This window comes from Arthrobacter sp. Marseille-P9274, assembly GCF_946892675.1.
GTDB lineage: Bacteria > Actinomycetota > Actinomycetes > Actinomycetales > Micrococcaceae > Crystallibacter.
Window position 1 is genome coordinate 1 of sequence record NZ_CAMPOV010000003.1, and the last position, 56,334, is coordinate 56,334.

53 protein-coding genes and 1 pseudogene (1 of these 54 only partly in view) are annotated in these 56,334 nt (G+C 68.1%); 26 read left to right on the top strand and 28 right to left on the bottom strand.

All coding sequences use genetic code 11. From position 1 onward, the window contains the following. The first annotated feature begins 235 nt into the window (after window positions 1-235). A complete protein-coding gene (locus OC550_RS17375; RefSeq protein ID WP_262107196.1) occupies window positions 236-2,884 on the top strand; it encodes an ATP-dependent Clp protease ATP-binding subunit in 2,649 nt (882 codons plus the stop codon). 65 nt (window positions 2,885-2,949) lie between these two features. On the opposite strand, the gene OC550_RS17380 is transcribed toward OC550_RS17375, so the two are convergent. Continuing rightward, window positions 2,950-3,450, bottom strand: a complete 501-nt coding sequence (locus OC550_RS17380; protein ID WP_262107197.1) for a CarD family transcriptional regulator — start codon at window positions 3,448-3,450, stop codon at window positions 2,950-2,952. A 295-nt stretch (window positions 3,451-3,745) separates the two neighbouring features. On the opposite strand from OC550_RS17380, the gene OC550_RS17385 reads away from it, so the two are divergent. The 3 genes from OC550_RS17385 to OC550_RS17395 all read left to right on the top strand — a co-directional run bounded on the left by OC550_RS17385 (window position 3,746) and on the right by OC550_RS17395 (window position 5,290). Further along, window positions 3,746-3,919, top strand: coding sequence for a hypothetical protein (locus OC550_RS17385; protein WP_262107198.1), 174 nt, complete (start codon window positions 3,746-3,748; stop codon window positions 3,917-3,919). Window positions 3,920-4,011: 92 nt separating this feature from the next. Continuing rightward, on the top strand, window positions 4,012-4,278 hold the full coding sequence (locus tag OC550_RS17390) for a DUF6221 family protein (RefSeq protein ID WP_262107199.1): 267 nt from the start codon (window positions 4,012-4,014) through the stop codon (window positions 4,276-4,278). A 70-nt stretch (window positions 4,279-4,348) separates the two neighbouring features. Continuing rightward, window positions 4,349-5,290: a 5'-3' exonuclease gene (locus OC550_RS17395; RefSeq protein ID WP_262107200.1), complete on the top strand. Its 942-nt coding sequence runs from the start codon at window positions 4,349-4,351 to the stop codon at window positions 5,288-5,290. 80 nt (window positions 5,291-5,370) lie between these two features. Here the strand turns inward: OC550_RS17395 and OC550_RS17400 are convergent, their stop codons facing one another. Continuing rightward, window positions 5,371-5,850 carry a nucleoside deaminase gene (locus tag OC550_RS17400; protein WP_262107201.1) on the bottom strand — a complete coding sequence of 160 codons (480 nt, stop codon included), beginning with the start codon at window positions 5,848-5,850 and terminating at the stop codon, window positions 5,371-5,373. Between the two features lie 27 nt (window positions 5,851-5,877). Beyond that, complete coding sequence (locus OC550_RS17405; RefSeq protein WP_262107202.1) at window positions 5,878-6,828, bottom strand: BTAD domain-containing putative transcriptional regulator; 951 nt, start codon at window positions 6,826-6,828, stop codon at window positions 5,878-5,880. 300 nt (window positions 6,829-7,128) lie between these two features. Here OC550_RS17405 and OC550_RS17410 point away from each other — a divergent pair, with 300 nt between their 5' ends. From OC550_RS17410 to OC550_RS17425, 4 genes are all read left to right on the top strand, one after another. Then, window positions 7,129-7,683 (top strand): hypothetical protein, encoded by a 555-nt coding sequence (locus OC550_RS17410; protein WP_262107203.1) that lies wholly within the window; start codon window positions 7,129-7,131, stop codon window positions 7,681-7,683. Between the two features lie 87 nt (window positions 7,684-7,770). Continuing rightward, window positions 7,771-9,384, top strand: a complete 1,614-nt coding sequence (locus OC550_RS17415; protein ID WP_262107204.1) for a multicopper oxidase family protein — start codon at window positions 7,771-7,773, stop codon at window positions 9,382-9,384. Between the two features lie 7 nt (window positions 9,385-9,391). After that, the gene (gene lepB, locus OC550_RS17420) at window positions 9,392-9,988 is read left to right on the top strand and encodes a signal peptidase I (protein WP_262107205.1); all 597 of its coding nucleotides are present in this window, start codon (window positions 9,392-9,394) and stop codon (window positions 9,986-9,988) included. A gap of 207 nt (window positions 9,989-10,195) precedes the next feature. Beyond that, window positions 10,196-12,169, top strand: coding sequence for a fibronectin type III domain-containing protein (locus tag OC550_RS17425; protein WP_262107206.1), 1,974 nt, complete (start codon window positions 10,196-10,198; stop codon window positions 12,167-12,169). Window positions 12,170-12,251: 82 nt separating this feature from the next. On the opposite strand, the gene OC550_RS17430 is transcribed toward OC550_RS17425, so the two are convergent. Beyond that, window positions 12,252-13,631 carry an FAD-binding oxidoreductase gene (locus OC550_RS17430; RefSeq protein WP_262107207.1) on the bottom strand — a complete coding sequence of 460 codons (1,380 nt, stop codon included), beginning with the start codon at window positions 13,629-13,631 and terminating at the stop codon, window positions 12,252-12,254. 372 nt (window positions 13,632-14,003) lie between these two features. On the opposite strand from OC550_RS17430, the gene OC550_RS17435 reads away from it, so the two are divergent. Then, window positions 14,004-14,891, top strand: coding sequence for a PRC and DUF2382 domain-containing protein (locus tag OC550_RS17435; protein WP_262107208.1), 888 nt, complete (start codon window positions 14,004-14,006; stop codon window positions 14,889-14,891). Window positions 14,892-15,018: 127 nt separating this feature from the next. Here the strand turns inward: OC550_RS17435 and OC550_RS17440 are convergent, their stop codons facing one another. From OC550_RS17440 to OC550_RS17455, 4 genes are read right to left on the bottom strand one after another with little or no spacing between them, the layout of a single operon-like run. Continuing rightward, a complete protein-coding gene (locus OC550_RS17440; protein WP_262107209.1) occupies window positions 15,019-15,414 on the bottom strand; it encodes a universal stress protein in 396 nt (131 codons plus the stop codon). Beyond that, on the bottom strand, window positions 15,411-17,042 hold the full coding sequence (locus tag OC550_RS17445; protein WP_262107210.1) for a tripartite tricarboxylate transporter permease: 1,632 nt from the start codon (window positions 17,040-17,042) through the stop codon (window positions 15,411-15,413). The genes OC550_RS17440 and OC550_RS17445 overlap by 4 nt, the downstream gene beginning before the upstream one ends. After that, a complete protein-coding gene (locus tag OC550_RS17450; RefSeq protein ID WP_262107211.1) occupies window positions 17,043-17,546 on the bottom strand; it encodes a tripartite tricarboxylate transporter TctB family protein in 504 nt (167 codons plus the stop codon). Continuing rightward, window positions 17,543-18,553, bottom strand: a complete 1,011-nt coding sequence (locus OC550_RS17455) for a tripartite tricarboxylate transporter substrate binding protein (protein WP_262107212.1) — start codon at window positions 18,551-18,553, stop codon at window positions 17,543-17,545. Before OC550_RS17455 ends, OC550_RS17450 begins: the two co-directional genes overlap by 4 nt. 244 nt (window positions 18,554-18,797) lie before the next feature. Between OC550_RS17455 and OC550_RS17460 the strand changes: the two genes are divergently transcribed. From OC550_RS17460 to OC550_RS17470, 3 genes are all read left to right on the top strand, one after another. Further along, window positions 18,798-20,375 carry a sensor histidine kinase gene (locus tag OC550_RS17460; RefSeq protein WP_262107764.1) on the top strand — a complete coding sequence of 526 codons (1,578 nt, stop codon included), beginning with the start codon at window positions 18,798-18,800 and terminating at the stop codon, window positions 20,373-20,375. After that, on the top strand, window positions 20,372-21,046 hold the full coding sequence (locus tag OC550_RS17465) for a response regulator (RefSeq protein ID WP_262107213.1): 675 nt from the start codon (window positions 20,372-20,374) through the stop codon (window positions 21,044-21,046). The genes OC550_RS17460 and OC550_RS17465 overlap by 4 nt, the downstream gene beginning before the upstream one ends. Window positions 21,047-21,185: 139 nt before the next feature. Beyond that, on the top strand, window positions 21,186-21,914 hold the full coding sequence (locus OC550_RS17470) for a polysaccharide deacetylase family protein (protein WP_262107214.1): 729 nt from the start codon (window positions 21,186-21,188) through the stop codon (window positions 21,912-21,914). 85 nt (window positions 21,915-21,999) lie between these two features. Here the strand turns inward: OC550_RS17470 and OC550_RS17475 are convergent, their stop codons facing one another. Further along, the gene (locus tag OC550_RS17475; RefSeq protein ID WP_262107215.1) at window positions 22,000-23,430 is read right to left on the bottom strand and encodes an aldehyde dehydrogenase family protein; all 1,431 of its coding nucleotides are present in this window, start codon (window positions 23,428-23,430) and stop codon (window positions 22,000-22,002) included. Window positions 23,431-23,634: 204 nt separating this feature from the next. On the opposite strand from OC550_RS17475, the gene OC550_RS17480 reads away from it, so the two are divergent. After that, window positions 23,635-24,354, top strand: a complete 720-nt coding sequence (locus tag OC550_RS17480; protein ID WP_262107216.1) for a hypothetical protein — start codon at window positions 23,635-23,637, stop codon at window positions 24,352-24,354. Window positions 24,355-24,437: 83 nt separating this feature from the next. Here the strand turns inward: OC550_RS17480 and OC550_RS17485 are convergent, their stop codons facing one another. After that, entirely contained in the window at window positions 24,438-25,190 is a 753-nt protein-coding gene (locus tag OC550_RS17485) for a class I SAM-dependent methyltransferase (RefSeq protein ID WP_306556944.1), read from the bottom strand. Window positions 25,191-25,582: 392 nt separating this feature from the next. Between OC550_RS17485 and opgC the strand changes: the two genes are divergently transcribed. Further along, window positions 25,583-28,066 (top strand): OpgC domain-containing protein, encoded by a 2,484-nt coding sequence (gene opgC / locus OC550_RS17490; protein WP_306556945.1) that lies wholly within the window; start codon window positions 25,583-25,585, stop codon window positions 28,064-28,066. A gap of 37 nt (window positions 28,067-28,103) precedes the next feature. Beyond that, window positions 28,104-28,622, top strand: coding sequence for a potassium channel family protein (locus tag OC550_RS17495; protein WP_262107218.1), 519 nt, complete (start codon window positions 28,104-28,106; stop codon window positions 28,620-28,622). A 41-nt stretch (window positions 28,623-28,663) separates the two neighbouring features. Here OC550_RS17495 and OC550_RS17500 read toward each other — a convergent pair whose 3' ends face one another. After that, the gene (locus OC550_RS17500; protein ID WP_262107219.1) at window positions 28,664-29,065 is read right to left on the bottom strand and encodes a VOC family protein; all 402 of its coding nucleotides are present in this window, start codon (window positions 29,063-29,065) and stop codon (window positions 28,664-28,666) included. Window positions 29,066-29,141: 76 nt separating this feature from the next. Here OC550_RS17500 and OC550_RS17505 point away from each other — a divergent pair, with 76 nt between their 5' ends. Continuing rightward, window positions 29,142-30,329 (top strand): NAD(P)/FAD-dependent oxidoreductase, encoded by a 1,188-nt coding sequence (locus tag OC550_RS17505; RefSeq protein ID WP_262107220.1) that lies wholly within the window; start codon window positions 29,142-29,144, stop codon window positions 30,327-30,329. Then, entirely contained in the window at window positions 30,330-31,205 is an 876-nt protein-coding gene (locus OC550_RS17510; protein ID WP_262107221.1) for an RNA polymerase sigma-70 factor, read from the top strand. It begins immediately after the preceding gene. Here OC550_RS17510 and OC550_RS17515 read toward each other — a convergent pair. Further along, window positions 31,195-32,223 (bottom strand): NADP-dependent oxidoreductase, encoded by a 1,029-nt coding sequence (locus OC550_RS17515; RefSeq protein ID WP_262107222.1) that lies wholly within the window; start codon window positions 32,221-32,223, stop codon window positions 31,195-31,197. The genes OC550_RS17510 and OC550_RS17515 overlap by 11 nt on opposite strands. Before the next feature lie 159 nt (window positions 32,224-32,382). Here OC550_RS17515 and OC550_RS17520 point away from each other — a divergent pair, with 159 nt between their 5' ends. Continuing rightward, entirely contained in the window at window positions 32,383-33,174 is a 792-nt protein-coding gene (locus OC550_RS17520; protein ID WP_262107766.1) for a hypothetical protein, read from the top strand. A 64-nt stretch (window positions 33,175-33,238) separates the two neighbouring features. On the opposite strand, the pseudogene treS reads toward OC550_RS17520, so the two are convergent. Beyond that, window positions 33,239-35,547: pseudogene (gene treS / locus OC550_RS17525) on the bottom strand (maltose alpha-D-glucosyltransferase). A 255-nt stretch (window positions 35,548-35,802) separates the two neighbouring features. Between treS and OC550_RS17530 the strand changes: the two are divergent. Then, window positions 35,803-36,648 (top strand): DMT family transporter, encoded by an 846-nt coding sequence (locus OC550_RS17530; protein WP_262107223.1) that lies wholly within the window; start codon window positions 35,803-35,805, stop codon window positions 36,646-36,648. A gap of 110 nt (window positions 36,649-36,758) precedes the next feature. On the opposite strand, the gene OC550_RS17535 is transcribed toward OC550_RS17530, so the two are convergent. Continuing rightward, complete coding sequence (locus OC550_RS17535; protein ID WP_262107224.1) at window positions 36,759-37,367, bottom strand: DedA family protein; 609 nt, start codon at window positions 37,365-37,367, stop codon at window positions 36,759-36,761. A 207-nt stretch (window positions 37,368-37,574) separates the two neighbouring features. On the opposite strand from OC550_RS17535, the gene OC550_RS17540 reads away from it, so the two are divergent. After that, complete coding sequence (locus OC550_RS17540) at window positions 37,575-38,492, top strand: diacylglycerol kinase family protein (RefSeq protein WP_262107225.1); 918 nt, start codon at window positions 37,575-37,577, stop codon at window positions 38,490-38,492. Between the two features lie 10 nt (window positions 38,493-38,502). Here the strand turns inward: OC550_RS17540 and OC550_RS17545 are convergent, their stop codons facing one another. The 3 genes from OC550_RS17545 to OC550_RS17555 form a co-directional block, all read right to left on the bottom strand. Next, the gene (locus OC550_RS17545; protein ID WP_262107226.1) at window positions 38,503-39,693 is read right to left on the bottom strand and encodes an NAD(P)/FAD-dependent oxidoreductase; all 1,191 of its coding nucleotides are present in this window, start codon (window positions 39,691-39,693) and stop codon (window positions 38,503-38,505) included. A gap of 1 nt (window position 39,694) precedes the next feature. After that, complete coding sequence (locus OC550_RS17550; protein ID WP_262107227.1) at window positions 39,695-39,898, bottom strand: DUF2945 domain-containing protein; 204 nt, start codon at window positions 39,896-39,898, stop codon at window positions 39,695-39,697. Between the two features lie 70 nt (window positions 39,899-39,968). Then, window positions 39,969-40,637, bottom strand: a complete 669-nt coding sequence (locus OC550_RS17555; protein WP_262107228.1) for an endonuclease/exonuclease/phosphatase family protein — start codon at window positions 40,635-40,637, stop codon at window positions 39,969-39,971. Window positions 40,638-40,846: 209 nt separating this feature from the next. Between OC550_RS17555 and OC550_RS17560 the strand changes: the two genes are divergently transcribed. From OC550_RS17560 to OC550_RS17570, 3 genes are all read left to right on the top strand, one after another. Next, the gene (locus tag OC550_RS17560; protein ID WP_262107229.1) at window positions 40,847-41,029 is read left to right on the top strand and encodes a hypothetical protein; all 183 of its coding nucleotides are present in this window, start codon (window positions 40,847-40,849) and stop codon (window positions 41,027-41,029) included. Further along, window positions 41,026-41,682: a nucleoside/nucleotide kinase family protein gene (locus OC550_RS17565; RefSeq protein WP_262107230.1), complete on the top strand. Its 657-nt coding sequence runs from the start codon at window positions 41,026-41,028 to the stop codon at window positions 41,680-41,682. Before OC550_RS17560 ends, OC550_RS17565 begins: the two co-directional genes overlap by 4 nt. Window positions 41,683-41,766: 84 nt before the next feature. Continuing rightward, window positions 41,767-42,624 carry an SDR family oxidoreductase gene (locus OC550_RS17570; RefSeq protein WP_262107231.1) on the top strand — a complete coding sequence of 286 codons (858 nt, stop codon included), beginning with the start codon at window positions 41,767-41,769 and terminating at the stop codon, window positions 42,622-42,624. On the opposite strand, the gene OC550_RS17575 is transcribed toward OC550_RS17570, so the two are convergent. After that, on the bottom strand, window positions 42,625-43,269 hold the full coding sequence (locus tag OC550_RS17575) for a response regulator transcription factor (RefSeq protein WP_262107232.1): 645 nt from the start codon (window positions 43,267-43,269) through the stop codon (window positions 42,625-42,627). It lies immediately after the preceding gene. Between the two features lie 228 nt (window positions 43,270-43,497). On the opposite strand from OC550_RS17575, the gene OC550_RS17580 reads away from it, so the two are divergent. The 3 genes from OC550_RS17580 to OC550_RS17590 all read left to right on the top strand — a co-directional run bounded on the left by OC550_RS17580 (window position 43,498) and on the right by OC550_RS17590 (window position 45,432). Further along, complete coding sequence (locus tag OC550_RS17580) at window positions 43,498-44,007, top strand: MarR family winged helix-turn-helix transcriptional regulator (protein WP_262107233.1); 510 nt, start codon at window positions 43,498-43,500, stop codon at window positions 44,005-44,007. A gap of 118 nt (window positions 44,008-44,125) precedes the next feature. Next, complete coding sequence (locus OC550_RS17585) at window positions 44,126-44,560, top strand: hypothetical protein (protein WP_262107234.1); 435 nt, start codon at window positions 44,126-44,128, stop codon at window positions 44,558-44,560. After that, window positions 44,557-45,432: a serine/threonine-protein kinase gene (locus tag OC550_RS17590; RefSeq protein ID WP_262107235.1), complete on the top strand. Its 876-nt coding sequence runs from the start codon at window positions 44,557-44,559 to the stop codon at window positions 45,430-45,432. The genes OC550_RS17585 and OC550_RS17590 overlap by 4 nt, the downstream gene beginning before the upstream one ends. Window positions 45,433-45,563: 131 nt before the next feature. On the opposite strand, the gene OC550_RS17595 is transcribed toward OC550_RS17590, so the two are convergent. The 10 genes from OC550_RS17595 to OC550_RS17640 all read right to left on the bottom strand — a co-directional run. Then, window positions 45,564-47,051, bottom strand: coding sequence for an aldehyde dehydrogenase family protein (locus OC550_RS17595; RefSeq protein ID WP_262107236.1), 1,488 nt, complete (start codon window positions 47,049-47,051; stop codon window positions 45,564-45,566). A gap of 58 nt (window positions 47,052-47,109) precedes the next feature. Then, window positions 47,110-47,985 (bottom strand): IclR family transcriptional regulator, encoded by an 876-nt coding sequence (locus OC550_RS17600; protein WP_262107237.1) that lies wholly within the window; start codon window positions 47,983-47,985, stop codon window positions 47,110-47,112. 88 nt (window positions 47,986-48,073) lie between these two features. Beyond that, complete coding sequence (locus tag OC550_RS17605) at window positions 48,074-49,105, bottom strand: helix-turn-helix domain-containing protein (RefSeq protein WP_262107238.1); 1,032 nt, start codon at window positions 49,103-49,105, stop codon at window positions 48,074-48,076. 183 nt (window positions 49,106-49,288) lie between these two features. Continuing rightward, window positions 49,289-50,374 (bottom strand): zinc-binding dehydrogenase, encoded by a 1,086-nt coding sequence (locus OC550_RS17610; RefSeq protein ID WP_262107239.1) that lies wholly within the window; start codon window positions 50,372-50,374, stop codon window positions 49,289-49,291. A gap of 40 nt (window positions 50,375-50,414) precedes the next feature. Beyond that, window positions 50,415-51,521: a Zn-dependent alcohol dehydrogenase gene (locus tag OC550_RS17615; RefSeq protein WP_262107240.1), complete on the bottom strand. Its 1,107-nt coding sequence runs from the start codon at window positions 51,519-51,521 to the stop codon at window positions 50,415-50,417. Next, a complete protein-coding gene (locus OC550_RS17620; protein WP_262107241.1) occupies window positions 51,521-52,081 on the bottom strand; it encodes a hypothetical protein in 561 nt (186 codons plus the stop codon). The genes OC550_RS17615 and OC550_RS17620 overlap by 1 nt, the downstream gene beginning before the upstream one ends. A gap of 71 nt (window positions 52,082-52,152) precedes the next feature. Further along, complete coding sequence (locus OC550_RS17625) at window positions 52,153-53,169, bottom strand: ABC transporter permease (RefSeq protein ID WP_262107242.1); 1,017 nt, start codon at window positions 53,167-53,169, stop codon at window positions 52,153-52,155. Continuing rightward, the gene (locus OC550_RS17630) at window positions 53,166-54,173 is read right to left on the bottom strand and encodes an ABC transporter permease (RefSeq protein ID WP_262107243.1); all 1,008 of its coding nucleotides are present in this window, start codon (window positions 54,171-54,173) and stop codon (window positions 53,166-53,168) included. Before OC550_RS17630 ends, OC550_RS17625 begins: the two co-directional genes overlap by 4 nt. After that, a complete protein-coding gene (locus OC550_RS17635) occupies window positions 54,154-55,737 on the bottom strand; it encodes a sugar ABC transporter ATP-binding protein (RefSeq protein ID WP_262107244.1) in 1,584 nt (527 codons plus the stop codon). Before OC550_RS17635 ends, OC550_RS17630 begins: the two co-directional genes overlap by 20 nt. Before the next feature lie 101 nt (window positions 55,738-55,838). Continuing rightward, on the bottom strand, window positions 55,839-56,334 hold the final stretch of the coding sequence (locus OC550_RS17640; RefSeq protein ID WP_262107245.1) for a substrate-binding domain-containing protein. 806 nt of this gene lie beyond the right edge of the window; 496 of the gene's 1,302 nt are visible here — the last part of the coding sequence; its start codon lies off the right edge, out of view; it ends in the stop codon at window positions 55,839-55,841.

Genomic DNA, 56,334 nt, shown 5'->3' on the forward strand with positions numbered 1-56,334 from the left:
GACCCCTTCACCGACACCACACCACCACCCTTCTAAAACCGGGCCGGCGCCCAAGCAGCTGAAACCCGCCCGCGGCACCAGCCGAAACACCACGGTCGCGGGCGCACGTCGGGAATAAACGAGCCGGCCAAGCGTTGACTTGAGTGCAACTTGCTCAGGTTTGGGCGGATGCGGAATAATCTCTGGCACAACGCGTTAACTTGAGTCGAAGGCACTCAAGCAACCAGGAGGACATATGCCTATCTTTTTCGGACCCGCAGGTTCCGGCAACGGCTCCTTCGACGAGTTCCTGGCCCGCTACCTGCAGGGCCAGCGAACCGCCCGCGCTGGCCGGCCGATCGACATGACGCGGCTGCTGAGCCGCCGCTCGCACGAGCTGATCGGCCGCGCCGCCCAATTCGCCGTCGACCACGGCCACACTGAAGTCGACGCACTTCACATCCTCCGCGTGATGGCGGAGCAGGAGCCGCTGGCGGAGCAGGTCCGCCGCGCCGGTGCGAACCCGCAAGCCATTGCGCAGGCAGCCGAGCAGCGCCTGCCCGGCGCCTCGTCCGAAAAGGTCGACACCCCGCCGTCGCTGACCCAGTCGACCCAGCGCGCGCTGCTCGACGCGCACCAGGTGGCGCGGGCGTTCGGCTCCACATACATCGATCCCGAGCACCTGTTCTTCGCGTTCGTACTGAACCAGGAATCTCCCGCGGGCCAGGTCTTGGCCGCGGCGGGCGTTACGCCGCAGTCGCTGCAGGCAGCCGGGCAAGAGGCCTCCCCGTCGGAGACCGAGCCACGCCGCGACCCGGCCGCGGCCCCGTCCGGCGATGGCGCCACGCCAACTCTGGACCAGTTCGGCATCGACCTGACAGCCCGTGCCCGGGAAGGCAGGCTGGACCCGGTGATCGGCCGCGCCGAGGAAATCGAGCAGACCATCGAGATCCTCGCCCGCCGCACCAAGAACAATCCGGTGCTGATCGGCGAAGCGGGCGTCGGAAAGACCGCCATCGTGGAAGGCCTGGCCCAGGCCATCGCCGCCGGCGATGTGCCGCAGCAGCTGCAGGGCAAGCGCGTCATCGCGCTCGACCTGCCCGGCATGCTGGCCGGAACCCGCTACCGCGGCGATTTCGAGGAGCGGCTCACCAAGACCATGGATGAGATCAGCGCGCACAATGACGGCATCATCGCCTTCGTCGACGAGCTGCACACGGTGGTGGGCGCCGGAGGCTCCGGCGAGGGCGGCGGCATGGATGCCGGCAACATCCTCAAGCCGCGGCTGGCCCGCGGCGAGCTGCACCTGGTCGGCGCCACCACGCTCGCCGAGTACCGCAAGATCGAGAAGGACGCCGCCCTGGAACGCCGCTTCCAGCCGGTCACGGTCGGCGAACCGTCCATCGAGGACGCCGTGCTGATCCTGCAGGGGCTGAAGGAGCGGTACGAGGAACACCATCAGGTGACCTACACCGATGACGCCCTCCGCGCCGCCGTCGAACTTTCCGCGCGCTACATCATGGACCGGCAGCTGCCGGACAAGGCGATCGACCTGATTGACCAGGCCGGCGCGCGGCTGAGCCTGCGGCGCGGCCCGCGCGTGAACGTTGCGGAACTGCGGGCGCAGGTGGCCAAGCTGGAGGAAGCGAAGAACGCCGCGGTCGCCGAGGAGCGCTATGAGGAAGCCTCCGGGCTGCGCGACGGCATCGAGGCGCTGAAGCAGCAGCTGGCCGCCGCCGAATCTACCCCCACAGGCGAGGGTGCGAGTGCTGCGAACGGGAGTGCCGGCGCCAAGGGCAATACGGACGCCAGCGGGACCGACGACGGCGGGGCGCGTGACGGCGTCATACCCTCCGGTTCCCGGGTGGTCGGCGAGGCGGAGATTGCGGAGATCATTGCCCGGGCCACCGGCATCCCTGCGGCACGGCTGACCGAAAGCGAACGCGGCCGGCTGGCCCGGCTCGAGGAGGACCTGCACCGACGGGTCATCGGACAGGACGATGCGGTGACCGCGATCGCCAAGTCGGTGCGGCGCAACCGCACCGGTATGGGCGACGAGGGCCGGCCCGTGGGCAGCTTCCTCTTCCTCGGCCCCACCGGCGTCGGCAAGACCGAGCTGGCCAAGGCGCTGGCGGATTCGCTGTTCGGCGACGAGGACGCGATGGTCCGGTTCGATATGAGCGAGTTCGGCGAACGGCACACCGTTTCCCGCCTGGTCGGCGCCCCTCCGGGCTACGTCGGCTACGACGAGGCCGGCCAGCTCACCGAGCGCGTGCGGCGTCGGCCGTACTCCGTGGTGCTGCTGGACGAGGTCGAGAAGGCGCACCCGGACGTGTTCAACCTGCTGCTGCAGGTGCTCGACGACGGCCGCCTGACCGACGGCCAGGGCCGGACCGTGGACTTCCGCAACACCGTGGTCATCATGACCTCCAACCTGGGTTCGGAATTCCTCGCCAGCAAGGGCGGAGCGCTGGGCTTCACGGCCAATGGCGGCGACGGCTTCGGGTCGGAGCAGGAACTGCGTGCCCGCGTCATGGGCCGGCTGCGTGAAACCATGCGGCCCGAGTTCCTGAACCGGATCGACGAAATCGTGCTCTTCCGCAAGCTGGACCGGGAGCAGCTGCGCGGCATCGTGCGCCTGCAGCTGGCCCGCTCGGAGGCGCGGCTCGCCGCGCAGGGCTACGGACTGGCTGTGGACGAGTCGGCCGTCGACTGGATCGCCGAACACGGCTACGAGCCGGAGTACGGGGCCCGCCCGCTGCGCCGCGTCATCCAGCGCGAGCTCGACGACCGGATCGCGGACCTGCTGGTCAACGGGGAACTGCCCGACGGCGGACGGGTCACCGTCACGGCCGACGGCGGGGAACTGCGCGTGGCAGCGGACAGCCTGGCCGCTGCGGCCTAGTCCGGATCGGGCCGGACGCCGGCACCCACCTCGGGTGCCGGCGTCCGGTTTGCGCGTTAGGTTTCCTAGGCTCCGGCCAACTGGACGGCCAGCACGTCGTCGAGGACCTTCTCTGCCTCGTCATCTCCGATGCCCATGGCCAGGCAGATCTCGGTCACGAGCAGCCTCTTGGCATACCGGAGCATTTCCTTCTCCGCGTGCGACATGGTTCCTTTGGCCTCCAGCCGGCGGCTCAGGTCGCGGACCAGGCCGGCGGTCACGTAGATGTCGCCGGTCCGCAACCGCTCCTGGTTGACCTTGAACCGGCGGGACCACTGGCTTTCCTCGGCTTGCGAGGGTCCGCGGAGCTCGTCGAACAGCTTCTCCAGACCGTGGGTGTCGAGGACCGGACGCAGGCCGACCGCATCCGCGCTGTCCACCGGCACGCCCACGGTGAGATTGGTGTTGTGCACCTCCAGCAGGACATAGCTGCATTCGGCGTTCCTGAGAGGCCTGGTCTTGATGGCCCGTACCGTCGCGGGACCGTGGTGGGGATGGACAATTGTCTGGCCTTCGGCAAAACGCATGGCAGTTCCTCTTCGTGCAATGGAAGCCACTCTCGACATCGGCGGGCACCCGGAGGTACGCGCGCTCGGTGGTCGTCCCACCTGCACGGACGGACGGCGAAGCCGACGGAACGGGGATCTGGCGGGCGCGCGGACAGCCTCGCGTCCACGGGTGGGCGCGCTTCCGGCCGCGAGCTTGGCTTCTTCCATTATCCCACCCAGTGGGGACATGTTCCCGGGGGGATCACGACGGCGGGAGACACCGGCGTCGTGCGTGGTATGGAATATCTGCGCGGCCGGGGACACACTACTGAACATGAGCAGGCACATCCTGGACGTCCTGGTCAGGGCCGAGGAGGAGATGATCTTCCTCGGCCCCGACCATCCCTCCTACGCGTTGCTGGCCGATTTGGTCTCCTCAGTGCGGACTGCCTGGCAGGAGGGCTACGAGTCCGGAGGTCATGGGGCGGCGGCCAACCCCTACGCGTAGCCGCGGCAGCCTCGCATTCCTTCCATGCTTCCTTCCGCGTACGACGACGGCGCTCCCCGGCCGTGCTCAGATCGCCGGCGTACGGTGGGAGGGTGGAGGAGATCGTGGAGTTCCTGCTCGCGCGGATCGCCGAAGACGAAGCCAACGTCAGGTCCTGGGCGGAGGCCGCCGCCGTTCCGGTGCTGGACCGGGCGCTCGCCGAGTGCGAGGCCAAGCGCAGGCTGATCCGCCACGTCCGGCAGCTGGCCGGGCACGGCGGCGAGGACCAGGCCCTGCTCACGCTGCTTCAAATCATGGCTCTGCCCTATGTCGGCCACCCCGCCTACCGCGAACGCTGGCGTCCGGCCGGCCGCCCGTGACTCGTGCGCGATGCTCCGCCATCAGGGCCGGTAGCCCCGCGTGCCGGCCGTGCGTGAGAAGATCGCGTACGTGACCGATCGACTGATGCTCCTCGACACTGCGTCGCTCTACTTCCGTGCTTTCCACGGCGTGCCGGACAGCCTCAAGGCCCCGGACGGCACTCCGGTGAACGCCGTCCGGGGCCTCCTCGACATCATCGCCCGGCTCGTCACCGACTTCCGGCCGACCCGGCTCGTCGCCTGCTGGGACGACGACTGGCGTCCTGGGTGGCGCGTCGACCTCCTCCCCACCTACAAGGCGCACCGGGTCGCGCAGGCCGTCCCGGGTGGCGTCGACGTGGAGGAGACGCCGCCCGGCCTGGTCGCACAGCTGCCGCTCCTGCGCGAGGTGCTGGAGGCGCTGGACGTCACCGTGATCGGGGCCGCGGAGCATGAGGCCGACGACGTCATCGGCAGCCTCGCGTCACAGGCGGCCATGCCGGTCGACATCGTCACCGGCGACCGCGACCTCTTCCAGCTCGTCGACGATTCACGCGACGTGCGGGTCATTTACACGGCCCGAGGCATGAGCAAGCTCGAGACGGTGACCGATGTGACGGTCGTCGGCAAGTACGGTGTGCTGCCGGTGCAGTACGCCGACTACGCGGCCCTGCGCGGCGACGCTTCGGACGGGCTGCCCGGCGTCTCCGGAATTGGCGAGAAGACCGCGGCCAAGCTGCTCCAGGAATTCGTGGACCTGGACGGGATCATCGCGGCGGGCTCGGATCCGGGCGCGGCGATGTCGGCGGCGATCCGCACGAAGCTTGCCGCCGCCGCGGACTACCTCGCCGCGGCACCCAGGGTCGTCCAGGTGGTCCGAAACCTCGATTTCGGCGAGATCGACGCCGCCATCCGGCCGCTCGACGCCGAACGGCTTGAGCGCATCGAGCGGCTCGGCAAGGAACACAACCTCGGCGGATCCGTGCACCGCGTCCTCCGCGCGCTCGGGAACGAGCCGGCGCCTGCACCCTGATCGATCGTCGACATCCGGCATAAAACCCGGGCGTCTTGCGACGAAAGCCCTTAAGCGCTGCCCGCGCAGCGGAGCCGGGGCTACCGGCCGTGGAAGCGCCGGTGGAGCTCCATGACGTTGTCCGCAAGTTCCGCAACGGGGCCGTCGACCGGCACGCCGGGGGCGACGGCCCCGATGGGGAGTGGCGCCACGGGCCCCGGGGCCAGGTCCCAGTCCTTTAGCCAGCTCCCCAGCTGGTCGGAGGACACCGCATAGACGATTCGGCCCAGCCCCACCCAGGCGTGTGCGGCGGAGCACATCGGGCAGTGCTCGCCGGAGGTGTAAACCGTGGCGGCCGCGCGTTGTTCCGGGTCAAGTTGGTTGGCAGCCCATCGGGCGATCTCGAACTCCGGATGCCTCGTTTGGTCGCCCTCCTTCACCCGGTTCCGGTCTTCGACCAGGACCCGTCCCCCGCCATCGACGAGTATCGAGCCGAACGGCTCGTCGCCGGCTTCGAGTGCTTCGGCGGCCAACTCCACACAGCGGCGCAGATGTACGAGGTCGGTGCCGGAAATGCCCATGGCTCGATTATGGGCCCCGCGGGGCAATCAGGCGACGGCGAGCGCCTTGTCCAGGAATTTGCCGATGACGTTGCCGGCGGTGACATGGTCGGCTACGTCGAGGCCCGGGATCCGGGCTCCGGCACGGAGCCCGCTCGTGCGCTGCTTGGCATGTTCGTTCAGGCAGAGCAGGGCGGAGAGCAGCTCGGCCAGGCCGGCTTCCTCGGTGGAAGTCTGCCGCAGGAGCCGGGAATGCGCGGCCTGGAGCTCGTCGCCCGGGCTGCAGCCAAGGTCGCGGCGGAGGTTGGTGCGGTAGCGGTCGTAGGCCTGGAGGGCCTCGGTGTAGCGGCCGCTCTGCTCGAGGCCGGCCACCAGGGCCGTCCAGGCGCGCTCGTTCAGCGGTTCCGAGGCGACGGCGCGCTGAGCCCAGTGCACGGCGTCGTCGTTATGGCCCAAAGCCGCCGCTGCCTGCGATGCCCGGATGCGGCAGTCGACCACCAGGGCCTCGTGCCGGCGGCGGGCTTCCTCCGCCCACTCGACCGTGAGTTCGTTGGAGAGCAGCGGCGCCGAGGCCATGTCCAGCACCTTGAGCAGCCGCTCGTAGGCTTCGGCCGGCTTGGTGCCGTCGACGAGGCCCACCAGCCGCTCGAAGCGGTCAAGGTCCACGCTGACCAGCTTAGGATCCAGGAAGTAGCAGCCGTGTTCGGTGCGCAGCGGCCCGGTCTTGGCCTGGCCGGGCTGGATGTGCCGGCGGATGACGCTGACATAGCTTTCCAGTGTGGCGCGCGCGGTGGCCGGCGGGTTTCCGCCCCAGAGCAGCTCGATCATCCGGTCCCGGGAGATGCTGATACCCGGCTGGAGGGCCAGGATCTCGAGGACCTGCCGGGCCTTCGGGCTGCCGAGGGTGGCAGCGGTCATGACCCGGCCCGCACGTTCCACCTTCAGGCTGCCGATGAGACGGATGGAAATGGACACGGCAGAACTGGTTTCTGATTTCATGATCGCCCCTACCCCAACTTGTTCCGGCGCCCTCAACAACACCGGTGGCTTAATGGTCGGCGCGGTTCCACACTGCCGCCAGCCCACTCTGGGGCGGAACCCCCACCCTCAAATCTTGGGGGGTTCCGCCCCCCTCGGACCCTCCCTGACCTGCGCAAAGATTTTTCCAAGGGGCGTGGGCGAAGGTTTTACCGGATCCCACGCGGTCCACAAGGGTCCCGACGCTCCCCCCAACCCGTCGGGGCCCTTCCGGCCGTCCGCCCAAAGTTTTTGCAAGTTCCCGGGCGAAGCATGAGCACCATGTCAGCAACACAGCTTGAACAAGAGGCACCGGTACCGGCACAGGCGCAGCATTCTCCGCGGCGCCACCGCCGGCTGATTGTCATCCCGCTGGCACTGGTGTGCGTGCTCGGGATCACTTTCGGGTACCTGTTCCTCAATGCGGAGGTCAAGTCCAGCGCTCCGATGGGCGCCTCCGTAGATGTACCGGGCGGATCGGCCAGCATTACCGGCCTCGTTCCGCTCGAAATCGATGGGTGGCAGCCGCCTTCTCCGGTGGCCGCCCTCAGTGAGGAACCGCAGGAGGGTGCGCACCGTGTACGCATCCAGGTGCAGTTCACGGCCTTGGACGAGGCCGGACTGCCCCTTGATCCTGCCGGTTTCTTCGTTGACGGATTGGGCTCGGGGAAGCCGCATCCGCTCTGGACCTCGTCCTCATCCATGACGCTGGACCAGGGGGAAACCGTCAATACCACCATGGTGTTCGAGCTGCCGGACAAGGCGATTGCCCTGGTGCTGGAGGACTCCTCCGGCAGCCGGCTTTCGCTCGGCACCGAGCACCATTCGGCCGGCTAAAGAGCCCGGCCAACGACGGCGGAGGCGACGTTGGGGTGCCTCCGTTCCGCCGGTCAGCAACAAGTCATCATTGGGAGGTGACTCGACATGTCAGTTTCACGACGCAAACTCCTGCAATGGGGAGGCCTGGGAGTAGTCGGGGCGGGGCTAGTGACCGTGCCTATTACGACCGTATCGGCCAAGTCGGCCAGCCAGCTCAGCTCGCGGGATATGCCAAAGCCGTTCAAAACGGCGTTCCGGCGCCCGCCCAAGCTGGATCCGGTAGACATCACTTACGAGGACGACGGCACGCAGGTCAACCACTACACGATCGCTATGCGGCAGGCTTCCGCGCAGATCCTGCCGACCAAGAAGACCGGAATCCTCGGCTATAACGGGACGTTCCCGGGGCCGACGATCGAGTTGGACCAAGGCACCAAGTCGGTGGTGCACATGCGCAACCGGCTACCGAAGAACCACCCGCAGTGGAGCAAGCATTTGCTGGCCGCCTCGACCCACCTCCACGGTTCGGCCACGCTGCCGCAGTACGACGGCTACGCCAATGACGTAACCCTGCCCGGATTCTCCAAGGACTACCAGTATCCGAACTTCCAGCCGGCCCGGACGATCTGGTACCACGATCACGGTGTGCACTTCACCGCGCAGAACGTCTACTCCGGCCTGGCTGGCATGTACATCCTCCATGACGAGGTGGAAAAGGAGTTGTTGCCGCAGGGCGAATTCGATGTGCCGATGGTGGTCAGCGACGCGATGTTCGCCGCGGATGGCTCGCTCGCCTATGACGACCGGGACCACTCCGGCCTGTGGGGCGATGTCATCCTGGTGAACGGCGTGCCGTGGCCGGTGATGAAGGTCCAGCCGCGGGTCTACCGCTTCCGGATCCTCAACGCCTCCATCTCGCGCTCGTACCGCTTCTCGCTCAGCTCCGGGCAGCCGCTGCATGTCGTCGGGACCGACGGCGGGCTGATGCCGGCCACGCAGTCCGTGGGCAACTTCCGGCACGGGATGGCCGAGCGCTACGAAGTGCTGATCGACTTCAGCAAGTACAAGCCCGGCACCCGGGTGGAGCTGCGTAACCTCTCCAACAAGAACAATCGGGACTACGACTTCACCGGCAAGGTGATGGCCTTCGATGTTGTCGCCGGTCCGGCGGACATGAAATCGGATCCAAGGTGGAACCACATTCCCACCACCCTGGTTGACTCCGAGGCCATGCACCTGACCGAGGACGATGCCGAAGAAGACCGCCGGTTCCGCGTCGAAAAGGACGGACTCGTCGAACCGTGGACCATCAACGGCGTGACCTGGGAGGACGTGATCGCCAGCAACTTCAAGCTGGCGCACGCCGATCCCAAGCTGAACTCCGTCGAGGTCTGGGAGATCGAGAACAAGTCCGGCGGCTGGTTCCACCCCGTGCACATCCATCTGGTCGACTTCCGCATCCTCAGCCGCAACGGCAAGGCGCCCTACGCGTGGGAACGCGGGCCGAAGGACGTGGTCTACATCGGCGAAAACGAGAAGGTCGACGTCGTTATGCGGTTCGGTCCGCACCAGGGCCGCTACATGGTGCACTGCCACAACCTGCCGCACGAGGACCACTCGATGATGTTCCAGTTCCGGGTCGGGCTGGGCGAGGACGACGAGGATCCGTGGGACCCGATCAATGCCGCCCCGGCCGAGTTCGACGACGACCCCGACTGATCCTGCCATGCGATCGGGAGCCGGGCTGCGTCCACCGCGGCGCAGCCCGGCGCACCGCGCCGGCACCGCCCCCGCCCGCCGCGCCGCTGCCGGTCCGGGGAGGACCTCGGGCCCTCCCCGGAAACGGAAGCTCAGCGCCCTGGCGGGCGGCGCCGTCGTCCTTGCCCTGCTGCTGGGTGTGCGCACCTGGGTAGCAGAGCCGGTGGCGGTGGACTCCGACAGCATGGCCCCGACGCTGCCGCCGGGCAGCATCGCGATTGTGCTCAAAACCGCGCCGGCCTGGTTCGGCGTGCACGCCGGCGACGTCGTCGTACTCGATTCCCCGCTCGACGGCACCCGCATCATCAAGCGCGTGGTCGCGGTCGGCGGACAGACCGTGGAGGTCGACGACGCCATCCTGCTCGTGGATGGCGCCGCCCCTCCGGAGCCGTATGTGGACCACCGCACGATCGACGGCACGCACTTCATCCCCACCGCCGTGCCGCCCGGCGAGGTATTCGTCATGGGCGACAACCGCGAGCGTTCCATCGACTCGCGGGACTTCGGCACGGTGCCCGTGGAGGAGATCCGCGGCACCGTGGTCAAACCCTCCATCCGGCCGTAAACAACGACGGCGGCGCCTGCCTTTGCGGGGCGGGGACCGAGAAGCCAAGAAATTTTCAAGAGGAAGCGGCAAACCTCAGGGCAAGCCGGAACCGCCATCCATCGGATCCGGATTGGGGAAAGTCAGCAGTTCCGCCGCCGGCAACGCCGGTCGGGGCATCCATCCAGGCAGACCTTCGGATCCGCCTTCCGTCTCAAAGGACACACCATGCAAACCCAGTCATCAGACCGGCGGCAGCGCAAGTCGCGCCGGGCACGCACCACGCTCGTCGCCTTCACGGCGGCAGGCCTTCTGGCCGGCGGCACCTCCGCCGTCATGGCGGCCAACCCGCCCACCGGGCCCGGCAACATCGAGATCTTCGCCAAGCGCGACATGGTCGCCATCGAGGGCTACGCGGCGCAGGCCGGCCAGACCGCGACCATCTCGGTCAGCCGCGGCGGCAACGTCATCGGCCTGGCCCGCGGCGTCGTGGACGCGACGGGCTTCCTCGAGGTCAACCACCCCGGCGGCTCCTGCTGGGATATTGTCACCCCGAACATCCAGGGCGGCGACGAGGTCAATGTCCAGTTCGCCGACGGCAGCAGCGACGGCGCCCTCGCCGGCAGCGCCGTCATCACCTCGGTCGAGTCGGTGGAAATGCCCACCACCGAGGCCGCCGGAGACGTGGAAGGCCAGGTCGTCGTCAAGGGCACCTACGGCGCGGACGTGGATCCGGCCCGCATGCAGGTCGAGATCGTCAACCCGGCTATGCGGGACATGGCCCTCGGCGAGCGCGCCATCGGGTGGCCCGCGGACGACGCGCCGACGACCTACGCCGTCGAGGGAACCGCGGCAGACGGCACCTTCACGGTCACTTACGGCTTCTTCTCCGCAGCCGAGCGGGACGCCGCCCTGGCCGGCGATCCCGCGGTCGCCAGCTGGCAGGCCGACGCCACCGGCGGAGTGGAGATGCAGCTTGGCCTGACGATCTCCGAGTTCAAGGAAATCGACGGCCCCGGTTTCGGCGGGTGCCCGGCGGGCCCCTCCGGCCAGGCTCCTAACCAGCCCGGCAACGTGTTCGCCAGCGCCAACGGCAGCGGCAGCATCACCGCCACATGGGAGGCTGCGACCGTCCCGGCCGACGCCCCCGCGATCACCGGCTACAAGCTGATCGCCAAGGACACCGTCCTGAACCAGGAAATCAGCACCACCGTCGGTTCCGAGTCCAGCACCGCCACCCTGCGCGGACTGGTGGACGGCCAGGCCTACCCGATCGAAGTCGTGGCGCTGAACGGCCAGTCCAGCGGCCCGTCGTCGGCGGGTACGGTCATGGTCAGCGACGCGGCCCCCTCGGAGCCCACCGCTCCGGCCGAGGCCGGCGGCGTGAGCGTCCAGGACGGCTCGCTCGCCGGTTCCGTGGAGGTCTCCTGGACCGCCGCGGCCGCCAATGGCTCCGCCGTCACGGGCTACCGGGTCGACGCCCAGGCCGCCGACGGAACCGTCGCCGCCACTGTCGATGCCGGCAGCGGCGCAACCTCCGCCACCCTGGACGGCCTGACTCCGGGCTCCGAGTACGGCTTCGTCGTCACGGCCATCAGCGCCGCCGGTGAAACCGCTGCCGCGGCAGTCCAGTACACCTTGGGCTCGCCCGAGCTCACCGCACCGACCGCGCCGACCGTGGTCCGTGTTGTTCCGGGCAACGGCTCCGCGAACGTGGAATGGCAGCCCGCCACCGCAGGCAACACCCCGATCACCGGCTACCGCCTCTCGGCCACCCCGGCAACCGGCAACCCGGTCGTCGTTGAAGCCGGCGCCGCAGCCCGCAGCGCAGTTCTCAACGGCCTCACCAACGGCACCACCTACACGCTGAGCCTGGTTGCCACCAGCGCAGCCGGCGACAGCGCACCGGCCGCCTTCGGGACCAACGCCTCCGTCACGCTGACTCCGAACGACCAGCTGACCGCCACCGCGGAATTCCGGGCCGACAAGCGTGAATGGCGGATCAACGGCGGCGCCAGCATCACGACCAGCAACACCGTGACCGCCCGCAACGCCAGCGGCGCCACCATCGGCACCGCCACCGTCGGGGCCGACGGCGCCTGGACCATCCGGGCCCGGAACTCCAACGCCGCCGTCACTCCGACCATCAAGCTGACCTCCTCGGCCGGAGGAACGGCAACCGTCACTGTCAGCACGCGCTGACACGGCATCGAACACCAGGACCGCCCGCCCGTCATCCAGACGGGCGGGCGGTCCGCTGCTTCCTGCGCCGCGGCGCCTCCCGCTAGACCGCCTTGCCGGGGTTCAGGATTCCTTGCGGGTCGAGGGCGCGGCGGATGGCGTGCTGCACGTCGAGCGAGACGTCGCCGAGTTCGTCGCGCAGCCAGTCCCGCTTGAGCAGGCCGACGCCGTGTTCTCCCGTGAGTGTCCCGCCCAGCCGCTTGGCCAGTTGGAACATCTCGCCAAGCGCGGCCTTGGCCGGGCCTTCGGTCACGGATTCCTCCGGCCGCACCACGATCATCGGATGCAGGTTCCCGTCGGCGGCGTGGGCGATCGTGAAGATCCGCACGCCGGTCCGCTCCGAGATGTCCTGCAGGCCGATCACTGCCTCCGCCAGCCGGCCGCGCGGCACGCCGATGTCCCCGATGGATACGCGGCCGAGCTTTTCGAGCGAGGGAATCGCCTCGCGCCGAGCGGTCAGCAGCGCCTCGGCAGCCAGCGGGTCGTCGGCGCGGAGCACCTCGGTGGCAAAGGGTTCGATGGCACCGGCCAGGACGTCCATCTCCGCCTGGGCGCCGAAGCCGTCGGTCTGGCCGAGCAGGAAGGCCCCGCCGCGGCGCCGGTAGTCCGTGCCGAGTGCCAGGTCGATGGCCTCGAGCGTCGGCCCGTCCACCAGTTCCAGCAGCGACGGCTGGATGCGCGCGGCTATGACGGCCGATGCCGCCGCGGCGGCAGCCCTGACGTCGGGGAAGAACGCGGCGGCCGTCGCCGTCGTTACGGGCGCGGGACGCAACCGCAGCGTCGCCTCCACCACCACGCCCAAGGTCCCCTCCGACCCGATCATCAGCGCCGTCAGGTCGTAGCCGGTGACGCCCTTGATGGTGCGCCGCCCGGTCCGCAGCTCGCGCCCGTCCGCCAGCACCACCCGCAGTCCCAGCACGGACTCGCGCGTCACGCCGTACTTCGCGCAGCGCATCCCGCCGGCGTTCGTGGCGATGTTCCCGCCGATCGAGCAGATCGCGGTACTCGCCGGGTCCGGCGCGTAGAACAGTCCGTGCCCGGCCGCGGCGGCGTTGAGCTCCGCGTTCAGCACGCCGGGTTCGACGACGGCGGTCTGCTCCACCGGGTCGAGGTCCAGGATGCGGTTCATCCGGGAGAGGTCCAGCACCACCTCGCCGGCGCGCGCCGAGGAAGCGGCCGCCAGCCCGGTTCCGGCACCGCGCGGCACCAGCGGAACCCCGTGCGAGGCCGCGAGCTTCACGGCCTCCACCACGTCGTCGAGCGACTCGGCGTACACCACACCCTCCGGCAGCGACGCGGGCACGAACCCGGAGCGGTCCGTCGCGGCCGCCGCGCGGTCCGCCGGATCCGTCGAGATCGAGCGGCAGGCGGCCAGCAGTTCGGCGGCCCGGCCTGCCAGCGCGGGTACAGCATCGGTCTCCATGAAAACCCCTTCGTTTCCTCCGGCAACTGGGGCCGATGCTACTGCAGCGCCGCCCGCGGGACCATGACAGCTGCCGGCCCCTGCGTCCGCCGGCCGGAACAATTCGGATGTCGACGAATCTGCCCGTCGGCCTTGCACCCGATTAGTAAGCATGCTTAGGTAAAAATGTAAGCGGAATTCGCGAAGGCTCACGCATCGCGATGCGCGGCACAGGGAAAGTCCCAACGGCTGCCGGCAGGATTCGTCCCGCCGGCAGAACCCAACACCATGTGGTGCCGCGCCCGGAACAGTCCGGCATATTCATCCGGCAGGACGGGCATTCCGTCCCCGCCTCGGACTGGTCCGCCGTGCCCGGGAAAGATAGGAGATGTAATGATTACCAGGGAAAACATCGACATTCTCGCCGGCGGCAACGCCAACGTCCTCGACAACTCGGGAAACAAGATCGGCTCTGTCGGCCAGCTGTACCTGGATGACCGGACTGAGGATCCGAGCTGGGTAACGGTGAAGACCGGCCTGTTCGGCATGTCCGAAACCTTCGTCCCGCTGACCGAGGCAACCTACGACGGCGGCGACCTGCGCGTTCCGTACACCAAGGACGAGGTCAAGGACGCCCCGCGCGTCGACCCGGGCAGCCACCTCAGCCCGGAGGAAGAGGATCGCCTCTACCGGCACTACAACGTTGCCGGCGGCACCCGGACCACCACCGGCACCGGCACCCGGGACACCAACGTCTCGGATACCCGCACGGGCACCGCGGGCACCGGCACCTACACCGGCGACGCCGGCACCCGCGGCGTGACCGACCGGGATCGCGTGACCGACCGTGACACGGCGGGCCGCACCACCGACGATGCCATGACCCGCTCGGAGGAGCAGCTGCACGTCGGCACGGAGCGCCACGAGACCGGCCGGGCCCGGCTCCGCAAGTACGTCGTCACGGAGAACGTCACCCGCACCGTGCCCGTAACCCGTGAAGAGGTACGCGTCGAACGCGAACCCATCACGGATCGGAACGTCGGCGACGCCATGTCCGGCCCCGACCTCCGCGAGGATGAGCACGAGGTGACCCTGCACGAGGAGCGGCCGGTCGTCGACAAGGAGACGGTGCCCGTGGAGCGGGTCCGCCTCGAGAAGGACACGGTAACGGACCAGGAGACGGTCAGCGACGAGGTCCGCAAGGAACGGATCGAGGCGGACGGCGCGGACGACCGCCTGCGCGATGACACCTTGGGCCGCGACCGCGACCGCGACCGGTAGTCCGGCCGCAAACTGAAACCGCGAGCTAAAAACCGCAACGCAAAAGGGAGGACGACGGCGGAACCTGGGTTCCGCCGTCGTCCTCCCTTTGTGCCTGCCGGCGGGCTTTGTGCCTGCCGGCAGGCGCCTACCTGGCGGCCTTGACCGCCAGCACCGCGCACTCCGCCTGCAGCAGGATCCGCTGCGCCGTGCTGCCCATGATCAGCTTGCCCACCGGGGTGCGCCGGCGCAGCCCGATCACGATCAGCTCGGCGCCGTGCTGCTCGGCCGCGTCCAGCACCTCGTCGGCGCTGTCGTGCCCGCCGATCGGCTGGAACAGTTCGTAGGCCACGTCCTCGCCGTCCAGGCGCTTCCGCAGCGCCTCGACTCCGTCCGACTGCACGAACCGGTCGTCGACGAAGACGTCGCCCCGGCTGGCGTTCACGACGACCAGCTTGGCGGATCGGCTCCGGGCTTCGACGATGGCGCGGTCCAGCGCGGCCGCGCCCTCGGGCGTGGGAATGTAGCCGACCAGAACTGTCATGGTTTCTCCTTGTGATCGTGTTGGTACTGGTAATCCTCGGCGATCGTCTCACGCGGGCTGCTCGCCACGGTAGCCTCTTGGCGGGTTTCCGCGCTGGCGGCCTCGCCCCGGGGTTCGGCGCCGGCCGGGACGCCCTCCGGCTGAGGACGGAGCCGTTTGAAACCGGAGATGGCCAGCGGCAACAGCAGCACCAGGGCCACGAGGATGTAAGTCCCCACGGCGATCGGCTCGCTGAACAGTCCGGCCGGGTCGCCGCCGCTGAGCTGCAGGGCCTTGCGCAGCTGCTCCTCGGCGCGCGGGCCGAGGATGACGCCGATGATCAGCGGCAGCACGGGCAGTCCGTAGCGGCGCATCATGAAGCCTAGCGCTCCGAGCACCAGCAGGATCACCAGGTCGAACGCCTGCAGGTTGACCGCGTACGCGCCCAGGGTGGCGAAGAACAGGATGCCGGCGTACAAGTACGGCCGCGGGATCTGCAGCAGCTTGGCCCAGAGCGGCGCCAGCGGCAGGTTGATCAGCAGCAGCAGGGTGTTGCCGATGAACAGGCTCGCAATCAGCGCCCACACCAGGTCCGGCTCGTTGTCGAAGAGCAGCGGTCCGGGCTGGATGCCGTACTGGATGAAGGCCGTGAGCATGACCGCGGCAGTGGCGTTGGTCGGCAGGCCGAGGGCGAGCATCGGCGTGAGGGTGCCCGCGGCCGAGGCGTTGTTCGCCGCCTCCGGACCCGCAACGCCCTCGATGGCGCCGTGGCCGAATTCCTCGGGGTGCTTGGACAGCTTCTTCTCGGTCACGTAGGACAGGAAGGTCGGGACCTCCGCGCCGCCGGCCGGCAGGGCACCGAACGGGTAGCCGTATGCGGTGCCGCGCAGCCAGGGCTTCCAGGACCGCTTCCAGTCCTGCTTGCCCATCCACGGCCGGCCCACCGGGATGGTCTGCATCGGGCGGCGCCGCAGGTGGGCGGCGATCCAGAGCGCCTCGCCGACGGCGAAGATAGCCACGGCCACGACGACGATGTCCAGCCCGTCCACCAGCAGCGGCTGCCCGAAGACCAGGCGCTGCTGCCCGGTGGTGTGGTCCGCGCCGACCAGGCCGATGGCCAGGCCGAGGCCGAGGGAGGCGAAGCCGCGCAGCTTGGAGGAGCCGAGCACGGCGGTCACGGCGAGCAGCGCCAGCACCATGATCGCCAGGTAGCTGGGTGCGCCGAGGCTGACGGCGAAGTCCACCACCATCGGCGTGAACGCGACGAGCAGCGCCGTGCCGATGGTGCCGGCCACGAACGAGCCGATGGCCGCCGTCGCGAGCGCTTGGGCGGCGCGGCCGGCCTTAGCCATCTTGTGGCCCTCGATCGCCGTGATGACCGTGGCGGATTCGCCCGGGGTGTTCAGCAGGATGGACGTGGTCGAGCCGCCGTACATGCCGCCGTAGTAGATGCCGGCGAACATGATGAACGCGCTGGTCGGCTCGAGCCCGTAGGTCACCGGCAGCAGCAGGGCAATGGCCATCGCCGGGCCGATGCCGGGCAGCACGCCAACCGCGGTGCCCAGCAGCACGCCGATGACGGCGTAGAGCAGGTTAAGGGGAGTCGCCGCCGTCGAGAATCCCTGCATCAGCAGGTCGAATGTCTCCATCTAGAGAACTCCTTGCAGCAGTCCGGCCGGGAGGTTGATGCCCAGGCCGAGGTAGAAACCGTAGAACGTACCCAGCGAAAGAACGACGGCGATGATCGCGTCCCGCACGTAGCGGCGGCTGCCGAGGGCCCAGGCGCTGCCCCAGAACAACAGGGCCCCGGAGATCACCCAGCCGACCGTGTCGATCAGCAGGATGTTGAGCACGAACGCGCCGACCAGCGGGATCAAGGTCCGCCAGTCGCTCGGGTGGCTCAGGTCCACATCCTCGCCGCCCTCGGCTTCGCCCTGCCCGCCGCGCAGCACGTTGATGGCGAGCAGCACCGCGCACACCAGCAGCAGCCCGCCGATGATGAACGGCATGGTCTTGGGCCCGACCGGGTCGGCCTGCGAATACGGGACGGTGAGCGAGGCGGCGTCGAGGATGACGATCACGCCGACCGCCCCGAGCAGGGCCGCGAGGCCCAGCTCGGAGCGGCCTTTCAGCCGTGAAGCCAGCTTGTTCACGCAAGCCCCAGCTCGGACAGGACATCAGCGACGCGCTGGTCCTGTTCCTTCAGGAAGGCGGAGAACTCCCCGCCGGTGGCGAAGGCGTCCGACCAGCCGTTGTCCTCGAGGGCCTTCTTCCACTCGGGGGTGCCGTGCATCTTCTCGAGGGCCGCGATCCACTTCTGCTTGTCTTCCTCGCTGGTCTCCGGCGGGGCGACGATGCCGCGCCAGTTGGTGAACACGAGGTCGATCTTGGATTCCTTCAGCGTCGGGGCGTCGACGCCCTCGAGCCGCTCCTCGCCGCTGGTGGCCAGGACGCGGATCTCGCCGCTCTTGATCTGGTCGATGTACTCGCCCGCGCCGGAGGCAGCGAAGCCGAGCTTGTTGCCGAGGATGGCCGGGAGCAGGTCGCCGCCGCCGTCGTAGGACACGAAGTTCACGTCCTTCGGGTCGATGCCCGCGGCCTGCGCCAGCTGCATGGGCAGCAGGTGGTCCGGGCCGCCCGGCGAGGAGCCGCCGCCGACGCTGACCTTGCCCGGGTTTTCCTTCCAGGCCTTCACCAAGTCGTCGATGGTCTTGTAGGGCGAGTCCTTCGAGACCATGATGGCGCCCGGCTCCTGGACCAGGCGGGCCAGCGGGGTGGTCTCGGTCAGCTTGGCCTCGGAGTCGTTGGTGTAGCTGGCGCCCACCACGCCCAGCCCCATCAGCATGGCCAGGTCGCCGTTGGCCTTTTCGTTCACGGTGCGGGCCAGGCCCACGGTGCCGCCGGCGCCGGCCAGGTTGAAGACCTCGATGTTGGAGGCGATGTCGGTCTCCTCCATCACCTTGGCGGCGACGCGGGCAGTGGTGTCGTAGCCGCCACCGGGCGTGTTCGGGACCATGATCCGCAGGTCGCTGACGGGGCCCTCGGCGGCGGCCGAGGTGCCGGCGGCGCTGCTGCCGGAGCCAGTGACGCCGCAGCCGGTCATGGCCAAGGCCACGCCGGCGGCGACGGCGGCGAGGCGGAAGGCATTGTTTCTACGCATTGAAATCCTCATCTCGGGAGTGGTCGAGCCCACTAACCGTAGAACGGTGTGTGAGCCGCGGCACATTTGCGGTCTCAAAGAAAATTGAGTTCATTGTGTTCACGCTCACATGCCGGTTCCGTGCGGGTCTGAGGATATAGTTCACGCGGTAACGGAGGGGAACGGCGGCAGGCCCAGGCCTGGGTTGGAGGAATCGGAAGTGGACCAGCATGCCCGCGGCCGGGCGAAGCGGCGGCGCCGCGGCCTGACACTGGCCGGGCAGTACCTGGTCCTGCAACTGCTGATTGTGGCCGCGGTGCTGGTCGGCGTCGTCGCGCTGTCCCTGGCGCAGTCCGCCCAGACCTTCGAACGCGTGGAGGGCCGCCGCGCGCTGTCCGCGGCAGAGACCCTGGCTGCCACGCCCGCCGTCCGGGCCCTGCTGCCGGTGGCGCAGCCCCGGCTCGGTGCGGCGCTGCCCGCCGTCGCCGAATCCGTCCGCACGGTTTCCGGCTCCAGCGCCGTTTTCCTGGCCCGCCCGGACGGCACCGTCATCACCTCCTCCGATCCGGACCAGCTCGGCAGCAGGCTGCCGCTGGGCGACAGCCTCGTCCTCTCCGGCCGCGCCTGGACCGGCCCCGTGGAGCTGTCCGGCCGGCAGACCCTGGTGGCCCACGTCCCCGTGCTCGACGACGGCGGCCGGATGGTCGGGATCGCCGCCGTCGGCCGGAACTATCCGTCGGTCTGGGAACGGCTCGGCGACGCCCTGCCCAACCTGCTGACCTACCTCGGCGTCTCCGTAGGCCTCGGCGCCGCCGGTTCCCTGCTGCTCGCCCGCCGGGTCAAGCGGCAGACCCTCGGCCTCGAACCCGAGGAGATCGCCGGCCTCGTAGAGCACCGCGAGGCCATCCTGCACGACGTGAAGGAGGGCGTCCTCGCCCTGGACCGCCACGCCCGCATCACGCTGGCCAACGACAGCGCCCGCCAGCTCCTCGAGCTGCCCCACGACTGCGCCGGCAAGACCCTCGATGAACTGGCCGTTCCCGCCCGCCTGCGCGACGTCCTCACCGCGGACCAGACCGGCCCCGACCGGCTGGTGCTGGTCGGCGAGCGCGTGGTCGTCTGCAACCGGATGCCGCTGCGCTCGCGCGGCAGGCTGATCGGCTCGGTCACCACCCTGCGCGACCGCACCGAGCTGTCCTCGCTGGAGAAGGAACTGGGGGCCACCCGCACCACCACGGACACGCTGCGCGCCCAGACCCATGAGTTCGCCAACCAGCTGCACACCATCTCCGGGCTGATCCAGCTCGGAGAATATGACGAGGTCACCCGCTTCGTCGACGGCGTGAGCCTCAGCCGGACGCGCCTCTACGACGATGTCACCACGCGCATCGAGGACCCGGCGGTCGCCGCCTTGCTGATCGCCAAGGCCAGCTCCGCGGCGGAACGCGTGGTCACCCTGGAGCTGGACGACGGCTCCGCCCTGGGCCGCGTGGACGAGACCCTCTCGCGGGACCTGACCACCGTCGTCGGAAACCTGGTGGACAACGCCATCGACGCCGTCAGCGGCCGGCCGGACGCCGCGGTGCACGTCCATCTGCGGGACGAGGCGCACCGGGTCACGGTCACCGTCCGGGACTCCGGCCCGGGCGTCGCGGCGGACAGCGTGGAGGACATCTTCCGGCAGGGCTTCAGCACCAAGGATTCCGACGACGGCGGCGGCCGCGGCTTTGGTCTTGCCCTCACCCGGCTAGTATGTTCAAGGCGCGGCGGAGGCGTGGGCGTACGCAATGCCCCCGGCGCCGAATTCACCGCCGTTCTGGGAAAGCAGAGCCAGCCCGCATGATCAAGGTCCTGATAGTCGATGACGACTTCATGGTCGCCAAAGTCCACGCCGGATTCGTGAAGCAGGCGGCCGGCTTCAGCGTCGCCGGGGTGGCCCACACCGGTGCCCAGGCCCTCGAGGCGGTCCACGCGCTGCAGCCGGATCTGGTGCTGCTGGACATCCACCTGCCGGACATCAACGGCCTGGACCTGCTGCAGCAGCTGCGCCGGATCGACCCGGAACTCGATGTCCTGGTCATCAGCGCCGCCCGCGAGATGGATACCGTCCGCCGGGCCCTGCGCGGCGGGATCGTGCACTACCTGATGAAACCCTTCTCCAGCCAGGACCTGCGCGAGCGGCTGGAGCACTACCGGCAGGCGTACCGGCCGCTGTCCTCCGCCGGCACGGCCGAGCAGGAGGACGTCAACCGGGTCTTCGGCGTAGGCCACGGCGAACGGCCGCTGCCCAAGGGCTTCAGCGCCGAAACCCTCAGCCTCGTCCAGCAGCGGCTGCAGGAGGCGGGCGCCGCGCTGTCTGCGACCGAGACCGCCGCCCGGGCAGGTATCTCCCGCGTCAGTGCGCGGCGCTACCTGGAGTATCTCTGCGAGGAAGGCCGGGCCGAGGTGCAACTGCGGTACGGGGAGGTCGGCCGCCCCGAGCGGCGCTACTCGACGCGCAGGATACGCTCGTAGCGCTCGGCCCGCAGCCCCCAAATTTTGCCGCCCCGATTCGTTGACCGGCGCCGGCCGCCGCATCATACTTTTCTGATCCAGCGGGCCGTTGGGGGACGCAAAGAGGCGCCAGGCACCGCCGGTGGAAAGCTGGCACATCATGCCGATCCGCCATCGTTCTGCGACTTTCCTGGCCATCCTCGCCCTGGTCCTGAGCGGGCATGTCCTCTCGCCGCCGGCCACCGCCGCCACGGCGTACAACAGCCACCGGGGGCCCAACTATACGGACCGCGCGGTGCTGACCTTTGACGATTGCCCGCGCAGCCTGTCCTCCTACGAGTCGGTGCTGGAATACGCCGAGGAGGAAAACCTCGGACTGGTGCTCGCCCCGACCGGCGACTGCGTGACGCGCTTCCGCGAAGAGGAGGACGAGGACATCGTGCTGCTCGCGCGGAGCTACGGCCAGTACGTCATCAACCACAGCATCCACCACCGCGACCTGAGGAAGCTAAGCTGTGCCGGAGTCGCCGCGGAACTGCGGGCCCCGGGGGTGGTCACCAATTTCGGCCGGCCGCCCTTCGGCGGGATCAACAAGACCGTGCTCTGCGGCTACCAGCGGGCGAAGATGCAGCCCTGGCTGTGGACCGTCAATCCGCGGGACTTCCTCGGCAAGTCCCGGAGCGAAGTGGTCGACTACGTGGTGGCCAACGGCCGCAAGGGCAGCACGATCATCATGCACATGCAGTGGCGCGGGTTCAGTCCGCGGGCTCTGGACCTGATGAAGGACGGCCTGGCAGCCAAGGGGATCAAGCTCTGCCGGGCGTACGGCGGCGCCACCGGCCGGATCACGACCGCGCCGGCCAAGCTGCCGGCCCGGCTGCCCTGCTGACCAGCGGAGGGAGGACGACGGCGGAACCTCGCGTTCCGCCGTCGTCCTCCCTGTTCTTCGTTTTTGCCCGTCCCGTCGAGGGCCGTCAGTAGCTGATGACCTGCGGCTGGCCGAGGTGCTTCAGGCCTTCGGCGCCGAATTCCAAGCCGTAGCCGGAGCTCTTCGCGCCGCCGAACGGCACCCGCGGGTCGACGGCACCGTGCTTGTTGATCCACACCGTGCCGGCCTCGATGCGGGCCGCCACCTCGCGGGCCTTGGCCGGGTCCGCGGACCAGACCGAGGCGCCGAGGCCGACCTCGAGGCCGTTGGCCATCTCCACGACCTCGTCGACGCTGGAGTACTTGACGATCGGCAGGGCCGGGCCGAACTGCTCCCGGGCGACCAGCGGGTTGTCGTTGTCGATATCTGCCACCAGCGTGGTCGGGTAGAAGTAGCCCGGCTGGCCGGCCTCGGGATCGCCGCCGGTCAGCACGCGGGCGCCGGAGTCCTTCGCGGCCTGGACGAGGTCCGCGACGATGTCGTACTGCGCCTTGTTCTGCAGCGGGCCCAGCACGTTCTGCTCGTCCAGCCCCACGCCCATCGGCATCTGCTTGGCCACATCGACCAGCACCTCGCAGACCTGGTCGTAGAGGTCCTCGTGCACGTAGAGCCGCTTGAGCGCGGCGCAGGTCTGGCCGGTGTTGATGAACGCGCCCCAGAACAGGCCTTCAGCAATCGCCTTCGGATCCGCGTCCGGCAGCACGATCCCGGCGTCGTTGCCGCCGAGCTCCAGGGTCAGCCGCTTCACAGTGTCGGCCGAAGATCGGATGATGGCCTTGCCCGTGGCGGTCGAGCCGGTGAACATGACCTTGTCGATCTCCGGATGCGAGGCCAGCCCCTCGCCGACGTCGCGGCCCCCGGAGACCACGTGCAGCACGTCGGCCGGCAGCACCTGGTTGATCACCTTCGCCAGCGCGAGCACGCTCAGCGGCGTGTACTCGGACGGCTTCATCACCACGGTGTTGCCCATCCGCAGCGACGGCGCGAGCTGCCAGACGGAGATCATCATCGGCCAGTTCCACGGACCGATGGCGCCGACCACGCCCAGCGGGCGGTAGTGCAGCTCGGCGCGGCCGCCCTCGTCGTCGACCAGCACCTCCGGCTCCAGCTCGAAGGACGCGGTGGCCCGCAGCCAGGCCGCGCAGGCCCCGACCTCGAAGCGCGCGTTCGGGCCGTTCAGCGGCTTGCCCTGTTCCCGGGACAGCAGCTCGGCGAGCGCCTCGGCGGAATGTTCGATGGCGTCGGCGGCCCGGTTGAGGTACTCGCTGCGCTCGGCGTGACTCAGCCGGCCCCACGCGGGCTGCGCTGCCCGCGCCGCCGCCACCGCGGCCTCCAGGTCCTGCGCTGAGTGCTCGGGTGCACGCCCCACAACGTCGCCCGTCGCCGGGTCCTTGATCTCCCGGCCGCCCTCGGCCGGTTCGATCGCCGCCAGCAGCTCGGCGTAGGCGGCCAGCTGGGTGTCCTGTTGGGTCTGCATGGAGTCCCCTTTCCTCGTCGTCGGCCGCTGTGGGCGTTCGATGCGTTCGATGCGTTCTCAGTCCACTGTCCCCCGCGGGCCCTGCCGCCGTCTTGTCTCTGAGTGCCCAGCCATTGACTTCCCGTGCACCGCGCCTTGCCGCTCCGTGCACCGCCCGGACTTCCGGCCCGGATCCGGCGCGTGGGAAAGGCGGACAATGGCCTCATGAAGAGTCCGCGCACGCTCGCCGCCGCCGTCGAACACGATGCCGCCGTGCCGGCCGGGCGGGAGGAACGCTTCCGCGGCTACGGTGTCATGGGGCTGCCCTTCGCCTCCGGCTACGTCCTGGCCATGCGGCGCTTCCCGGTCACCTCGCTCGGTCCCGACTACACCTCGGTCCGGGTCCGTACCCCGGCCGGCGCGTGGACCATGTACTCGACGGTGCCGCCGGCGATGTCCTGCCCGCGGTACTTCGGCAACGCCCTCGCGGCGGCACCGGTGGAGGACATCGAACTGCAGTGGACGGGCGAAGAGACGCTGAGACTAGCGATCGGCGGCACCGTCGGCCTCAGCTGGACCATGCACCTGTCCGCGACCCCGGCCACTCGCGTCCTGTCCGCCGTCGCCGGCCTGATGCCCGCACCGCTCCTGGGGACAACGGCCGCGCTGAAGGCGATGGGCCCCGCGGCCGGCCTCGTCCTGGACTCCGGCAGCATCGCGCTGACCGGCAGTTCGCCGAACAGCCAGCGCTTCAAGGCCATCCCCCGGCGCGTCTGGGCCATCGATGCGGCCACGGCCACACTCAGGGGTGAGGACCTTGGCCCCTTGGGCCCGCTCGCCGAACAGGCACGCCTCGGCGACTTCCGCCTCCCCCAGCGCGGCATCTTTATGTTCGGCTCGGTTTACTTCGATCCCGCGGACCACGCGGGGCGCTGGTCCAGCTGAACGAGCGCGCCGGGGTCAGCCGCCAGGCCGTGCCGCCTCCTCTGTTGTGGCTGGAAGGCGAACCGCTCCCCCCGGGCCGCTTTTCACGGACGGCCGCGGACGCACCAGGTCGACGCATCGACCTCAAAAGCCCCCTCGGGCAGCAGGCCTGCGCACCGCTCCCGGATCTGTCCGCGCTTGGCCGCGTCGAGCCCGCGGAGATAGGCGCCGGAGGGCCCGATCCCGAGAGTGAAGGGGTCCCACCATTCGGCGAACCCGGCGTACGCCACCCGGACGGTCAGCTTGCGTTCCTCTAGGCCGTGCAGACCCGCCGCGGCGAAGAGCTCCGCCAGGTGGCCCTCGCGCGTGCCGGGCCGGCTCTCCTCGCCGGGCGCCGAAGGATCGACCCCGCGCACGGCCTCCCAGAAAAGGGAGAGCGGCCCGCCTCCCTTGGCGAGGTCCCAAACGCACGCGGCGACGACACCTTCGGGCCGGGTGACCCGCGCCATTTCCGCGAGCCCGGCCACCGGATCGGTCATGAAGTGAACCACCAGCTGGGCCAGTGCACAGTCGAAGGCGTCGTCGGGGTAGGGCAGCCGCTCCGCCACCCCGGAGGTCACCTCAACGCCGGGCAGCCGCTCCCGGAGCGCCTCGACAAACGACGACGGATCGAGAGCCTTGACCGCCGAGGGTCCCAGCCTGGCCGCCAACTGCGCCGTCAGGGCGCCGGGGCCGCAACCAACGTCCAGCGCTTCCTGTCCCGGATGCACGCCGGCCGCATCGATGAAGCGCGCGGCCAGGGGCTCCGAATACCTGCCCATGAAGCGGTTGTACGCCTCTGCAGCAACCTCGAACATCACCTCGCGCCTTTCGCCTCCGGGCAGCAATGGGCCCGCCGCTCCGACGGCGGCAGGGCGTCCGGCGTCCTCGTTTCCCGGCCTTGGGCGCAGTCTACGCCGCGCCGCCTCCCGGGTCACCGCGGTTCCCCGGCGGACGGATCGGGGAGAATTTGAGTGAAAAGTTTCACTTCCGGGAAGCAAGCTTACCGTTGATGATGTAGAGTAATTTCTTGGTCCGGTCCGTTGACTGCGGTTCCCCCCAACAGCCGAAGTGTCCGGCCGGACTTTCAAGGCTCTGGCCTCGGAAGGCCCCCCAACGCGCTTCCGGGGCCAGAGCCTTTTCTGCCGTTTGTGTCCCCGTTGCCTGATTCGGCCCTCCCGCAGGCCACCCCCGGCTGTAGGGTATTGCCGTGGCAGCGGATCCCCTACGGACTTCACTTTTTGGCCTGATCAGGCGCTGGTTTTACGTTTCGGCACTCGCCGCCGTCGTGATGGCAATCGGAGCCGCGATGCTGCCGGGCAGCACCGCGGCACATGCCGCCGTCCCTGGCAGCGAGGCAGGACAGGACCAGGCTCCGGCGGAACCCGACGCCTCGCTGTTCGGCGCCGAGCTGGACTGGGGTTCCGACAGCGCGCGGGCCTACGCCGACCGGCTGGAAGCGTCCGCGGCGGTCTACGACCACGAGATGCCGTGGCCGCTCCAGGACACGGAGCGGCGCTACCTCGAGGACTTCCTGCAGCAGGCCGCGGCGGAGGGATCGCACGCCGTGCTCTCGATCCACCCAACCGTTCCCCTGGCGCAAATCGATGCCGCCGAGGCTTCCAAGCTGGCCGAGAGGCTGCAGTCTCTGAGCGAGGGGTTCGAGGGGATGCTGTTCGTCCGTTTCGCTCCGGACATGAACAGCAGTTGGATGGCCTGGGGCCAGCAGCCCGCCGCTTATACGGCGGCGTTCCGGGCGGTGTCCGACGCCGTCCACGAGCGGCTTCCCGGCGCCGTCATGGTGTGGTCGCCGTACGCCGCGCTGGACTACCCGTACGGCAAGAGCAAGCACGCTCCCCAGCCCGGCAGCGACGGGTTCAGCCTGCTGGACACGAACTCCGACGGCGTATGGAACCAGGCCGACGACGCGTACGCTCCCTACTATCCGGGCGACGCCGCGGTGGACTGGGTGGGGCTCTCCGCCTTCCACGACGAGACTCGCGGCGGACCCGCGGCCAACACCGTCCCGCAGGCCGGAGCCTTCGCGGGACTGCTGGATTCCAAGGACTTCTACAAGCGTTACGCCGTGGAGACCGGCAAGCCGCTCATGGTCCGCACCGCCGCGTTCTTCAGCCCCGGCGCCGGGGGTGCCGGGGCGACGGCGATCAAGAGCGCCTGGTGGCAGCAGGTCTTCGAGTCGGCCTCGACGGACCACCGCAGGATCGGCGCCGTCGTCTGGACGGAGACGACGACGCAGCGCGCGCTCGGCGAGACCACCGTGGACTGGAGGGTCAGCTTCGATGGCACTCAGGCCGCTGCCTTCCGGGCCGACCTTGCCGACTCGGCCCTGGTCATCGGCCCGGTCACCGAGCGGGCCGCCGGTACCGGGGCACCGGGCGAAGGGACCGCGCTCAGCGGCATCCCGGCGTGGGTCGCGGTCGCCGGAACGCTCGCGGCCGCGGCCATCCTGTGGTTCCTCCCGACCCGCCGGGGAGCTGCCCGGTCCTGGGCCTACGCGGAGGAGACGAGGCGGGACCTGCGCGTGGACCTGCTCCGCGGCATCGCCATCGTCTTCGTCGTGGTCAACCATCTGGGCCTGGTCTCCCTGTTCCAGCTGCTCAGCCAGGAAGCCATCGGCGTGGTGTCCGGGGCCGAACTGTTCGTGCTGCTCTCCGGCACCGTGCTCGGCATGGTCTATGGCCCGCGCGCCGCGGACGGCCTCGGCGACGTCGTGGATGCCACGGCGCGGCGGGCCGGAAAACTCTACCTGACCGCGCTGGCCGTGGTGGTGGCGATCTTTGCGCTGAGCTGGCTGCCGTCCGTGGAATCCGACGCCGTCACCACCTTCTCCGACCAGGGCACCGGCGCCGCGGGGCGCGCCGCCGCCGGCCGCACCTACGACCTCTATGCCGGCATGGACGGCATCCTGCAGTATCCGGTGCCGGGCAACGTGGTGCCGCAGATCCTCAGCCTGCAGTTCGGCCCGTGGCAGTTCAACATCATGGGCCTGTACGTGATCCTATTGCTGGCAAGCCCGCTGATCCTCGCGGCGCTGGCGCGAAAGAAGGCCTGGCTGGTCCTCCTGCTCAGCACCACGCTCTACGTCCTCGGCTCAACCACCCGGCTGCGCCTGCTGCCGTCACAGTTCGAGGACTCCTTCCCGCTGCTCGTGTGGCAGTTGCTGTTCGTCGTCGGGATGGTGACCGGCTACCACCGCCGCGCGATCGTCGCCTGGTTCGCCCGGCACCGGATCGTGCTCGGGGCCTGCGTCCTGCTGGCGGCGCTGCTCGCCCTGTTCTCCTGGTGCAACCCCTACCTGGCCAACGCCTACGACGTGCGGCTGGCGTTGCTGCCGGATGCGCTCTACCAGGACGTCTACGACCGCTACTTCAACCGGACGTTCCTTGGTCCGGGCAGGCTGCTGAACGTCCTGGTGATCGTCGTCGCCGGGTACGCCCTGCTCAGCGCCTACTGGGCGCTGCTGAAGCGGGCCCTGGGCTGGCTGCTGATTCCCCTCGGCCAGGCGACGCTCTACGTCTTCATCATGCACGTGTTCCTGGTGCTGGTCATCGACAACATCCAGGTGCTGAACGAGGGCAGGATCTGGCTCAACACCTTGGCCTATGCCGCGGTGCTGGCGCTGCTCTGGGTCATGGTCCGGACGCGCTTCCTGTTCCGGCTCATCCCCCGCTGATCATGCCCCTGCGCGACCAGAGCGCTATGATTCGCGCATGAACCGATCGCTGGTCAAGCTCGTGGCCGCGTCGGCGGGACGGACAACCGCCGTCCTGGTCGTTGTGCTGGCGGCGTATTTCCTCCTGCCGATCGGCGGCTTCCGCCAAGGCGCCAACCTTGGCCCATGGCTGCGGCTGGCCGCTGTCGTCCTGGTTTTCAGTGCCGCGATGGCGTTCGCCGTGTGGAGGATCCTCGCGGCCGGCACACCGCGGCTGCGGGCTGTGGAATTCGTCATCGAACTCGTGGTGCTCTTTATCTGCCTGTTCGCACTGCTCTACCTCTCGCTCGCCGCGACGGATCCGAACGCGTTCACCGAGCCGCTCGGACGGTTGGATGCGCTCTACTTCACGTCATCCACCTTCGCCACGGTGGGGTTCGGCGACATCACACCCGTGAACGACACGGCCCGCGCCGTGGTAACGGTGCAGATGTTGCTGGACCTGGGGGTGCTCGCGCTGATCGCCAAGACGACGTTCTTCGCGGCGGGCAGGCCGAGGCGGCAGACGCTGCGCTAGCGCGTGCCCCGCGGCCGGCCAGGGGCAGATTCCCCCCGGCCTCACATGGCGGCGGGATCCCGCTGGTCGCGGCGGAGCGGGTGGTCGGCGGGGACCTCGACGAGGACGATGCGCACACCGTCCGGATCGGCGATCCACATTTCGATCAGGCCCCACGGCTCCTGCTGCGGCGCGCGAAGAATCTGCACTCCCGCTTCCTCCAGCCGGCGGTGCTCGGCGTGCACGTCCCGGACCTGAATCCACAGCTCCATCCGCCCGGGCCCTTCGGCGTCCCGCCGGCCGGACACTTCGAGCATCCCGTTGCCCAGGAAGAAGACCTGTCCCGGGTCCTTCGGGTCGCCGAACTCGCGGTAGACGGCCAGGCCGAGGGTGTCCCGGTAGAAGGCCTGGCTCTTGCCGGGATCGGAGGGGCGAAGAATGATGCGGCTGCTCAGTGGCTCCATTCGGCCGATCATGTCACAAATCCCGCGCGGCCGGTGTCTTGGGTATGTCGGTCTGAATCGAACAAAGGAGTTTACGGTGGCTGTACAGCGGGTAGTCATAATCGGAGCCGGCTATGCGGGAGTGCTGGCGGCGAACCGGCTCGCGGCAAACAATGAGCTGGCCGGCCGCGCGGGCGTCACGGTGGTCAATCCGCGGCCGGACTTCGTCGAACGGATCCGGCTGCACGAGGTCGCCGCCGGGACCAGGAAAACCGCCTCGTTGCCGCTGGAATCGCTGCTGCACCCGGACGTGGCCATCGTCGTCGGGCGGGCCGCGCGGATCGATCCGGACGCGCGGCTGGTCCACTTCACGGATGGCCGGGAACCACTGGGCTACGACTCGCTGCTCTACGCGGCGGGCAGTTCCAGCCACGCGGCCGCGGGTGCCGGCGGCCTGGCGGACGAGGAATCGGCCGCGCTGCTGCGGGCCCGGCTGGCCGGCCTGGCACCGGGTGCGGTGGTAAACGTGGTCGGCGGCGGACTGACTGGAATCGAGGCCGCCTCGGAAATCGCGGAGCGGCATCCGCGTCTGCGGGTCCGGCTGGTATCGCGCGGCACCATCGGGTCCGACCTGTCTGCGAGCGGACGGCGCGAGCTGCGGAGGAGGCTGGCCGGCCTCGGCGTCGCGCTGGTGGACAACACCGAGGCGCAACGTCCGGACGGAACGCACCTGCCGCCGTCGTCCGCGGAAACCGCCCCGGAGAGCCTGGCGCCGGAGGACCTGATCGTGTGGACCGCGGGATTCGCCACGCCGGAGCTGGCGCGGGACAGCGGCCTGCCCACCGAGGAACACGGCCGGCTGCTGGTGGACGAGGCGCTTTCGGTGCCCGGGCATCCCGAAATCTTCGGCGCCGGGGACGCGGCCCGGCTCCCGGACTCGGTCGGCGCCCACCTGCGGATGGCCTGCGCCACTGCCATGCCGCTCGGCGCGCACGCGGCGGACGCCATCGCGGACCGGATGCTGGGCCGCGCTCCCGAATCCTTCTCCGGCGGGTTTATCGTGAGGTGCATCAGCCTGGGCCGCTCGGCGGGGCTGATCCAGCTGGTGCATGCCGACGACCGGCCGCGCGGCCTGGCGCTGCGCGGCAGAATGGGGGCCATGGTGAAGGAACAGGTGTGCCGGATGACAATGTCGTGGATCCGCAAGGAGGCCCGCGGCGGCTCGTACGGCTGGCCCAAGGGACCCCGCCCGGCGGCGGCACTGGAACCGGCAGGGGCACGCTGAATGGGCTCCGCCGAGGCCTTCGAAGAGCACCGCTCGCTGCTCTTCGCCATCGCCTACGAGATCACCGGCACGGCAACGGATGCCGAGGACGTGGTCCAGGACAGCTACCTGAAGTGGGCGGAGATAGCGGACGACGACGTGCACAACGCGCGCGCCTACCTCGCTAAAGTCGCAACCCGGACCGCGCTGAACTCGCTCCGTTCCGCCCGGCGGCGGCGCGAGGACTACGTCGGTCCGTGGCTGCCCGAGCCGATCCTGACCGGGCCCGATGTCGCCGAAGACGCCGTGCTGGGCGAGGCGCTCTCGGTCGCGATGCTGGTGGTGCTCGAGTCGCTAACGCCGGATGAGCGTGCCGTCTTCGTGCTGCGCGAGGTCTTCGACTTCCCCTACACCGACATCGCCGACGCCACCGGCAAGTCCGCCGCCGCCGTGCGCCAGCTGGCGCACCGCGCCAAGGAGCACGTAAGGGAACGGCAGCCGCGGTTCGACGTCGACACCGCCCGGCAGCGCCAGGTCGCGGACCAGTTCATGGCGGCCACGCTCGGCGGGGACCTGCAGTCCCTGATGGACCTGCTCGCCCCGGGCGCCGTGCTGCTGTCCGACGGCGGCGGCAAGGTTTCCGCTGCGCGCAGGCCCGTGCAGGGGGCGGACCGCGTGGCCCGGTTCCTGGCCGGCCTCGCTTCCAAGAGCCTGCCGGACATGCGTGTGGAATTCTCCACCCTCAACAGCCTGCCCGGCCTGCTGCTCTTCAGCGGGAGCCGGCTGGATCTGGCCGCGATGGTCGAGGTCCGGGACGGCCAGGTCACCGGCGTCTACATTGTGCGGAACCCGGACAAGCTCGCCAGGCTCGCGGAAGGTGCGGCCATCAGACCTTGATCAGCAGCTTGCCGAAGTTGTGCCCTTCGAGCAGTCCGGTGAAGGCCTTCGGGGCACTCTCGAGGCCCTCGACCACGTCCTCGCGGTACTTCATCCGCCCCTCGGCGACCAGCCGGGCCATGTCCTGCTGGAAGCCGTCCCAGTGCTTGGCGCGGAACTCGGTCTGGATGAAGCCACGCACGGTCAGGCTCTGGTTGAGGACGGCGCGCATGAAACCGGGTAGCCGGTCCGGCCCCTCCGGGACTCCGGTGGCGTTGTACTGCGCCACCATCCCGCAGACCGGCATCCGCCCGTAGAGGTTCAGCAGCGGCAGCACCGCCTCGAGGACCTTGCGGCCGACGTTCTCCCAGTACACGTCGATGCCGTCGCGGCAGGCAGCCTTCAGCCGGTCGGCGAAGTCGGCGGAGCGGTGGTCCACGGCGGCGTCGAAGCCGAGTTCCTCCACCAGGTAGGCGCACTTCTCGGCGCCGCCGGCAATGCCCACGGCCCGGGCGCCGGCCGCCTTGGCCAGCTGTCCGACGGCCGAGCCGACCGGCCCCGCGGCCGCCGCCACCACGAGCGTCTCGCCCGCCTGGATCCTGCCGATCTCCGCCATGCCCGAGTAGGCGGTGAAGCCCGGCATACCGAGGACACCGAGCGCGGTGGACTCCGGCAGTCCGTTGTCCGCAATGCGGCGCGCCATCTTTCCGGGCACGACGGCGGCGCTTTGCCACCCGCCGTAGGTCACCACCAGCTGGCCGGCGGCGAAGTCCGGGTGCCCGCTCTCCACCACCTCGGCCACGGTCTCGGCGGGGAGGACGTCCCCGATCGGCGTCGGTTTGGCGTAGGACTTGGCCGCGCTCATCCGGCCCCGCATGTACGGATCCAACGAGATGTACCGGTTGCGCACCACCAGCTGCCCCTCGGCCGGCGCCGGCAGCTCGGCTGTCTCGGTGCGGAAGGTCGATTCGGTCGGCGTGCCCTCGGGCCGTTCGGCCAGCACAATGCGGGTCGTGGAGTGCGTCGCAGAATGAGCCATGCATTCAGGCTAGCCTCCCCTGCCGGCCGGCGGTGCGCCTGCGACCGATTTGAGGGGCGCCGCGGGCCGCGGAACTCATGCCGGAGGCGGGGGGTTAAGAAGGTGGGGCCTGATCGCACAACGGTCCGACCACACCAACCAAAGGAGCCGCACGTGGGAATGTTCGACAAGCTGGTCCGCAGGGGCAAGACCATGGCCATGCAGTACGCGAAGGAACAACTGGCCCGCCGCACCGGCCAGCAGCGTCCGTCCGGCGGAAACCAGGGCAGTTACGGCCAGAACCAGGGCTACGGCCAGAACCAAGGCTACGGCCAATCCGGCTACGGCCAATCCGGCTACGGCCAGAACCAGGGTTACGGCCGCCCGCAGTATCCCTCGGCCCCGAACCAGCCCGGCGGCCGCCCGATGCAGGGGCAGGGCCAGAACGCCGACCAGGCGGCGATCGCGAAGTACAAGTACATGCTGCACACCGCCCCGCCGCAGGATATGGAGCGCGCGCACGCCGAGGCCTTCAGCCGGCTGACCCCGCAGCAACGGGCGATGCTCCGGGACGAGCTCAACAGCCAGCTGCCGGCCTCGGAACAGGCCGGCTCGGACCGGCCGGAGGTCCTGGCCCGCACCGCGACCCGCGCCGAGATCTCCCGCCCCGGGTTCATGGAGCGCATCCTCGGCCGCGGCGGGCAGGGCGGCGGCCGGCTCGCCGCGGGTGCTGCGGGCGCGGCCGGCGGCCTGGGCGCGGGCCTCCTGGCCGGCGTCGCCGCCGGTTTCGTCGGCTCGGCCATCGCCGGGCCCCTGCTGGAGGGATTCAGCGGCATCGGCGAGGGGATTGCCGGTGCCGCCGAGGGAGTCGGCGACGGGATCGCGTCCGCCGGCGAAGGCTTCGGGGATCAGGGCGGCTTCGGCGGTTTCTTCGGTGACGCCGACGGCGGGTTCGGCGACCTCGAGCTCTAGGCCAGGTACGACGGCGGCGGCCAGCCGGCCGCCGTCGTCGTACCCGTCACGCCGTGCCGGTCACCTAGGCGCGGTCCGCGCTCTCGGACGCTTCGCCGTCGTTCTCCTCTTCCGGTTCCGGAGCCACCACCAGCAGGGCGGTGCCCTGGTAGGCCTCCAGCTGGATGTAGAAGCTGTGCAGGTCATCCACCGTTCCGACCGAGTCGCCGCTGAACGCGTCCGTCACTTCGGCGCCGGTGGCCAGCAGCTCGGAGCGGACCGTGCCGGCGATGTCCTGGTCGGAGAAGTTCAGCACCGTGACCTCGCGGTCGCCCGAGGGAAGGTCGTGCACCATCACGAGCATGCCCCGGTGCGAGACGTCCGGCACGTCGATCAGCCCGCTCTTGGCGATGCCGTGCTGCTCGCGGACGGCCAGGATGCGTGCGAGCTGCCGGGCAAAGGAGTCCTCGTCCTCCATCTGCTCCGGCAGCGTGCCGTAGAGGGCCTTGGCCTTCGGCATGCCGGCGGCCGAGGTCTGGGCGGAGGGGTTGAAGCCCATTAGGTCGTGGGCGCCGCGGTTGATCCAGCGGGTATCGCCGCGGGAGAGCAGCTCGGCCACCTTGGACCGGTCCAACGTCAGCATGCCGCAGAGGTCCCAGCCGGAGAGCGCGAAGACGCCCGGCTGCAGCGCGTTGTACATGGCCAGCAGGAGGTGGACGCGGCGGATCCGGTCGACGTCCTCAACCGTGATCGCGTTGAAGTCGCGGATGCCCAGGACCGCGGTGATCACGCTGGCCGTGGTGCAGGCGATGCCGTTGGCCGTGAACACCAGGTTGTACGGCGCCGCCTCGCCCGTGATGCCGTCCCGGAGGTCCTGCTGGATCCGGTGGGCGAGCTCCGCACCGGTGAGTTCGCCGCCGTCGTACTCGAAGACCTCCTCCTTGTGCTTGGTGATGAAGTGGACCAGCTCGTAGGTCAGCTCGTCATGGTTCTGCATCGCGTGCACCAGGGAGGCCTGGTCCACGCCGATCTCCATGGCCTGGCGCAGGGTCAGCCGCAGGAACTCGGTATCCGCCATCACCAGCGCGTGGTGGTACGCGGGCCGGGTGACGAAGTCGTAGGAGAGGTCCGGCCCGGTCTCCGACGTCGCCTTGATGTCGTCGATGCTGAGGTTGAGCTCCTGGAAGGTGAACCCGCCGACCTTACGGACCATGCTGCCGATGATCTGGTTGGCCGCTTCGGAGAGCGGGTGTCCCTCGGACCAGCCCGGCCGCTCCTCCGCGCTTTTCTCCACGCCGAGGAAGCCGTTGGCGTCCAGCCGCAGCGCGCCGGTGCCGAGGTCCACGAGCGAGTGCAGGGCGTCACCCATGACCATGCGCATGCCGGAGAACGTCGGGTCCAGCCAGTTGATCGAGGGCTGCCCCGCCTTGAAGTAATGCAGGTAGACCCAGCGCCGCATCTGGCCGTTGGTGTCCATGACCGCGCGCGTGGCGCTCCAGTTGGTTTCCTTCACGCCCGGCTCGTAGAAGATGACGCGCTGCAGTTCGCCGATGATGTATCCGGCCTGCTGCAGCGCCCGCTCCGTGTCGGCGTCGATGTTAACGGCATCTTCGCCGTCGGGAACGTCCGGCAGCAGGTGCCAGTCCGATTCCGGAATGTCGATCATGTGGTAGATGCCCGGGTAGTCCCGATAGTTCATCTCCGCGAGCCGGAAGTCCGCGCCCTTGCCCGTGTGGCCGGGGACGATGTCGTCCACGATGGTGCCGCCATGCTCGGTGGCCACCTCGCACATCGCGCGGAACTCGTCCTCGGTGCCGAACAGGGGATCGATCGCCATGCTGATCCGGTCGAAATGCCCGTCCACGCTGGGCGTGTGCTCCCAGCCCTTGAGCCCGCCGGCCAGCTTCACCGGCCCGGTGTGGATGGCCTTGATCCCGATCTGCTCGAACGCCTGCCACAGCCCCGGGTCGCCGAGCGCCGCCAGGAACGTCTGCGCCGGCCCGGTGATGAGCGAAAGCGGGTAGGCGGTGAACCACACGGACGCCCGGTCCACGGCCGCGCGGGGGTTCGGGTAGGCGAAGGGGTTCTGCCACATGCTCGCCTGGCCGGAGAGCTGGCGTGCGATGACCTTCGCGTCACCGAGCATCGACCGTTGCGCAGCCACTCCACGTAGACGGGATTGCGCGCGTCCGCTTCGAACGGGGCTGGCCGGGCGTCCACGGACGACGGCGGGCCCGCGGCCGCAGCTGCCGGGGGCGGCGGGAGTAAACTGTTCGTCGTAGCTGATTTCCGGGCGAGGGCCTCGGCGGCCTCCTCCGGTACGGCCTCGCTGTCGGCGACGTCTGCGGCGCGCTCCTCTGAGGGCTGCTCCGTCGATGCGAGCGAATCGGCCATCGGCTCATCTCCTTGAACATCGGTGCTATGGACGCCGGAACCGGCTGCATCCCACACTGCCAGACGCTTAGGTAGGCCGCCAGTAGGGACGCCCACTCCGCGCCGCTAGGATGCCATCATGAAATGGCTTTGCCACGCCCGGCGCGAGCGGGCCCGACATAGTGCCGGCGGGCGCCGGTTGGCTTCGACCGAGGCGCGGCTGCTGCACGAGTACCGCGAGGCCCACTGACGCGCCCGCTTGCCGCCGCCTCCACCGTGACGCCGGGTTACGCGGGTGCGCTGGGGCTGGTCCTGGCGGCAATCCTGTGCCAGCAGGTCGGCGCCGCGCTGGCCGTGCTGGTCTTTCCGGCCGCCGGGCCGCTCGGCATGGTCTTCCTGCGGCTGTTCTTCTCGGCCGTGGTCCTCCTGGCTTTTGCCCGGCCCAGGCTGCGCGGGCATGGCAGGGCGGCGTGGTGGACCGCGGCGGGGTTCGGCGTGGCGATGGCGGCCATGAACTCGTTTTTCTATGCGGCGATCGACCGGCTGCCGCTCGGCGTGGCCGTCACCCTCGAGGTGCTGGGCCCGCTGGTGCTCTCCGTGGTCGCCAGCCGGCGCTGGATCGCCGTCCTCTGGGCCCTGCTCGCATTCGCCGGTGTCGCCTTGATCAGCCGCGGGGGCACCGACGGCGGCATCGACCCCCTCGGCGTCCTGTTTGCCCTGGGTGCCGCGGCCTGCTGGGCCTTCTTCATCCTGCTCAACGCCCGCACCGGCGCCGCCTTCCCCGGCCTGGCCGGCCTCGCGCTCGCCATGGCCTTCGGCACCGTCATCGCCGTCCCGGGCGCGGCCCTCACCGCCGGCACCGCCCTGCTGGACCCGGTAATTCTCGCCGTGGGACTCGGCGTCGCCGTGATGTCGTCAGCGCTCCCCTACGCCTTCGAGCTCATCGCGCTACGGCGCATCCCCGCGGCGACGTTCTCGGTGTTGACGTGCCTGGCTCCCGCAGTCGCGGCGCTGGCCGGGTTCGCCGTACTGGGCCAGGAACTCGGCTGGAGCCATCTGGTGGCCATCGCCCTGGTCATCACGGCCAGCATCGGCGCCGTCCGGACCTCGCCGCAGCGCTAGCCGTACCGGGGCGGGAGCCCGGCGCCACATTTGAACCGCGCCGGCTTTCCCTACAGTCCCTCAGGGTCGTGTGCAGGCGACCTGCCATGCCTGATGGCGGAACAATGCCGTCAATGTGGCGCCGGCTGGTCGCGGTTCTCCCACCACGCCACCGCATGGTTGATCAGCGTGCCCAGCAGCAGGGAAAAGACGATGGCGAGCAGGACGGCGACTTCCGTGGACAGCGCCGGCCATGATCCGGACAACGTACCAACACCGACGGCATAGGCCGACCACAGGAGTGCGGCGAGCGCGGAATGGGCCGCGAAACCGCGCAGCGGCTGCCCGGTTGCCGCGGCGGCAACGTTCAGGGAGAGCCTGCCCAGCGGGACAAAACGGGAGGCCAGGACGAACGGCAGGCCCTTGGCCCTCAAGCGCCGGCCGGCCGAACGAAACGCCGACTGCCAGCGCGGCTTGGTGAAGAAAGAGCGTTCGTGCAGCTTGACGTGCCTCACCAGCAGGAACGTTGCCAGATCCCCGGCAACGGCTCCGGCGAACATGGCGGTGGCGAGAAGGACGCTGTTGAGGTGGCCCGAGCTTGCCGAGAGGGAACCGAGGGCCACGAAGAGCGTGGTGCTCGGCATGGGCGGCAGGACCGCGGACAGGGCTACGCTCAGCGCACCGAGGGGATAGACCCACCCGGAGTCGAGGTTGCGCAGGAACTCGCCTACCTCCTCCACGGTTCCTCCTCGTATGGCCCTGCCGGTCCTGCGCGGGCAAGGCCTTCCCACCACTATGCCAGAGCACCTCGGGCGGCGGGCACGGCTCCGGGCAGCCGACCTGCGGCCCGCGGCCAGCCGATGGCTGAGGCACGGCCCGCCGCGTCCACAACGTCGGTCCGGCCCAACGCGCCTATGATGGGTCCAAAACTGCGACGGGAGGGCACCATGGCCGGGCCCGGATTTCTGGCTGTTGTCAACGCGTCGGCCGGAACCGCCGACGATAACGCGGTCGAGGCCGCCCTCGGCGTGCTCCGCCGCGCCGGCGACCCGGTGGAATCGGCCGCCACGCACAGCGTCGAGGAGCTGGACCGCGCGCTCGACGCCCTGGACGGGCGGCGGCTGGTGGTGCTCGGCGGCGACGGCTCGCTGCACGCGGCGGTGCAGTGCCTCCACACGAAGGGCCGGCTCCGGGATGCCGGCCCCCTCGGCCTGGTCCCGCTCGGCACCGGCAACGACCTGGCGGGCACCCTCGGCATCCCGCCGGATCCCGAGCAGGCAGCCGCCATCGTCCTGGCGGGCCGGCCGCGGCCCATCGAGCTGCTGGTGGCCGACGACGGCGGCATCGCGGTCAACGCGGTCCACGTCGGCATCGGGGTCGCGGCGGTCCAGAAAGGCGCTTCCGCCAAGAAGGCCTTCGGCCGGGTAAAGCTGGGCAAGCTCGGCTACGCCGCCGGGGCCATCGCGGCCGGCGCCACCGAGAAGGGCTGGCACCTGGAAGTCACTGTCGACGGCAGAGTCATCCACTCCGGCGAGGATCCCGTCCTGATGGCCGCACTGGCCCTCGGCGGCACCATCGGCGGCGGCGCCCGGCTGGTCCCCGAGGCCGATCCCCACGACGGCCAGGTCGACGTCATCGTCTGGGAAGCCGTCAGCCTCCCGGCCCGGATCGCCTACGCCCTCGAACTGAGGGACGGCAACCACGCGAAGAGGAAGGACGTTATGGCCGGGCGAGGCACCGCCGTCGTTATTTCCGGTACGCGCGGTCCGTTTTCCACCATTGACGACGGCGAAATCCACGGCCCCTACACCCGCCGCTCCTGGACCGTGGAGCCGGACGCCTGGCAGATCATCGTCCCGCAGTAGCCTCCCCCGGTCAGGCACGCCCCTTAAGGATCAGGTGCCAGTAGATCTGCGGGAAGATCCGCCGGTCCAGTACCCACGCCCAGCGTCGCTCCTTGGCCGGGTCCAGCCAGGGGAACGTCGGCATGGGACGGTACTGGTGGTCGAACTCGGCGAACAGGACCGTGTGCCGCGTCAGGGTGAACGGACAGACGCCGTAGTGGTTGTAGCGCTGCTGCGGCTCGCGCCCGGCCAGCACGGCCTTGAGGTTCTTGGCCAGCACCTTGACCTGCTTGCGCAGGGCCCCGCCGCACTTGGAGTTCAGCGTCGCCGCCGCGTCGCCCAGGGACCACACATTCGGGTAGCGCCGGTGCCTGAGCAGCTCCGGGTCCACCTCCACGAAGCCGCCGCCATCCCCTGCGGCCGGCAGCGCCGTGGACTTCAGCCAGTCCGGCGCGGACTGCGGCGGCACCACGTGCAGCAGGTCGAAGGCGAGCTCCTCGGTCCCCGCCGGGCCGGCCAGGGACACCGTCCGGCGCGCGGAATCCACGCCGGCGAGGATGGTGCCGGTCCGCAGTTCGATCCCGTACTCCGCAACCTTGGCGTCGAGCACCGCGTCCACGCCCTCGACCCCGAAGACCGTGGGCGTTGGAACCACGAGGACCACCCGGATGTCGCGGAGCACGTCCTGTTCGCGCCAGTAGTCGCAGGCCATGTAGGCGATTTTCTGGGCCGCGCCGGCGCACTTGGCGGGACCGGGCGGCTGCGTGAAGACGGCCGTCCCGTACCGCAGGGACCGCACCAGCGCCCAGGTCTTCCCGGGCATCGCCGGATCGTAGTTGGACGTCACGTCCGGCGAGGCCATGGCCTCCGCGAGGCCCGGCACGCCGTCCCAGTCCAGCTGCAGTCCCGGGCACACCACGAGCTGCCCGTAGCCCACCCGGCTCCCGTCCGCGAGGACCACGGCGTTCTCCCCCGGCAGGATGTCCGCCACGGAGCCCCTGATCCATTCGACCCCGCGCGGCATGACCTTGGCCTGGTCGCGCACGGCCTCGCTCATCCTGGCGGCGCCCGCGCCGATATGGGAGAACAACGGCTGGAAGTAGTGGGTGGTACGCGGCTCGACCAGCCCAATGTCCTCGACCTTGTACCGCCGCAGCCGCGCGGCCAGCGAGATGCCGGCGTTGCCGCCGCCGATGACCAGGACCTCGTGGCGGGCTGCCATGTCAGTCCTCTGCCAGGGCGTCGGCCCGGTGCGCCGCGCGGGCCCCCGACCCTTCCGACTCAACGACGAACATGGGATTGTCCTCGCTTGCCCGGAAGGTATGGCCATCCAGCTGGAAGTCGCTGGTCTTGCGCTCGATAACCTTCCCGCGGGTCCGGCCCTGCGGGGTGTTCCAGCTGACGCGTGTTCCTGCCTTCATCGCCAATTTCCTTCCCTGGAGCCGGCGCGGGGCAACACCTCCAGTGCACCCCGGGGACACGGCCGGGTCAAGGGCGTCAGGTGTATTCGGCGGTCACCAGGATGGGCAGGTGGTCCGACTCTCCGCGCGGCAAGGTCTCCACGCTCTTGATGTCCAGCCCCAGCGAGGTGGCGAAGTCGAAGTGCCCCTTGAAGACGGCGTACCGCGTGTAGGTCTGGCGGTTGCTCAGCGAGAGTTCGTAGCCGGTTTCCTTCAGGTGCTCGGTGAGGCTCTTCGTGAAGAACGGGTAGTTGAAGTCGCCGACCATGAGCGTCTTGGCGCCGCCCATGCCCAGCAAGGCCTCGTGGCCGGCGCGGATCTGGTGCCGGCGGAGGGAGTTGGTCGCGGTCAGCGGCGCCGCGTGGAAGTCCCCGACCACCACCTCGCGCTGCGACTCATCGTCCACCAGCCGCACCCCGAGCAGCCGCTCGTGCGCCGGCGACAGCAGGTAGTCGTGCAGCGACTTCTTCAGCGAAAAGGTGTTGGTCTCAAGCGCCGTGAAGCGGCGGCGGCGGTAGTAGATGGCGAGCCCCAGCCGGTTGCCCTTGGTGGAATCGGCCAGTTCCAGGTCGTCGAGTTTGTGCGGCAGCTTCTCCGTGTCGCACTCCTGCAGGCACATCACATCGACGTCGTAGTTGACGCTAAGGTCCATGAGTTCTCCGCTCGCGGCATGCTTACGGAGGTTGTAGCTGATGACGTTTAGCACTGGAAAGCTCCTGTCCCGGGTCTGCAGCCGAACTGCGTCTGGAGCAATCCTATGCACGACGGCGGCGCCCGCGGCACGCGCGGCGAATGTCCGGTCATGTAGGCGTCCCCGCGCGTCATCCGGGGAAACGGCCGGATCCAGGCCCGACCCTGTGCCTGGAGATCTGCGGCCGATAAGATACCAACGTCACAAACACCCTCGCCCACGACGTGCTCCGGCTGGCCGACAACGTCGGCCACGACCACGCCCTGATCCATTTGGACACCCAGCACATGAACATCACGGAGAAAGACCTGGCGATCTGGCGGAACCTGTGGACCGACGGCGCCGACCTCGCCGTCCACTCCCGCCGCTTCATGGCGAACCACCTCCAGGCCAACGCGGTCCGATGACGCTGCCGGAGCTGTTGGAACGCGCCTCGTCCCTCGCCGACGCGCGAGGCGGCCGGGCGGTCATCGGCATCGTGGGGGCTCCCGGGTCAGGCAAGACCACCCTCGCAGAGGCCCTGGTCCGCGAGCTCAACGCGGTCTGGGAGGCGCCGGAGGAGAGCAGCTTCGCTCATGTGCCCATGGACGGGTTCCACCTGTCCGACGCCGAACTGACCCGGCTCGGGCTGCTCGACCGTAAGGGAGCACCGGAAACCTTCGACGCCTACGGCTATGCCGCCCTGCTCGCGCGGCTGCGGATAGAGCGCGGCCACGTGGTCTATGCCCCGGGGTTCGAACGGGTGCTCGAGCAGCCGATCGCCGGAACCGTCCCGGTCTTCCCCGCTGCGGAAACCGTGATCACCGAGGGCAACTACCTGCTGCTGGACCGGCCGGGCTGGCGGGAGGTGCGGCAGCAGTGCACCGAGGTCTGGTACTGCCAGCAGGACGATGCCCTGCGGATCAAGCGGCTGACCGAACGCCACCTCCGCTTCGGCAAGACCCCCGAGACGGCTGAGGCCTGGGTCCGCGAGGTGGACGAGCGGAACGCCGAGCTCATCCGCGCCACCCGGGACCGGGCGGACCTCGTCGTCGACCTCGAATCCATCGCCGCGGAGTAGGCCCGCGGGCCCGGCGGCCGCCGTTTCTTCCCGTTTTTCTTCCCGTTGCGGAACAAGGCGGCGGCCGCCGCGCGTTGGGCGGGCATGGACACAAAGCGCGGAAGCATCGTCATCATCGGCTGCGGCGACCTGGGGACCGAGGCCGGGCTGCGCTTCGCGGAGGCCGGCTACCGGGTCGAGGGCTGGCGTCGGCGGCCCGAGCTCCTGCCCGCTCCGTTGGCTGGCGTACGGGCGGATCTGGCCGGACCTCTGCCCGCGCTGCCGGCGGATACCGAAGCCGTGGTGTTCGCACCGGCCGCCCCCGAGCGGAGCGTCGAAGCGTACGAGGCCACCTACCTGCGCGGCCTGGAGCGCGTGCTGGATGCGGTCGATTCCGGCCCCGCGGCCCCCGCCAAGATCCTGTTGGTCTCCTCCACCGCGGTGTACGGCGACGCGGACGGGGCCTGGGTGGACGAGGACACTCCCCCGGCCCCGGCGACCTCGACCGGCAAGGTCCTGCTGGAGACCGAGGAGCTGCTTCGACGGCGCCGGCCGGACGGCCTGGTCCTTCGCCTGGCGGGCATCTACGGTCCCGGTAGGACCCGGCTCATTGACCAGGTGCGCTCCGGCACCGCATCCCTCCCGGCGGGATCCCATCCGACCAACCGGATCCACCGCGACGACGCCGCCGCCGCCATCGTCCACCTCATCCGTTCGGACGCCTCCCCCGGCACCTACGTGGGGGTGGATGATGCACCGGCGGAAATGTCCGACGTCGTAAATTTCCTTGCGCGCGAAACGGGCACCTCCGCGCCGGAAGGGACGGAAGGAAAGGCCGCCAGGGGCGGCAACCGGAGGCTCTCGAATGGGCGCCTGCGCGGGACCGGCTTCGAGTTCGCCTACCCGGACTACCGCTCTGGCTACCGGGCGGTGCTGGCCGGGCAGGGCGCCCGGCACCGGTGATCAGGCGATGAGCCGCAGGTTGCGGGCTGTGGCCACGGCCTCCAGCTGGCTGTGCGCGCCGAGCTTGGCGAGCACCGACTTGATGTAGCCGCGGCAGGTGTTGAGCGAGATGTCGAGGTCGCGGGCCGCGGCACGGGCGTCGTTCCCGCACGCCAGGATGCCCAGGACCTGCAGCTCCCGCCTGGTCAGTGCCGGGCCGTCGAAGGTGACACCGGCGGCCCCGAAGGAGGGAATCAGGAAGGAGGGGTGGACCGACATGGCCGTGGGCGTGGCGTAGCGCAACGCCTCCAGCACCGATGACAGCGAGGCGTCCAGCGGCAGCAGCCCGCTCACACCTGCCTCCACCACCCGCAGGAGTTCTTCGGACGAGAGTTCGTCGGCGAGCAGGATGATCCTCGTGCCGGGCAGCCACTGCAGGATGTGCTCCGCGGCGTCCAGCCCGGTGGCGCCCGGCATCCGGTAGTCCATGAGCACCACGTCGGGAGCTTGTTCGCGGCACAGCGCGACCGCCTGCTCGATCGTTCCGGCGAAGCCGGCGGGCTGCAGGTCGTCGTGTCGGGCCAGCGAGGCGACCAGCAGCTCGCCCACCAGGGCATGCCTGCTCACCACCACGACCCGGGAGACCCCGACACATTGCGTGCTCATGCCACGCTCCCCTCCTCCGCCACTACCTGCGTTCCGGTCCGGCCGGAACGCAGGTACTTTTACCAGTTGACCCAGTCTCCCGGGCGAACCTCAAGGACAGGCCCTGCGGGACCGCAATTCCTGCTCAAGAATTGGCGGGAGGCGCCGGGCCGCTGGAAGCCTTGGTGGTGAATGGTTATGATCGATCACTAGACAGGCAAGATTTACGTCTATCGAAGGACCGGGAACGTGCAGGAAAAAGCCGGAGCGGGAGGCTACTGGTACACGCAGGACACGGAGCAGCAGGCCGGTGCCGTCGGCGTCCTCAACGCGCTGCGCGAATACCGCGCTTCCGAGGCCGCCATGCGCAGGCGCACCCGCTCCTCCATGGGAATGGGCGAAACGGACCTGCTGGCCCTAAGGTACCTGCTCCAGGCCGAGGCACAGGGCAGGGCCGTCGGCCCCAAGGAACTCGGCGCCCAGCTAGGGGTCACCTCGGCCTCCATGACGACCCTCATCGACCGGCTCGTCAAGACCGGCCACATCCGCCGGGAACCCCACCCCACCGACCGTCGGGCACTCATCCTTCGCCCCACCCCCGGCTCGGACGAGGAGGTTCGCCGCACCCTCGGACTGATGCACCAGCGCATGATCGCGGTCGCCGGCTCCCTCTCCGCCACAGAGGCCGAGATCATCGCCGGGTTCCTGACCCGCATGCGCGATGCGGTCGACGCGATCGACTCCGCGGACGACGACTGACTCGCCGGGCCCTTGAGTGGACTCAAGCTCCTTGAATGGACTTAATCGCTAAACCCCCATATAACTAGTTAGGCGAGATACTTTCATCCTGAATTATCAGCACGATTAGGAGTTCGCTGTGACTGAAGTAGTTGACCCGATCCAGGCAACCGGTCTGCACTCCGTCTTCGACGGAGAGGGCAGCGCAGCAGATTCGGCCTTCCGTTTCGGCGCGATGGCGCCGGCGCCCGAGTCCTTCGAAGGGCCGGCGGCGCCCATCCATTGCCGCCGTCCCATGATCCTGGCCGAAGCGACGGCCTCCGCGTCCACCAATCTGGAGTGGACCTGCGCGTGCGGTTTCCGCAAGGACACCGCCCCGGCCCTGACCTTCCACCCTTTGGACGGCGTCTGGCTGGCCGCCGCACGGCTCGAAAGCCTGCAGTGGGAACTGGACGCCGCCCAGGGAGCGCTGGCCAAGGCCGTAAGGGCGGCCGCGGCACAGGGGACGGAGCGGACAGCGCTCCGCACGGCCGCCGGCCTCACCGAGGCCGAGCTCGAAGCCGTGCTTCGGTGACCCGCCCAGGCCTAGCCACCAAGCACAGGGAGACCACCCGTCCCGCACCGGCCGCCTCCGGACCGCGCCCCATCGCCGGGCGCTACCAGCTCGGCCCCGTGCTGGGCAGCGGTTCGGAGGCGGTGGTGTACAACGCCGAGGACCTGAGCACCGGCGAGCGCGTCGCCGTCAAGATCTTCCGGCCCGAGGCGTCCCACGCCGACGAGCGCTTCCAGCGCGAAGTGGACATGCACCGGCGCCTGCACCACTGGGCGGTCGTGCCGGTGCGGGACCATGGGCGGATCCCGGCGGATTACGACGGCGATGCGCCGCGGCGGTTCACGGTCATGGAACTGGTCGAGGGACGGAACCTGCGCAGCATCCTTTACGCCGGCCCGGCGACCCCGGCGATGACCGCCGCCTGGCTGGGCTCCATCCTGGACGCGCTCGTCCAGGTGCACCGGAAAGGCATCGTCCACAACGACATCAAACCGGCGAACATTCTGGTCACGTCCTGCGCCGACGGCTCGCCTTCCGTCGTCGCAAGGTTGACCGATTTCGGCGTCGCCACGAGCCGGCGCCATGCGCCCCTGGCGTCCACGTCCGGCACCGCGCACTACATCAGCCCCGAAGAGGCGTTCGGAACCAAGGCCACGGCGGCCAGCGACATCTATGCCCTGGGCCTGGTGACGCTGGAATGCCTCACCGGAGCCAAGGCCTTCCCCGGCACCGCCGTGGAGTCGATGGTCGCCCGTTCCCTGCGCGGCCCGGCCCTCCCCTACACCTTAGGGCGGCGCTGGAACGCCCTGCTCGGGGCCATGACTGCGGCTCGCCCCGAAGACCGCCCGACCGCCCGCCAGGCCCTCCGCCTGCTGCACCGCATCAACCGCTGAAACACCAAATTCGAATGGACGGCAAGAAGGTTGCGGCTATTCTTGAACCGACCTCCAGACCCTAACGCGCGGATCTGGAGACCTGCAGGGCCTAACTCCCGAGAGGAAGCGAGGGGCGGCTGGAACGCCGCCTAAAGAGGGTACTGCCCAGGCTCTCGACGCATCGTGATCCACCGGGTCTCGGTGAACGCATCGATGTTTGCTTGGGAACCTCCGTGCCGGGATCCGGTTCCGGATGATCCGACGCCGCCGAAGGGTGCGTTGGCCTCGTCGTTCACGGTCTGGTCATTGATGTGGACAATTCCGGTCGGGATGCGCCGAGCCAGCTCCAAGGCGCCGAGTGCGTCGCGACTGACGATGCCGAGCGACAACCCGTACTCCGTCGCCGAGGCAAGCTCTACGGCCTCATCGTCAGTTGAGTATGAAACAACGGAAGCTACCGGACCGAATACTTCCTCGCAGTAAGCCTCCGCGGCCTTGGGCGGGTTGGCCAGCACAGTGGGCCGGTAGAACAAGGCATCGTAAGTGCCGCCAGCCGCCAGCCTGGCGCCTTGCTCCACGGCATCCTGGACAAGGGCATGAACCCTGTCACGCTGCACCTCATCGATGAGCGGGCCGAGGTGTACATGGTCCGTCGCGGGGTCCCCCACGACCATGGAATCGGCCTTGGCCGCAAGCTTCGCTACATACTCTTCGAACCTAGACTCATGCACGATGTGCCGGCCTACTGTCATACAGATCTGCCCCTGGTGCAGGAAGGCGCCCCACGTTGCGAGGTTGACAGCCTGATCGACGTCCGCGTCCTCCCGCACGATGAAGGCCGAATTACCGCCCAATTCGAGGTGCGCACGCTTGAGATGTTTGCCGGCCAGCTCACCGACGCTCCGCCCGGCACGCGTGGATCCGGTGAAGGCTATGACGCGGACCTGGGGATCGGTGACCATCGCTTCACCAACTTCGGCACCGCCGGGCAGCAACTGCAGCAGCCCCTTCGGCAGCCCTGCCTCCTCAAAGATCCGCACCATGGAGACACCGCCGGTAACCACGGTTCTGGGATCCGGCTTCAGCAGGACGGCATTGCCAAGTGCAAGGGCCGGGGCGACAGCCCGGATCCCAAGGATCAGCGGCACATTGAAGGGCGAGATCACAGCAACCACACCCACCGGCACCTGCTCCGCGAGCGAAAGCCGAGGTTCTTCGCTGGAGAGAATCGACCCCAGCGGAGCCGAGGGCAGTGTTGCCGCCTCGTAGCACTCCGCTGCTGACACACGCAGCGCGAATCCGGCGAGCGCCGGGATTGCGCCCACCTCACGAATATTCCATCCGGATATTTCTTCTGCGTGCTGCTCCCATAGCTGGCCGGCGCGGCGGAGTATCGCTGCCCGCGCAGGATGGGGTGTCACGGCCCATTCCTTTTGTGCCCGCGCGGCGCTCTCCGCCGCTCGCCGCACATCAGCCGGTCCAGCCAGGCCGACAGTGGCTATCGTTTCCCCCGTCGCAGGCGAAATAGAGCCAACAGTGCCTCCCGCGCCCTGCACCCACTCGCCATCGAGGTAAATCTTGCCGGCAAACACCGACTCGTCGATGAGCGGCGAAGCCACTTCAGTAACGGCAACCATATCTACTTCCTTTCGTTTGTGTATTTCTACGTGGCACTGCTAGCCACGAATCGTCCGGCTATTCCCCCTGCTGAAGGTCACGTGCAATGGCCCCCACGGCGGATCGGATCAATGGTGCGAGGCGCCGCTCATCCCAGCGTTCCGGCGATACGACCATTTCAACGGCCGCATTCGGATAGCCCTCCTCGGCGAGAATTGGGGCGGCTATCGCCACGCTCCCCTCGCCGATCTGGACGACATACCCACGCCGCCGCCACTGTTCCAGCACATCGCCAGCGCCCTCGTTCTGGTTTATGAAGGCGGGTATCTCGCGTGGCCCGAGGCGGCGCACAACCTGCTCCCGCCATTCCGCTGGCTGTGCGGCGGTAAGCGCAACTCCCATAGCTGTCGAGAGAAGAGGAAAAACCCGCCCCTCCTGCGCATTCGTTCGAGCGGACTGCGGGCCCCTCACATGCCCCACGTACATGACCTCGGCCGTTTCCGGGACGTCGGTCGTCATGACACCGAGGAAAATGTTCTCGCCACTGGCGTCATACAGGCGAGTGAGGTGCACCTGGGCCGCATGGCGTAAGTGCAGTTGGATCGAGGAATGCTGGGCAAGCTCCCACACGAGCGAGCCCACGCAATACCGGCCGCCTGTCGTTCGTGTCAGGAGTCCAAGGCTGACCAGATCGCCGATGAGCCGGTGGACCGTGGAACGTGGAATCCCTGAACGTTCCACCAGATCCTTCGCCGACAAGGTGTACTCCGCCTGAGTAAAGCAGCGCAGCAGGGCCACTGCGCGAGTGAGCAGCGGTGCAACACCGGCGGCGTCGTCCGTCGCGGTCCCATGCATCATGCTGGGACGGAATATGGCAGGAGCTTCCGTGAACTCATCAAGCTCGCCTCCATCGACCTTCACCACAGGCTCCTCACTGCCTTCGCTCGCTGCCACGCCCTCTCCTGGGGGACACGAGCTTTGGCCCAGGACACCCCCGAGTGACACCTTTCACACTATCGAAGCGGCCGAATGCAGCCTTGCTCTATGCCACATCCTTGTTGACCAGGGACGCACACCTCCCCGCCCCGATGCCAGCGATTGGCCGGCCGGCAACAGCACGCGCCTCCCTGGGGCTCACCCCGAACTGCTTCTTGTACGAACGGCTGAAATGAGCCGCTTCCAGGAAGCCCCACTTGGCTGCAAGTTCACTCACGGATCTGCTCGCTAGCGACGGGTCGACAAGGTCCCGGTGGCATCGCTCCAGCCGGCGCTCGCGCACCCATGAACTCACGGTTGCTCCGTGTCGCTGGAACAGCGCCTGCAGGTATCGGGGGGAAATGAAATGGGCAGCCGCGATGGAGCTCAGCTTGAGGTCCGGATCACCCAGGTGGTCCTCGATGTAGCTCATCACCTGGCGCAGCAACCGACCGCCATGCGAAGTCTCCTCAGGTGCGAGATCGAGCTCCGAGACAAGCATTGTCCCCAGCAGGTCAACGATGTTGTGAGGCAGTCGCGAACCGCCCGGACGCGCAAACTGATCGAGCTGAGTCATCAGTCGCGACATAAAGGGCGACACGCTGGCAGCAAGCCCCTGCGATCGGTCGAAGCGTACCGCAGTCAACTGTCCGACCATTTCCGGTGGCAGCGCGATCATGTCCCGGGGAAACATCACGATGGCCGTGCGTGCCCCCTCGCTGGAGATGAATGTATAGGGACGCGTCGCGTCGTAGATAGCCAGGTCGCCCTGGCGCAGAACCGCTTCGCGCGAGTCCTGCAAAATCATCCCTTCCCCCTGCAACATCAGGCTGAGCTTGTAGACCTGTGCAGCGGGACAGTCCTTGATCAGCTCAGGGGTACGTTCGACCGTATGCTCTGGAGCCATGACTTCATAACAGAGCACCCGACCCCTCCCGGCCGAGCGCAGCCTGCCCACAAAGTTGCCTCTGTGCTGGCTCTTCACTGCCAGCGGCATGACAGAGTTCCGGACGACTGCTGCAAACTCGTCGATCGTGCGCGTTACCGTGGTTTGCACCCCCAGATCTGCCCCCAACGTTGCAATCCCCGAATCGTTCACTGCGACCTCATTCTTTGCGCTTTCCCAACTGAATGAGACCCAGATTACAACTGGGATTGTCTCGCCGAATGGAAAAATCCCACGGCATGGGACAGTGGTGCTCATCCGGCTTGCTGCGCCGCCACCCCAGCAAAAAAATAGGTGGGCTGTGGCATTGCCACAGCCCACCTGGGCCCGAAGCGGCTAGGGAAAGGTCACGACAGTGCGTCCGATGTGGCCCGTCATCTCGGCATAGGCGTCATTGACTTCTTCCAGGGAGATGGTTCGAGAAACCAGCTCGTCGAGGTTGAACCGGCCTTCGTTATACAGGGCCACGAACCGCGGAATGTCCCGCAGGAAATTGGTGGATCCGTTGAAGATCGGACGGATGCGAACCTGGTTCCAGATGAACTCCGGTCCGATGCTGATTTCCAGCATCGCTCCGGGCTTGTTGATTCCGACCACCCCCAGCTCACCAGCTCGCCCCACTGACTCGTAGGCCTGCTTTGTCACTTCGGGTCGACCTACGAAGTCGAAGACGTAATCCGCTCCGCCCTCGGTGAGTTGCCTGATCGTCGCGATCGGATCCTCAGTCGCTGAGTTCACTACGTCGGTGGCGCCGAACTTCGTAGCGTATTCAAGCTTGTCATCAGCGACATCCACAGCAATGATGCGCGAGGCTCCTGCCAGCAGCGTCGCTTGGATGGCCGTCAGCCCCAAGCCGCCGCATCCAAAGACGGCGACGGTCGATCCTGCTTGAACGTCCGCCGCATTGAGAACGGCTCCAGCGCCTGCCAGTACCCCGCATCCAAGGATGCAAGCGATTTCGTGCGCCATCGGCTGGTCAATCCGGACCAGGTTGTTCTCATGGAGCAGGACTTGCTCGGCGAAGCCGCCCAGATTGGCCACGGCAGTTACAGGGACGCCTTCGAGAGACAGCCGCGGCTCCTGCTCCTCGGTCCGCGCCACGAATGCTGGATTGCTGCACATATTGATGTCATCTTGCTGGCAGGCATCGCAGCGTTCGCAGTGGGACTGCAGGGATGCAACGACGTGGTCACCGACGGAAAACCGCGTCACCTCGGGCCCGATTCCTGCCACAATCCCGGAGATCTCGTGTCCAAGGATCGCCGGTACCGGCCATCCGCCCAGCGAGCTGGCCGTCAAGTCGCTGTGGCACAACCCGCTGGCCTTGACGGCCACCAGCACTTCCCGGCCGATGGGAGACGCAATGTCGACATCTGCGAGGCGGAAGGAAGATCCAACCTCGTCGAGAACAAGAGCTTTCATGATAGTTCGCTTCTTTCAGATGACTTGTTATTGGACTTGGTCAGCGATCGCGGTGCTGGAAATCAGTGACCACCGCGCGGGCCACTGCCCCACCGCCGAGCGATTGATAGGCGCGATCGATGTCGGCGAGACCAATCCGTTCGGAGACAAGGTCCTCAAGGTTGAACCGGCCTTGCAGGTACAGCCCTGCAAACATCGGAATATCGCGGTGCGGGCTGGTCGACCCCATGGCTACCCCTACGATGCGGCGTTGCGGCAGGATGATCTCGCCGAACAGGTCGACGTCCAGCCGGTTCCCGGGCTTCTGCACTCCAATCAGCAGTGCAGTTCCGCCAACGGACAGCATGCGCACCGCCTGCTCAGCCGTAGACTGCAACCCGATCACCTCGAATGAGAAGTCCACGCCTCCACCGGTGAGTTCCTTGACCGCCTCGACTGCGTCGCCATTACCGGCATCGACGAGGTCCGTGGCACCGAACCGCTTCGCCAGCTCCAGTTTTCCCGCCTGCACGTCCACCGCGATCACTCGCGAAGCGCCGGCGAGAACAGCGCCTTGGATGGTGTTCAAACCGACTCCGCCGCATCCGATAACGGCCACGGTGTCGCCCGGGCGGATCCCGGCAGTGTTGACGGCGGCACCTGCTCCCGTGACGACTCCGCAGCCAAGCAGGCAAGCGACGTCGTAGGAAATACCCTCAGGCAGAGGGATAGCGAGGTTTTCGTGCACCAGGACGCGCTCAGCGAATCCTCCCACTCCCATGAACTGCGTCAGCTCTTCCCCGCCGCGTGAAATACGCGGCTCCTCCGACACACCTCTTTCCAGACTCGCGGTGCGCCGGCAGCGGTAGGGGCGCGCGGCCCGGCACTCCCGGCAAGTGCCGCACCCGGCGACCATGCAGACCACAACACGGTCACCCACCTTTGCAGACGTGACGTTCGCCCCGATCTCCACGACCTCTCCGGCAACTTCGTGTCCCAGCAGAGCGGGCATCCGGAATCCCATCCCGTTTTGCGCGATGGACAAGTCACTGTGGCACAACCCGCTCGCCCGCACCTGCACAACGATCTCGCGCGGCAGGGGGTCGGCCAGGTCGACGTTCTCGACGACGAATCCCGAGCCCGGGGCATTGACAACCGCAGCTCGCATCAGACGACAACTCCCTCGCGGAGTTCGCCCTGCGGGTCGTCCGCGCCCTGGAATGGAGCCGGCGGTCCGGCAAGGAAGAAGAACCCGGGTGCTCCGGCCCCCTCTTCCGGCGTTCCGGTACACAAAAAGAGCTTGTCGTTCACTTTCCGTACCTCGTCGAGGAATCCAATGCTGCCAGCAGGATTATCGAAATCGCTGTACTTCAGCATCAGGGTTTCCTTGCCGTCAATCGGGGAAGTCCCGCGATGCACGCCGAACCGGTCCCGCCGCATGACCGTACCGTCGGGCTGGCGAAGGCGGTTGTACCCTGAGGCGCCATCGCCTTCTTCGCCCGGGATACCTTTGCCGAGCCAGAAGACTCCGTTGCCAGCCTTGACCCGCTCGAGCGCGGCGGCGAACGTCTCCTCGTTCTGGCCCAGATAGTCAAACCCGGCGTACTCGCCCGAGACCTCGCCAACCACGGGCGCGTCCAGCGACTTGAACAGGTTCATCAAAGCGTCGTAGTCCAGGGCTGCCAGATGCGAAACCTGCCAGTGCTCGATGGGATCTGCCTGAAGCATAATGTTCTCCTCTTTCGTGATTCATTCCAGCTGGTGCCGTTCATCCCGGCACCAGAAGTTCGCAGGTTGCGTTATACCCGGTCGCTCAACTTGCGTCCGCGGCCATAAATCGCCATCGCGATCAGGATGACGACGCCGTACAGGATCTGCTGGTCGCTCGTGGCCAAACCGTGCCCGATCAGGACAGTCGTGATGACGGTCAGCATCAAGGCGCCAATAACCGTGCGGGAGTAGTCGCCGGGACCTCCGAACACTGTGCCGCCGATGATGACCGCCGCGAGACTTTGGAAGAGGTACGGGCCACCAATCGACGTGTTGACTGTCCCGGAGAAGGCCGCCAAGAGAACGCCGGCCAGGCCGGCGAAGAGCGCGCTGAGCGCAAACACGACGATCCACATGCGACGAACCTTGATCAACGACAGGCCCGCCGCCCGTCCGTTCGCTCCCGCAGCCAGCATCCGCCGGCCTACCGCAGTGCGGTGGATGAAGATTGCAAGAGCAATGGCTATCACTGCCCAGATGGCGATGATTGGAGGAAACGGTAGGCCTAACGTTGTCGACCGCAGCGATGTCAGCGCCATCAGCCATTCGGGCGCACCGCCCGCGATCGTCCCTTCGGTCTGGATCTGCATGAGTCCCAGGGCAAAGGTTCCCATCGCCAAGGTGACTACCAGCGGCTCGACGCTGTACCGGTGGCAGACCCACCCGACAAAACCTCCCAGGATTGCAGTGAACGGGATGAGCAGGAGCAGTGCGGTGGTGAAGCTGATGCCATACAACTGCGTGAACTGGGTGGCAAACACGGCTCCGACGACAAGGAAGTTGGCAACCGACATATCCACGCCGCCGATCAGGATCGCGAGCGTTTGCCCGAGTCCCGCCAGGCCCACCAAAGAAGCGAGAATCAGCAGTGACTTGACGCTGCTCTCCGAGGCGAATCCTTCCAAGGTGAAGGCGCCCACAAGGAACGCGACCACCGTGATGAGAACCTGCAGAAGGGGAAGCCTGCCCTGCGCTCTGGTCAGTAGTTCCAGAAGGCGCGGACGATCGTTCGCAGTGTGTCCGGCTTTGGCAGTCAGGGTTGTCATTGGTTGTTCTCCTTCCGCGGGGCCGCAATGATCGAGCCGGTAATGACGGCAAACAGCAGCAGGGCGCCGAAAACGAGGTTCAGCCACACTTGGGAGACGTTGAACAACGTCAGCATGTTCTGAACGAGGAAGATGACTGCAGCGCCGGCGACAGCACCGAGCAGCCCACCTCTGCCGCCGGTAATCACAATGCCGCCAAGGGCAATGGCGGTGATGGCACCGATTACATACGACGAACTGGTCGATGCATCTGCTGAGCTCACCAAGGCCGTCAGCGCGATGCCGCCGACTGCCGCGATGACGCCGCCAATGGAATAGGAGGTTACGCGGATCAGTCCGACGTTGACGCCGGCCGAGAATGCCGTTGTGTCGTTACCGCCGACCGCATAGAGATTCTTGCCGAAGGCACTCCGCACGAAAACGGACCACAGGACAAGCGGCAGGCCGATCGTCAGCAGTGCGCCCGGAATGAACCACACCTGGCTGGCAAGATTGAGCACCCACCCGTCGAACAGGATCACCGGGGTGGGCGCCAAGCGCAGATTGACGCCGGTCAAGATGAACATCGAAGCCAAAGAGGCCACGATCGGAGGAAGTCGCAGGACCACGGCGAGCAGACCGTTGAGCATGCCAAGGAGCGCGCCGGCTGCCAGGAGGATGGGGATCGCAATGTAGCCGCCCAGCCCCGCGGGAGTCAGGTAACCGACCAGCAGGATCGATGCGAAGGTCATCTGGGCGCTGATCGATAGGTCGATGCCGCCGCCAACGACGGCTGCCGCCGTCGCCATGGCGGCCAGCGCCATCGGTGCGAACGCAGCCAATTGCTGCACCGGCCCGAAGTTGGGCTGCAGCGCGATGTTGATTGCCAGCATCGCTACGGTGAGGATCGTGGCGAAGGCTGCCGGACGAAGCCGGAAGAAGAGCCGCACGCGCTCGGGGAGCGGTATCTGCGGAACTGAAGCGGCACTGCCCTTTCGGTCCAATCTATCCAATACCGTGCTCATCGCGGCTTTCCTTCCCAAAGAAGCTGGCAACTAGGTTCTGCCTGGTCAGTTCCGAATGCTGGAACTCGTGCGTGCACTCAAAGTTGTCGAAAACGAGTACCCGATCCATTAGCTCAATGTGCTCGTCCACCTCGGTGGAGAGCATGACGACGGCCATTCCCTCGGCGGTAAGATCGCCGAGGAGGCGATAGAGATCGCGTTTCGCATTGATGTCGATGCCGCGGGTGGGGTCATTGAGCAGAAGGATCTCGGGCTTGGTCGCCAGCCAGCGGGCGATGACCACCTTTTGCTGGTTCCCGCCGGAAAGCGTCGTGATGGCGTTTGCAGTATTTCCGGTCTTGATACTTAACTGCGAGACGTAGTCGCCGAAGCGCCGGGCGGCGGCCCGGGGACTGAGGAATCCGGATCTGCTGTCCTCATGCACAGTCGCGATGGAGAAGTTGTCGAGTATGGACATCCATTCGAAGAGCGACTCGCCTCTCCGTTCACGCGGCACATAAGCAATCCGGTGCGAGTGGGCTGCTTCCCGATCGAGGATCTCCGCTTCGCCTCCGCTGGCCTTCCGCACCACGCGGCCCGTACTCGTACCGAGGCCTGCGAGAGCTTTTAGGAATGCGTCCTGCCCCTGCCCTTCAAGTCCGGCCAGGCCCACCAGCTCACCGGCACGGATCTGCGCATTAATAGGAGAGCGTCCCGGGGCGAGCGTTAGTCCGCGTGTTTCGAGGACGACGGGGGCACTAGGGTCGTGTTCCCGCGTCTCCGCGCGAGCCGTCTTCGGGGCCAGATGATCGCTGCCCGTCATCATCTCGACCAACTGTTCCGTCGTCCAGTTTTCGTCATCGACGGTTCCGACCGTGACGCCCGACCGGAGCACAGTGATGCGGTCTCCAATCTCCTCGATTTCATCCATGCGATGGGTAATGAGCATGATCCCCACACCCTCATCGCACAGGCGCCTGACAACGCGGAACAATCGGGTCCGGCTGTCGTAATCGAGGGCAGATGTCGCCTCGTCCAGGATCAGAATCTTCGGCTTCCGCAGCAGCGCCCGGGCGATACTGCAGACCTGCCTGTCACTCAGCGAGAGATCTTCCACGCGGGCGTCAAGCCGCGGCGGGTGCTCAAGGAGTTCAGCCAGGACCGTCCGGGCACGTTCGGATTTTTCGGCCTTGCGCACCTTCGTCGTGAATGTTCCGTCCGCGCCCAGCCACAGGTTATCCAGCACAGTACGGCTGCCCACCGAGAGCACTTCCTGGAAGACAGTGACAATTCCTGCCTGCTGCGAATTCCGCGGAGACGCAAAGCTGTTGTACGAGGTTCCGCCGATTACGATCTCCCCGCTGTTGGGAGCATGTACTCCGCTCAGGATCTTGACGAGAGTCGATTTACCCGATCCGTTCTCGCCGACCAGCGCGTGCACTTCACCGGCCCGGATGTTGAATGAGGCTTCCCGGACAGCAACCGTGGGCCCGAACCGCTTGCTCAGCGACCGCACGTCCAGCAGCACGTCACACGGCCCGCGTCTGCGTGTCTGTGCCTCAGGGGCGCGGAGTTTCGCGTCCATATTCGCTCACTTTCTTCTTACGGGGACACACAGGTGCCCGGTGAACCGGTGCGGGCCGGTCGGCTGTCCCCGGGACGCCGCCCACCCGCACCTGTTCGCATTTACTGACCTGGGGTGGTGAAGTAGCCATCGAGGTACTCGGAGGGGAGGAGCGAGCCGACGGTCTCGGTTTCCTCTGCCGAGGTGGTCGTCGCGCCAGCAACCGCATACTGGTCGATGTTTTCGTCCGTGATGAATTGGGTTTCGAGCGCGATCTGGTTGATCTTCGGCCCCTCGCCCTTCATCGTGCGAAGCGCCACCTCCCAGAGCGCTTCACCGAACTGGGTGCCCGTCCCCGGGATAGCCAGTCCTTGGTACCCCCCGGGACGCAGCTCCTCCCACCAAGCGATCGAGGCCGCGGTGGGAAGGTTGTCGAGGATCACCGGCATATCCTCCCGTCCGGCATCGGCGAAACCGGCGAAGGTACCGGCACCCATGGAAGCCACCTGGTAGACCAGATCAATATCTTCGGGGTGGGACGCGAGGAAGCTCATGACCGCGGACTTGGCACCGGGGTCACTGAAGTCGCCGGCCGGGCTTCCAACAATCTTGATGTCC

What these genes read in the sequence shown, in the direction of transcription:
- OC550_RS17565 (WP_262107230.1), top strand. Translation starts at nt 41,026, where the DNA reads ATGACGCTGCCGGAGCTGTTGGAACGCGCCTCGTCCCTCGCCGACGCG.
- OC550_RS17410 (WP_262107203.1), top strand. Translation starts at nt 7,129, where the DNA reads ATGTCAGCAACACAGCTTGAACAAGAGGCACCGGTACCGGCACAGGCG.
- OC550_RS17385 (WP_262107198.1), top strand. Translation starts at nt 3,746, where the DNA reads ATGAGCAGGCACATCCTGGACGTCCTGGTCAGGGCCGAGGAGGAGATG.
- OC550_RS17430 (WP_262107207.1), bottom strand. Translation starts at nt 13,631, where the DNA reads ATGGAGACCGATGCTGTACCCGCGCTGGCAGGCCGGGCCGCCGAACTG.
- OC550_RS17380 (WP_262107197.1), bottom strand. Translation starts at nt 3,450, where the DNA reads ATGCGTTTTGCCGAAGGCCAGACAATTGTCCATCCCCACCACGGTCCC.
- OC550_RS17545 (WP_262107226.1), bottom strand. Translation starts at nt 39,693, where the DNA reads ATGGCAGCCCGCCACGAGGTCCTGGTCATCGGCGGCGGCAACGCCGGC.
- OC550_RS17520 (WP_262107766.1), top strand. Translation starts at nt 32,383, where the DNA reads ATGTTCGACAAGCTGGTCCGCAGGGGCAAGACCATGGCCATGCAGTAC.
- OC550_RS17435 (WP_262107208.1), top strand. Translation starts at nt 14,004, where the DNA reads ATGATTACCAGGGAAAACATCGACATTCTCGCCGGCGGCAACGCCAAC.
- OC550_RS17515 (WP_262107222.1), bottom strand. Translation starts at nt 32,223, where the DNA reads ATGGCTCATTCTGCGACGCACTCCACGACCCGCATTGTGCTGGCCGAA.
- OC550_RS17485 (WP_306556944.1), bottom strand. Translation starts at nt 25,190, where the DNA reads ATGTTCGAGGTTGCTGCAGAGGCGTACAACCGCTTCATGGGCAGGTAT.
- OC550_RS17445 (WP_262107210.1), bottom strand. Translation starts at nt 17,042, where the DNA reads ATGGAGACATTCGACCTGCTGATGCAGGGATTCTCGACGGCGGCGACT.
- OC550_RS17575 (WP_262107232.1), bottom strand. Translation starts at nt 43,269, where the DNA reads ATGAGCACGCAATGTGTCGGGGTCTCCCGGGTCGTGGTGGTGAGCAGG.
- OC550_RS17595 (WP_262107236.1), bottom strand. Translation starts at nt 47,051, where the DNA reads ATGGTTGCCGTTACTGAAGTGGCTTCGCCGCTCATCGACGAGTCGGTG.
- OC550_RS17400 (WP_262107201.1), bottom strand. Translation starts at nt 5,850, where the DNA reads ATGGGCATTTCCGGCACCGACCTCGTACATCTGCGCCGCTGTGTGGAG.
- OC550_RS17625 (WP_262107242.1), bottom strand. Translation starts at nt 53,169, where the DNA reads ATGACAACCCTGACTGCCAAAGCCGGACACACTGCGAACGATCGTCCG.
- OC550_RS17475 (WP_262107215.1), bottom strand. Translation starts at nt 23,430, where the DNA reads ATGCAGACCCAACAGGACACCCAGCTGGCCGCCTACGCCGAGCTGCTG.
- OC550_RS17440 (WP_262107209.1), bottom strand. Translation starts at nt 15,414, where the DNA reads ATGACAGTTCTGGTCGGCTACATTCCCACGCCCGAGGGCGCGGCCGCG.
- OC550_RS17540 (WP_262107225.1), top strand. Translation starts at nt 37,575, where the DNA reads ATGGCCGGGCCCGGATTTCTGGCTGTTGTCAACGCGTCGGCCGGAACC.
- OC550_RS17455 (WP_262107212.1), bottom strand. Translation starts at nt 18,553, where the DNA reads ATGCGTAGAAACAATGCCTTCCGCCTCGCCGCCGTCGCCGCCGGCGTG.
- OC550_RS17635 (WP_262107244.1), bottom strand. Translation starts at nt 55,737, where the DNA reads ATGGACGCGAAACTCCGCGCCCCTGAGGCACAGACACGCAGACGCGGG.
- OC550_RS17425 (WP_262107206.1), top strand. Translation starts at nt 10,196, where the DNA reads ATGCAAACCCAGTCATCAGACCGGCGGCAGCGCAAGTCGCGCCGGGCA.
- OC550_RS17495 (WP_262107218.1), top strand. Translation starts at nt 28,104, where the DNA reads ATGAACCGATCGCTGGTCAAGCTCGTGGCCGCGTCGGCGGGACGGACA.
- OC550_RS17375 (WP_262107196.1), top strand. Translation starts at nt 236, where the DNA reads ATGCCTATCTTTTTCGGACCCGCAGGTTCCGGCAACGGCTCCTTCGAC.
- OC550_RS17415 (WP_262107204.1), top strand. Translation starts at nt 7,771, where the DNA reads ATGTCAGTTTCACGACGCAAACTCCTGCAATGGGGAGGCCTGGGAGTA.
- lepB (WP_262107205.1), top strand. Translation starts at nt 9,392, where the DNA reads ATGCGATCGGGAGCCGGGCTGCGTCCACCGCGGCGCAGCCCGGCGCAC.
- OC550_RS17510 (WP_262107221.1), top strand. Translation starts at nt 30,330, where the DNA reads ATGGGCTCCGCCGAGGCCTTCGAAGAGCACCGCTCGCTGCTCTTCGCC.
- OC550_RS17615 (WP_262107240.1), bottom strand. Translation starts at nt 51,521, where the DNA reads ATGCGAGCTGCGGTTGTCAATGCCCCGGGCTCGGGATTCGTCGTCGAG.
- OC550_RS17570 (WP_262107231.1), top strand. Translation starts at nt 41,767, where the DNA reads ATGGACACAAAGCGCGGAAGCATCGTCATCATCGGCTGCGGCGACCTG.
- OC550_RS17470 (WP_262107214.1), top strand. Translation starts at nt 21,186, where the DNA reads ATGCCGATCCGCCATCGTTCTGCGACTTTCCTGGCCATCCTCGCCCTG.
- OC550_RS17500 (WP_262107219.1), bottom strand. Translation starts at nt 29,065, where the DNA reads ATGGAGCCACTGAGCAGCCGCATCATTCTTCGCCCCTCCGATCCCGGC.
- OC550_RS17465 (WP_262107213.1), top strand. Translation starts at nt 20,372, where the DNA reads ATGATCAAGGTCCTGATAGTCGATGACGACTTCATGGTCGCCAAAGTC.
- OC550_RS17405 (WP_262107202.1), bottom strand. Translation starts at nt 6,828, where the DNA reads ATGAAATCAGAAACCAGTTCTGCCGTGTCCATTTCCATCCGTCTCATC.
- OC550_RS17610 (WP_262107239.1), bottom strand. Translation starts at nt 50,374, where the DNA reads ATGAAAGCTCTTGTTCTCGACGAGGTTGGATCTTCCTTCCGCCTCGCA.
- OC550_RS17620 (WP_262107241.1), bottom strand. Translation starts at nt 52,081, where the DNA reads ATGCTTCAGGCAGATCCCATCGAGCACTGGCAGGTTTCGCATCTGGCA.
- OC550_RS17480 (WP_262107216.1), top strand. Translation starts at nt 23,635, where the DNA reads ATGAAGAGTCCGCGCACGCTCGCCGCCGCCGTCGAACACGATGCCGCC.
- OC550_RS17630 (WP_262107243.1), bottom strand. Translation starts at nt 54,173, where the DNA reads ATGAGCACGGTATTGGATAGATTGGACCGAAAGGGCAGTGCCGCTTCA.